This window comes from Nocardia sp. JMUB6875 (assembly GCF_041154655.1).
Classification (GTDB): Bacteria; Actinomycetota; Actinomycetes; order Mycobacteriales; family Mycobacteriaceae; genus Nocardia.
This window is the reverse complement of the sequence record NZ_BAAFGR010000023.1, coordinates 1-54,617: the sequence shown is the minus strand read 5'-3', so window position 1 is coordinate 54,617 and position 54,617 is coordinate 1. Positions and strand designations below refer to the sequence as shown.

The window sequence follows — 54,617 nt, the reverse complement described above, 5'->3', positions numbered from 1 at the left end:
GTGTCGGGTGGGGTGGGTGCGGTCGGCGCGACCGGCACGGGCGGCCTGGCCACGGGTGGCGGTTCCACCGGCGGCGGTTCCGGCGTCGGCTCGGCAGGGACGCGTCCGGTCCCCAAATACGGTTCACCCTCGCTCGCAGGATTCATGACAACCTCCTCACCGCGATCGCAATACCCGCCGCACCGCCGGTTATTCGCCCGCGGAGGAGATACCCCCGAGGGCTGTCTTCAAGTCCGCGACCAGCGCGGCGTAGGCCTCGGCGCGGTCCGGAGCCCGGAGCACCGCCGACGGATGCGCGGTCGCGATCACCCGGTACTCGTGGCCGGGGATGAACTGTCCACGCTGCGTCGTGATGCGAAACGACTGTCCGAGAATGGCTTTGGCCGCGACACTGCCCAGACACACCACCAAACGCGGCCGCACGACACGCATTTCGGCGTCGAACCAGGGCGCACACGCGACGATCTCCGTGCGGCCGGGTTGTTTGTGGATGCGGCGCTTCCCGCGCTCGACGAACTTGAAATGCTTGACCACATTGGTCACATAGACCTGGCCGCGATCGATTCCGGCTTCGGCGAGGGCGCGATCCAGCAGTCGCCCGGCCGGCCCGACGAACGGGTGGCCCCGGCGATCTTCTTGATCGCCGGGTTGCTCACCGACCAGGACGATCTCCGCGTCCGCGGGTCCCTCGCCGAAAACGGTCTGCGTCGCATGGCGATACAGGTCGCAGCCGTGACAGTCGCGGGCGGCGGCGCGCAGGTCGTCCAGGTCACCGTCGGACGGTACGAAGCTCGCCGCATCCGACATGTTCGTCACCTGTTCGGGTCCGATGTCATGGTTGTCGCGCTCACGGCAGCCCGGTGCCGCCGATCGGTCCCCGGGTGGTTCCGGTGGCCACGCGCGGGAGCACGGCGCCCAGCAGCACCATGCCGAGGCCCAACCCGAAGTGCAGCCAGTCGTCGGCGGTGTTGACCGGGACGAAGTTGGCGTCGGCGGTCTTGTCGATCACCAGCCCGTACAGCCAGAGCGCGAGGTAGATGACGCCGCCCGCCAGCAGGAACAGTCGCGAGGTGTTGGCGGTGCGGGCGGCGGCCAACCCGGCCGCGCCGAAGATCAAATGGATGATGTTGTGCAGCACCGATACCTGGAACAGGCCGAGCAGTTCGGCCCCGGTGTGGTGTCCGGCCCAGGTCAGTGAGTCGTAGTCGGTGACGATGCCCGGGATGAAGCCGAGCACGCCCACGAGTAGGAAGACCGCGCCGACCGCGAGGGACGCCATTTGCACATACGTCAAGGAGCGGTTGGTGCGGGTGCCGAAAGTAGTCATATCTCCAGCCTTCGGTTCGGGCGGCGAGCGCGAGCACGCCGCGGTCGGTTCCGACCTGCCTCCCGCCTACCCGGCGTCCGAGGACACAAACTCCCGGGTGAACCCGCGTCGCGCCGTCGGGGACCGGGCGGCTCCGCGCCCGGGTTTGACCGCCGGGGTCCGGGGTAGTCGGGGCACGAACCGGAGGTGGCACGATGACCGCAGAGCAATCCATCGAGGGCGGAATTCCCGAGAGCCCAACGCAATTGGGGCCCAAATCCTGGTGGGGTGTGCTCCGGCGGACGGTGACGGAGTTCCGGGACAACAACATCACCGACTGGGCGGCGGCGCTGACGTATTACAGCGTGCTGTCGATCTTCCCGGGGCTCGTCGTGCTGACGGCCGTGCTCGGTCTGCTCGGCCCGGACGTGACCCGCTCGTTGATCGATACGGTGCACGCGGTCGGGCCGAGCAGCGGCACCTCGCTGCTGGTCGACGCGATCGATCAGCTGCAGGGTTCGCGGTCGCTGTCGGGCTGGCTGGCGATCTTCGGATTGGCGTCGGCGCTGTGGACGGCATCGGGCTATCTGGGCGCGTTCATGCGGGCGACGAACTCGATCTATCACACCGATGAGGGCCGTCCGATCTACAAGACGGTTCCGCTGCGCCTCGGCCTGACCGCGCTGATGGTGCTGCTCATCGCCGCCTGCGCGCTGGGCGTGGTCGCGACGGGCACGCTGGCGCAGCGGATCGGGCGCTGGCTGGGCTGGGGCGCGGGCGCGGTGCGGGTATGGGACATCGCGAAGTGGCCGGTGCTGGTCGTGCTCGTCGGACTGGCGATCGCACTGCTGTACTGGGCCTCGCCCAATGTGCGGCAGTACGGTTTCCGCTGGCTGAGCCCGGGCAGTGCGCTCGCCGTCCTGATCTGGATTGCCGCTTCGGCCGGATTCACCCTCTACGTCAGCTTTTTCGGCTCCTACAACAAGGTGTACGGCTCACTGGCCGGAGCGGTGATCTTCCTGGTGTGGTTGTGGCTCACCAATATCGCCGTCCTGCTCGGTGCTCAGTTCGATGCCGAACTCGCGCGCGGGCGGCGCATCGAGCAGGGGTGGCCAGAACAGGCCGAACCTGTTCTGCCACCCCGCGATGAACCCGAGTGAGCCGCTCGCTACGTCGTCCGCGAAGCGCGCGGACCCGGCGTGCACGCGCCGGTGATGGTGGCCGCGGGCCTGAGATCGTCTGCGTGCCCGCAGATTTCGATGACTCGATCGACGCAGCGCGACCCGGTCACCCAGCGCAACGAGGTGTGATGGTGGCGAGCGTGATCGTCGGCCTCGAGCATGAGGCGCAACCCGCAGAGTCCGAAGAAGCTGAGCCGGGACAGGTCGGTGACCACCAGGTCCGCCTCGGAGTCGATGGCCTCGGTCAAGCGTGCCCGTAGCGTGCCCACGGTGCAGCGATCCACCTCGCCGGTCGCCGTCAGCACGGTCATCGCCCGCGTTGGCCGGCTCACCATCACCTCCAGCGGCTCGCGCGTCCCGCGCACCACCGCATCGCTGGAATGGTTCGACACCAAGAACATTCTCGCCATGGGAATCCCGATTCATCCGAGCAGCAGTAACCGAACTGGTTTCGCCGCGACACTGTGTCCGCCCTCCCCGACACGGTCCGGGCATCGGCTGGTGACTCAACCTCCTGAGGGGTACCCGGCACGCCGGCGAGATAATCCCGTGACCTTCACGAGTTCCCGGAATTTCCCGTTTTCTCTGCTGGTCAGGGGTTCAGTAGCTCGGCCAGTTGCCCGGCGTCATGAGTTCGAGGAGGTGCTCGTCGGGATCCCGGAAATAGATGCTGCGACCGCCCCGAGCCCAGCTGGTCCGGCCCTCGATCGGAATATCGTGTGCGCTCAGATGCGCCTCCCACACATCCAGTTCATCCTCTGACACAGCGAAGCACACATGAAGCCGCCCGCTCCCGTCGTGCGACGGGATCTCACCGCTCGGCAGCCCCGGCCCGGGCAACACCTTCGGCTCCAGCGATCCGCCCCGCCGAAAAAGCAGCAACACATTGTCGCCCCCGATATCGAACGCACACAACGGATCCGCGTCGAGAATCGTTTCCAGCTGCAGTATCTCCCGGTAAAACTTGCGGGCCCTGTCCAGGTCGTCGACATACAACGCGGACTCGATAATCCGCTCGAGCTTCGGCACTTTCCGCTTCTTCCTCTCGAATACGTTGTCGCAACGATCGTGCAACCTCGAGCCCACTCGAGGTCCAGCGTCGCGTGCCCACGATCACACCGCTGCAGGAACACGTGGACGACGCCGGGGTAGGGGTGTTGCGGTCGTTGGTCGCGCCGTACCCGGCTGTTGGCCAGTAGGCTGGTTTATGGTCTCGGTATTCGCCGGGTCCGTTCGAGGCCTCTCTGCGGTCGTGCTCTTCGAATCGCGATGCCACCCGATGTGTCGGAGAGGCGAATGTGGCGACGACCGCAGGCGATACGGACGATCGAGAGTCCGTGGGCGACCATGTCGAACCGGCCGATAGCCCGGGCGAGGACGGGTGGGACGAGGATGAGTCCCCGGCGCTGCGGCGGGCCCGGAAGGAAGCCGACCTCGCGGTCACCGGGGATTCGACGCGGGCGTATCTGAAACAGATCGGGCGGGTTCCGTTGCTGTCGGCGGCCGAAGAGGTCGATCTCGCGGTTCGGATCGAGGTCGGACTGTACGCGGCGGAGAAGCTGCGACTCGCGTCCGAGTCGCCGCCGGATCTGGATGCGATGTCGCGCCGGGATTTGGCGTGGATCGTGCTGGACGGTGTGCGGGCCAGGGATCATCTGCTGGAGGCGAATCTGCGGCTGGTCGTGTCGATCGCCAAGCGGTACACCGGTCGCGGCATGGCCTTTCTCGATTTGATTCAAGAGGGCAATCTCGGCTTGGTGCGCGCCGTCGAAAAGTTCGACTACAGCAAGGGATTCAAATTCTCGACGTATGCCACGTGGTGGATCCGCCAGGCGATTTCGCGTGCGATGGCCGATCAGTCGCGGACCATCCGCATTCCGGTTCACATGGTGGAGATCATCAACAAGCTCGGGCGGGTACAGCGGGAGCTGTTTCAGCGGCTCGGCCGGGAGGCCACCGCCGACGAGCTGGCCGCCGAGTTGGACATCACGCCGGAGCGGGTCATGGAGATCAAGCGGATCGCTCGGGAGCCGATCTCGCTGGATCAGACGATGGGTGAGGACGGCAGCAGCCAATTCGGTGATTTCATCGAGGATTCCGAGGCTGTCGTCGCGGTCGACGCGGTGGCGTTCACCTTGCTGCAGGAGCAGCTGGGCGCGGTATTGGACACGCTCACCGAACGCGAAGCCAGTGTCATGCGCCTGCGCTACGGGCTGAGTGACGGTCGGCCCCGGACCCTCGAAGACATCGGCGCGATCTACGGCGTCACCCGGGAGCGGATTCGGCAGATCGAATCGAAGACCATGTCGAAACTGCGCCACCCCTCACGCTCGCAATTGCTGCAGGACTATCTCGAATGATCGACCGTAGCGGGTTCGAGTTGAGTGAATACGTCGAGGTTTTCCGACAGGAACGACTCCAGCGTGCGCGGTGGTCTACCCAGGATGCCGGCCACCGTTTCGGTCGGTCGTTCGGGGTGTGTGGCGGCGAGTCGTTGGATTTCGACAACGTGATCAGCCAGCCATTCCGGCATACCCGACCGTTGGACGAGTTCGGTGCGGAAGTCCCTGGGCGAGAGATCGATATAGCGGATCGGTACGCCGAGTAAAGCGCTCAGCTGTTCGGTGATCTGCGGGTAGCTGTAGGTCTGTGAACCGGTGAGAGTGTAAGTGCCCCCGGCGATTTCACTGCGAGTGAGGGCTGCAGCCGCGACGTCGGCGATATCGCGGCAGTCGATGAAGTTGCAGGCCGCGGTGCCCATTGTTCCGGTGATGATCCGGTGCGCGGCGATCTGGGGTGCGAGCAGCAGCAGCTTCTGCATGAACGCGTAAGGGTGCAGGATCGTGTGGGCCATGCCCGAACCCCGCAGCGCCTCCTCGATCGTGTGATGCCAGCGCGCGATGGCCACCGGCGAGTCCGCCGCGGCGGTGGGGGCGGAGAGTTTCACGACGTGGTCGATGCCGCACTCGGCGGCGATTTCGATTGCCCGGGTTTCGAGTTCGACCTGGTCCGGGCTGTTGGTCATGGTCAAGAACAGCTGTGTCGCGCCCCGGAACGCGGCGCGCAGCGAATCTGGATCCCTCGCGTCCGCCTGCCGTACGTCGACACCTGCCCGGTTGAATACCTTCCCGTGCAATCGATTCGGCTCTCGGCTCAGGGCGCGGCAGGGGACTCCCGAGTCCGCGAGGCGCTCCAGCAAGGCGCCGCCGGTCGCACCGGTCGCGCCCATGATGACGATCATTGAACTTCCTTCCGACGGATCGAGGCCCAGCGCCACACGACGATCGTGGAAGCCACGGCCGCGGCGAGGGGCACATCGAAGCGAATGCGCTCAGCGAACCACGCTGTGCGGATGAGTAATTGGGCTGCCATGGCAGCGAGAGCGGTCGTGCCGAGACCGAACCACGCCGCGAGGGCCATCGGTGCGGCATTGCGCAGCCACGCGATGCGGGATCCGCGGTGCTGCAACCACAGTCCGAGCGTGAATGCGACGAGGGCAGAGGTGCCCGCGATCGACGTCGGCGCGGCGAGCAGCAACTCGGGCTGCCGGGTGATCAATCCGCCCGCTCCCGCCGACAGCGCCGGTGCCAGGTAGGCGAACAGGACCTCACGCCGCAGCGCGAATCGCGCCGGCGCGGTCGCGACAGGCATTTAATTAGCCTCCTAACTATATGGGTAGAGAAGAGCTGCTTCGAGGGCGTGTGTGTTCAGTCCGCTGCGAGCGTGCCGATGCCTTGGGTGACGCGTTCGAGCAGATCGAGGAAGGTGGCCCGCTCTGCGGGAGTCAGCGCTCCGGCCATTGCCTGTAGGCGGCCGAAATGCTCGGGAGCCATTTCCCTTAGCTTCTGTGCACCGCGTGCGGTGAGTACCACCATCACGCTGCGGCCGTCTTCCGCAGAGGCGCGCCGGTATGCCAGTCCTTGCTGCTCGAGGCTGGCGATAAGGCCTGTCACCGTCGCGCGAGTCACGCCGAGAACGGCCGCCAAATGCGACGGTGACAACTCGCCGTCGGCGTCCTCCAGCGCGGCCAACAAGCGATAACGCCCGGCGGACAACCCGAATCGCGCGAAGTGGGCCTCGGACGCCTTCGCAAGGCTGGCCCCCGTCGCGAGCAGTCGAACCGCGACCAGCACCACCTGCGGGTCGATATCGCCTTCGAGCCCATACCGTCGGATCTGTGAGCGAGCCTGGGCCAGCGTGGGCGCCTGAAGCGCTTCAAGATCCGATCCCATGAAAATACTATGGCACCTAACTAAGTAGCCGTCAAAGTCGGCACGACAATCGATCGGCGGTGCATGATCAAACCCGCCGCCAGCCCGGACCGGCGGAGGCCGAGTCTGGGACGAGGTGGGGGAGGGCGGCGAGCTGGGCCAGTTGGTAGGCGAACCAGTTGGGCAGGTCGGTCGTTCGGAGTCCTCTGGTTCATTGCTGGTGGACGGATGGACAGGTGCGTCCCGGGACCGCGCGTCGGGTGGCGTGATTCGGAAGATCCAGCCGAAGCGGTGGGAGGTCACCCACAGGGCGCCGTCCGGTCCGGTGCTGATGTAGGCGGGGAAGGAACCGACCGTGAAGGGGGCCCGGCCGCCCAGGGCGCGGATCGGGTATTCGGTGAAATCGCCGGTGGCAGGGGCGAGGCGGCCGACCTGGCCGGTCACGATCTCGGGGAACCACAGGGCGCAGTCGGGGCCGTTGGCGAGGCCGAAAGGCACGCTTTTGACGGGGACGTTCACCTCCCGCGCCGCCCCCTGTGTGGTGAGTTCGATAATGCGGGCGGGGCGGGCGCGGTGATTCACAGTGCGCCATCGGGCCCCGCGGCCATGATCGGGTTCTCGGTCGCGAAGGTGAACGGCAACTCGTATTCGCGCTGTTCTCCGGTGCGCGGGTCGTAGCGGCCCGCCCGGTTGGTGACGAATTCCGGATACCACAGCGCCCCATCGGAACCCACGACCAGTTCGTGACCGCCCGCCAGCAGCTGCGGGAGCGGGATCCGGGTGACCGCGTAGGTCGCCGTGTCGATGCGGCCGAGGTAACCGCCGAGCAAGGTGCAGAACCAGACCGCGCCATCGGGGCCGGGAGTGAACCCTTCGGCGAAACGTCCTGCGCCGATGGGGATCTGGGTGACCGCCGATTCCAGATCGGTGGCCGTGGGATCGGCCGCCGCCGGTCCGGCGGCGACCAGCATCAGGCTGGCGGCGAGCAGCCTGGCAGAGCCGCGCAGGCGCATGGTGGTCGGAAGCTATCTTCTCGCAAGGAAATTCGGCGGTGCTCGCAACGGTAGACCGGCTGGTCGAGGCTCAGGGACGACAACCGCACCGGCTGTCGAGGATGGTCAATGGGCTGTCCGGACCGATCAGCGAAGGCAGACGAAGGTGGAGGCTGCGCCCAGATGCCCGGTTCAGCGTTGCGGTGGCAGTCCGCGAAGGAAGATTTCGAAGGCGTCGGGATCGACCGCGATACTGCCGGAAAATGGTTCGTCGAGCAGCTGGATCAGTGCGAGCACCAGCAGCACCAGTATCGCCAACGCGCTGGCGAGCAATAGATGCGCCCAAAATTTCGACAGGCCGAACACGAACGTGAATCCGACGGTTACCGCTGCGCCCAGCGCCAAGGCCAGCCATAACGCGGACGGCACATTGTGGCCGCTCTGGCTGAGCCGTTCGCGGCGTGCCGCGGCCAGGTCGTTGATCGTCGAGAGCGAATGATCGTAGATCGACTGGGCGTGCGGGTCGTCGGAGGGCAGAGCGTTGATCTCCGCTCGCATCCGATACACCAATTCGGTGGCTTCGGGACTGTGTTCACCGCGGCTGAGCAAGGGCCATTCGTCGTCTATGACCACGCGTGCGTACCGCTGGGTGGTCGCTTCCAGATCACGTCCCGCTTCCGGGGGCAGCGCCCGGGCGTTCCAGTACAGCGCGGCCAGCTGGTTGGCCTCGGTGAAGGTGTTGTTCCGGGCATCCTGCAGCGAAGTCCATTCGGTGACCACGACGAATGCCAGCAGGACCGTATAGAGTGCGCCGACCGTCTGGAACACCATGCCGGCGACTTCGTTGTGTTCGTCGGGTGCGCCTTTACGTACCGAGCGCCGCAACGCGAAAACGCCCCCTGCCACCGTCACGACTGGGAAGAACCCCCCCTACAACATCATGGGCGGAACCACCGCCACCGACCTTCCCATTCGGCGCATCGTCTACCCTTCACCGGGATCCTATGCTCCCGACGAAGAGCGCGGCGTGCTGCTGGCCAGTTACACCTGGGGACAGGACGCGCTGCGTTGGGGTTCACTGCACGAGGAAGAACGCATATACCAAGCATTGGAGGACGTCGCCAAGATTCATCCGGAAATCATGGATGTCTTCGAGTTCGGGGCCAGCCACGCATGGTTCAACGACCCCTACGCGGGTGGCGCGTTCGCGCAGTTCGAACCAGGCCAGGCCAGTCGTATCCAGAGCCACATTCTGGAACCCGAAGGACGGCTGCTGTTCGCCGGCGAGCACTGCTCCCTCTACCACGCGTGGATTCAAGGCGCCTTGGAGTCCGGTTTACGAGCCGCGAAAGAAGTACACGAAGCGCCTCCCTCCGTGTCCGGCTACGCGCGCAATTCACAGGTCCTCGTCGGCGGCGCGGTCGGCGCGATATGAAATCACTCTGGATTTTCCGGTGACACTGTCGGCAATGCGACGAGAAAGGTCATTCATGCAAACCGTGCGGGCGTACACCACAGACTTCCAACGCCAGATCGTCTCTCACGCACATGAATCCATGGTCGGGAACGTCAGCGTTGTCGGCGTGGTGCAATCCGAAGACGACGGCCGAGTGCTGCTGATCCGCCGCCAGAGCACATCCCACCTCATCGCCGGACACATCTGGGCCCTGCCGAGGGTGCAAGCCGGCTCAGCGGAGATGCTGGAGGATATCGCCACGGAGATGTTCACGCGATATCTGGGGTCCGCGTTCGGCGAGGTCGGTTTCGGCGAACCCCATCTGTCCGCCGACAAATCCAGCCTTATCGTCCCCGCTGTCGTCACTGTCTCGGCCGACACACTCGACCAACTCACCGCCGGAGCCGAGTACGATGCCCTCGTGCCCGGTCAGGAACGGGATTTCCTCGCCCCTATCGAGCGCGACAGCGCAGAATTCCTCCAAGCTCTGGGCCACTTCGCGCTCAGCTGAAAGCACTGGTCTGTCGATGAGAGACCTGGCTCCGTAGGCATGGCCTGGGAACCGATCACCCCCGACGCACCGGGCAAGATTCCGCGTCCGCTGCTGACTCAATCCTGGCTCGATCTGGCCTTCCTGCACTGGGCCGCCGACCCCGCCGACCCCGCCGACATCGCCGCGCTATTGCCACCCTGGCTTTGCTGATGAATCCCAGCGGGGTTTCCGGGTGAATTTCAGCGGGGTCCGGCCCAGCCGGAGGCCGGGAATCCTGGTGAATTTCAGCGGGGTGGCCGGGTGTCGTTCTGGGACGGCTGTTCTGGATTGATGCCGAGGAGTAGGGCGTAGCGGATCAGGTCGACGCGCAGGTGCCCGGAGTTGTAGGTGCCGGTGCCGATGAATTGATCGAAGCCGATGCGGGCGTTCTGGTCGGCGGTGATCCAATCGTGGACGAGTAGCAGGAGCTCGCCGAGTTCGATGCAGTCGGCGGCGGGCTCGGTCTCCGGACCGGTCATGTTCGGGTGGTGCCGGAGGCGCGTTTGGTGGCTTTGGTGTGGGCCAGGCGGTAGGAGCTGGTGCCGGTCTCAATGATGTTGCCGCCGAAGGTGAGTCGGTCAACGATGGCGGCGCAGAGTCGTGCGTCGGTGAAGGTCTTCGTCCAGCCCGAGAAGCTCTCGTTGGAGGCGATGGCCACCGAGTTGCGTTCCTCGCGTTCGGTCAACACCTGGAACAGCAGTTCCGCGCCGCGTTTGTCCAGTTCCATGTAGCCCAGTTCGTCGATGCAGAGCAGGTCGACGCGCCCGTAGCGGGCGATGGTCTTGGTGAGTTGTTTGTCGTCGGCGGCCTCGACCAGTTCGTTGACCAGCTTGGCGGCCAGGGTGTATTTCACCCGGAATCCGGCCATCGCGGCCTCGGTGCCCAGCGAGATCAGCAGATGACTCTTGCCGGTGCCGGAATCACCGATCAAACACAACGGCAACCCCTTCCGGATCCACTCGCATTTGGCCAACGTATGAACGGTGGCCGGGTCGACGTTGGAGTTTGCGTCGAAGTCGAAGGCCCGCAACGATTTATCACGAGGGAACCCGGCGGCCTTGATGCGTCGCTCGGAGCGGCGACGCGCGCGGTCGTCGCATTCGGCCATCAACAGCTCGGCCAGGAATCCGCGGTAAGTCATCTGCTCGCGAGAGGCGGTGTCGGCGAGTTCTTCGAACTGGCCGCGGATCGTCGGCAGGCGCAGCATCCGGCAAGCGGTGTCGATCGCGGCTTCGGCGGCCTGCTCGGTCAGCCCGCGCCGGCGAGGAGAGTGGGTGGTCACGAACTGGTTCCTTCCGTGCGGGGCGGGCGCGCCAGCAACTGGTCGTAGGCGGCGACCGACGGCAGCGGCCGGGTGTCGGCCGGCAACTGTCGCAGGCGGCGTTCGGTCAGCGAAGCGACTGCAGCCGAAGAGCTTTCGTCGGGTTCTCGGTGGTCGTCGGGGTGGATGGTGCGGTCGGTGTCTGCGGCCTTGCGGGCCTCGAGCGCGACCGCGTCCGGGGTGAGCGCGCCCGCGTGCAGGGCCGCGGCCAGCCCGGCGACGACGTGTTCGTGGCGCATATGCCGGTGCAGCAACAGCACCTCGATCAACGCCCTGGTGCCCGCGCCGTCGCCATGGCTCTTGCGGGCTTCGGCCCACCAGGCGTCGTGAACCGGGGTGAATTTCCCTGCTGCCCTGGCTTGTTCGAGGACGGTCGAGCCGGGAAGGGCGCCGGGTTTGCGCAGCAGACCTTCCAGATAGTGATCGAGTTCCAGGCTCGAACGGGCTCGCCCGGCGACGCGTTCGTGGCGGGCGATCTCGGCGCGCCCGTCGTAAACGATGACTTCCGAGCCGCGCAGCAGCACCCGGACTCCGCGTCCGACGAGGCGGACCGGCACCGAATAGCGGTTGGTGCGCACTGTGATCGTGGCGTAGCGGTCGACGCGCGGGCTGAACCAGCGGCCGGTCTCGACCGGCTCGTCCGGAAGCGGTTTCAACACGCCCTGCTCGACGGCAAAATGTTCCCCGACCGTGCTCACGCGAGTGCCGATGCGGCGGGTGTCGTCGGCTGCGTCGATGGCCGCGATCATCGCGTTCAACTCGGTGATCGAGTCCACGACCGGGACGGGGACCAGGTGATTTCGCCGGAAATAGCCGATATCGCCCTCGACTCCGCCCTTTTCGTGCGCGCCTTCCTTGCCCGGCCGGCAGTAGAAGGCCTCGATGTCGTAGGCCGAGCGGAAGGCGGTCCAGCGTTCGGTCTCGACCCGTTGACGGTCGAAACCCAGAACGCTGGCGACCGCGGCCTTGAGATTGTCGTAGCGGATCCGCGCCGGAACCCCTCCGAACACGGCGAACGCATGCGCGTGGCCCTCGAAGAACGCCTCCTGCCCACCCGATGTCGATGCCAGATGAACCGCCTTGCCCGAGAACGACATTCGCATCGAGAACAGGAACCAGGTCAGCGTCTCGCCGCGGCGGCGGACCACGAACTCACCGAAGTCGACCTCGGCCTCCTCACCAGGGCGGTGCGACTGCGGCACGAATACCTCCGCCGCCTCGAGCCCGGCCTCGGCACGGATCTCCGCCCTGCGGTCGCGGACGTAGACGCGGATCGTGTCGTAGCCCAGATCGGTCAGTCCGTATTCGTCGAGCAGCCGGTGATAGAGCCGCATCGCCGTATGTCGTTGCTTACGAGGAGCTTTCAGGTCCGCCCGCAGGATCTCGTCGATCACCGGCTTGAACCGGTCCAACCGCGATTCCCGCTTCGGATACTGCCGCCGCGGTGTCGGCCATGCCGACTCCATCGCCTTGGCGACGGTCTCGTGGCCGACGTGGTACTTGGCCTCGATCGCCATCTTCGGCGCACCCGCCCGAAGATCGCGGCGGATCGCCGCATACAACTCGACCCTCGGTTCCCTCGGCACGGCCACGCTCCTCGACGGTGTCGACCATCGTCAACCCATCAGCAACCCACCACGCCGGAATTCGCTCGTATCGACCTCGACGACACGCCCACCCCGCCGAGATTCACCAGGAAACCCCGCTGGAGATGGCCCGTGTAGCCAGCCACCCGGTACCGCTCCCGACACCCTGTCCGGGCAGACCTACGTGGGGCGTCCCAGCATGTTTCGGCCGCCCCGCCCGCCCCGCAGGTCTACCGACCCCCTGACCGCTGCACACCTCTCGAACATCCGCACAGTGGGTCCTGCACAGCGTGTATTCGAAAACGGATGCGCACCAGCGCATTCCGGTTCGGTCGTCGCGATTGGAGCGTTAGCCGGTCGGCGCCGACCGGTTCGGTCGATACTGTGTGCGGCGTGGTGCCGGTCAATCGTCCAGTGAATAGGTCATCGGATCGGATGTGCGGTCCGGCACCACGCGCGCAAGCCGCCTCAGTATGTCGCTATGCGGCCGCCTTGTTGTACGCCTCGATGACCTCGACGGGTATCCGGCCGCGGCTGGATACGTTGAATCCGTTTGTCCGGGCCCAGTTGCGGATGGTTTGAGTCTGCTCTCGGTCGACCGTCGCGCGCGGGCGTTCGCTACCGGCCTTGCCTTTCGCGGCTCGACCGACTTTGCGCGCATGAGGAATCCACTGTTCGAACAGCCCTCGCAACGCCGCCGCATTCAAACGGGATAGATCGATCTCGTAGCTCACGCCGTCGACCGCGAACAACACGGTCTCCTCCGCCGTGGACTCACCGTCGTAGTCATCCACCATCTCGACGATGACCTTGCGTGCCATGGGAACTGCCTTCCGGTTGGACCGAAGTAGTCGTTGAGAATTGGAGATTAGCGGAGGCGACGCGGTCGCCTTCCGCAGGGTCGAATGGTGGAGGCACACGGCAAAGCCGCCGGAGGGCCCGCACGATAACGGGCCTAGGTCCGTACGAGCATTCTGATTGCACTCTCGATGGCGACGGTGTCGGTGAGATCGGCGAGGACCACATCGGCTGCCGATAATTCAGCCGCTGTGGTTCCTCCGGCGGCGACCGCGATGACGCATGCGCCGCCCTCGTGTGCGGTCTGGATATCGGCAGGGCTGTCGCCGATCAGAACGGTGTTGGCACGGTCGAATTCGCCGCTGTGGGTGCTTGCGCGGGTTTGGGCGATCGGGACGAGCGAGGGACGGTGTCCGTCATCGTCGCCGTAGGCCCCGCAGTCGAGGTCGAGATACTTTGCCAGGCCGAAGGCTTCGAGCTTGATTCGCGTGACGGCACGGGTGTTGCCGGTGAGTACCGATTGTCGGATGTCGCGCAGTTCGCTGAGATGTCCGAGTGCCTTCTCCGCGCCAGGCATCACGCGGCCTTGCTCTTGCAACTGCCGCCGCCGCTCGGTGTAGGCCGCCGCAAGCGCCTCCGCGAACACGGCAAACGGCGGTGCGTGATCGATGCCGTGCAGCGCCACCGTGGCGGCGTAGATGTCGGGTTCGGTTCGACCCGTGATGTGAGGCATCCGGGCCAAACGATGGCCCGTGACCTGTTCGAAGGCAGTGGCGAATGATGCGCGGCCGACTCCCCGGGTCTCGATCAGCGTATGGTCGACGTCCCACAGCACCAGAACGCCACCGGTGTCGTTCTGTGTGATTGCCATACGTTCCGTCACCTCCGGTCTTACTGTGGCGTACATGGCCAGAGCGCCACGGTCCAATGACGATATCGGCGTGCGGGTCCGCATGCACCGGGAGCGGGCCGGTAAGCCGCAGGCCGTCATTGCGGGGCTCGCCGGAATCAGCGAGGACTATCTCGGGCAGATCGAGCGTGGTCGAAAAACTCCGAGCGCCTGTGTCATTCAGGCCCTTGCCGCAGCGCTGGGCGTCCCTGCGGGGGACCTACTCGGCGACACGGTTGAGCAGCATCCGGTAGCCGTGACTGGCGGCGGCGATCGGCTCGCTCTCGCACTCCTGTCCGGCGGCGGCGATCCAACCGACGTGACCGATCTCGTCACGCGCATCGAATCTGCGTGGGCGATATGGCAGAACAGTGGCAAACGCTACAGCGAACTGCTCCCCGTTCTGCCCGGCCTGATTCGGGATATCGAGGCGACCCGGCGGCATTGCCGCTTCACGCCGCAACACAGGCAGGTAGCGGTGGTCGCGACCGAACTGTACGGGTTGCTGCGCACTGTCACGCGACGTGTGGGTCGGTCGGATCTGTCTTATCTTGTTGCCGATCGCGGTGTTCGAGCCGCGGAGGATGCCGACGACCCTATCCGGCTGGCCGCCGCTCGCTGGAATTTCGGGCATACGCTGTTGATGTCCGGAGAGTACGACGCCGCACTCGAACTCGTTCTCGACGCCGAGGCAACGGTCGTCGCGGAGGCCGGATCGACGCCCGCAGCGGTGGCGATGACCGGAGCACTCGAATTGGTGGCGGCGATGGCGGAGGCACGGTCCGGCCGGTTATGGGAAGCACGTGACCGCTTGAATGATGTTCACCCCGTCGCGGTCCGGGTTCGAAGCGTCGGCAATGTCGGACACACGATGTTCGGCACGTTGAACGTCGGCTTGCACTCGATCGCTGTTGAGCTACAGGCCGGGGATGCCATCGAGGCACTGCGGATTGCCGAACAGCTCGACACCTCCGAATGTCCGTCCATCGAGCGGCGATTCACGTTCGCGCTCGATCTGGCGCGAGCATATGAACTGCGCCGCCAGGAGACGGGGACGCTATTGCACTTGCTCAATGCCGAGCAGATCGCGCCCGAAGACCTGCATTACAACCCGACCGCGCACGACATGGTGCGCCATCTCGTTCAGGGCACCCGCTCGCCGACGCGCATGCAGGCCGCACGTTTGGCTGGCCGTCTCGGCATACCGGTCTAACCCGGTCCGGCGGTCAACCCGGTCTCCGAGACCGGGTCACCCGTAGATCAACGGCTTACGTTCGGTGCGCCCCGGTGCACGAATAGTCGGACAGGGAGACCCGGACATGCAACTGATCATGATCAGTACTGCTGCACTGCTTTTCGCGCTGCTGTGTCTGCCGACGCGCGCCAATCGCACGGCACGTCATCACAACGGTATGCCGTTCGCGGATTTACAAGCCCGGCTCGAAAACGAGCGGACCTACAGGCTCTCCCCAACTCGGGGGTGGTGACCGTGGCGCTTCCACCAGCAGCAGTCGGCTACCAGCGAAGCGATATCGCCGGTAGCCGCCTGCAATGGAATGAGGCCCAAATGCGTAGCCTCGCACAGCAAATGGGGTACGACTACCGTAAGACTCTGGTATTCGGCCCCGAGGTCGCCGACAAGGCCCATCGCGTGCGAGTAGCCGTGAGCCGGACTCGATCGGTAGCCGTGTTCGTGCCAAGCATCGAGCACCTCGAGGGTGGCATTCCCGGCGAGATCATCGAGGTCGCTGACGTCGTTACGGTCGCGCCGGAGAACACATATGCGCGCACACCCGAACAACCGGAGCCGAGTAAAGGCAGCGCCGAATGAAGAGGAGCATCGCCGCCAGACGGCACGTCGCTTGTCCGCAACACAAGAATCCTGGCCGCGAAGGCGGCCCAATCGGATTCCGGCACACCGCGGATGGCATAGTCGCGATCGGTGAGGACGGCTTTCCGATAATAGCCGATCATGACGAGCTGGATCAGGCCGCCGATTCAGCTGAGCTGGAAGAGTATTCGATGCTCGATATCAGACCCGTGTGCGTTACCGACGTGGAACACGAGACTTGAGCGCACAGACCTTCCGGGGCATCCTTCGCGGAAATGCATCGCACCGAGCACGGCACACCGACGCGATACTCGTTTCCGGCGAGGTGCGTGATGCCTGTCGGGTCTGGGAGAAGGCGAAGGATGCCCGTTTGCAGCTTCTTCTAAAGCTCCGCTCCGCCGACCCGGACTACTACACCCAGACTCGGCTGGCCCGTCTGTCAGGCATGTCCCAGCAGAACGTTTCGCACCTACTGTCCAAGCCACCTACGCCCACTGCTTGATCAACTTTGCCGAAACGATGGCCGTGGGGCGGTTATGCGCCGCGCCGGCGTGGCCCGGTGATCAGCGGGCGAGTTCAGCGAGCGAGAGCATCAGGTGTGCTGATTCGGGGTACGAGAAGTCGGAGTGAGCCCCGGCGGGGTTCTTCCAACGGCCCTGCCGGTAGAGCCATCCCGCATCGATATTGACGATGCGGGATTCGAGTTCCTCGTGGCGATAAGGCTCGTCGACGCTGTGCAGGATCGCGTTGCCGATCTCCTCCGGGGGTGTTCGTGCACCGATGTGTCCGATTCCGGGCGTGCCTTCGGCGAATCTATGCCACAGGCCGGTCGCTCGATCCGCGCGCGAGTGGGTCAGGATGACAGGTCCGTTGATTGGTGCGTCGTCGTCGAGAATCCGGGCGAAGGGGCCGCTGAAAATGTCCGGGCGAGCGGCCATCTGGAAGATCAGCAGGGTGTCGACGGTGTAGGGGTAGCGGGGGTTGGGACGGTTCCACGCCAGGGCCGGTGGTCCTTTGTCGGCTGCGGCTTGGACCGCTTCGACGAGGAATCGGCCCCCGAAGGAGTGCCCTACGCAGTGGAGATACTGGCCGGTGGCGTTGCGGAGCGCGGGTGGGCTGCCGGGTGGTCGACGTTCGGTATTCAGATATCCGAGGAGCTGGCCGAGAACCTGTGCGGCGCGGCCTTCGGTGGTCATCGCATGCGCACGATTGCGGATTCGTAGATATCCGTTGGGAAGCGGATTGCTCATCGATGGCCATCGGACGATTACATAGTAGCCCTGCCAGCCCTTCAATCCGGGGTATCTGTCGCGCTCACCGCGATAGCGATCCTCGAGAAGTGTGAAGAACTGCCGGGCTCGCTGCTCGGCAGTGGTAGGGGTATTGCGCCAGCCGTGGACGAATACGACTATGTCCGTGGCCTTTCGCGGGATGGTGAGTTGCCGGGCCAAGAAGTTGCGCACATCGGCGGGACGAACAGACGAGCCGTCGGGGCGTAGCAGGCCGCCGTCTTCGCCGAGGTCGATCATCACCGGTTGTGTCATTGCTTGGCTCCCTCCGGCCAGAGGTGTACGTCGATCCCGCGATAGAGGGAGAACATCAGGCCCAGCGGATTCTCGTGGTCTTCGATGAACTTGTGGGTGAGATCTTTGACAATGTCGCCCAATTTTGTTCCCGGCCGGGTGAATTCGGTGAACAACAGGCTGGAGTACTCGGCGGCAAAGCCTGGAGGCAATGGTAATTGCGGGCCGAGCAGGCATCGCCCGCCATTCTTGCCGAGCAGTGCGCCGCCGCAGTCGGAGTAGAAGGTAGACCCGACCTGGCCGCCTTCGCAGGCGCCGATGTACACAAACGGGCGGGTCGCCAAGCCAGGATCCTGGAGCCAGTCCTTGATTTCCTCGCCGTGGATCCGATCGTCCTGGTCGAGTTGAAGGTATGGCAGGATCAGCGGCCCGCCTTCTCCACTGACCTGAGCGTGGCAACCGAAGAAGGTAATGTTGTCGGCGAAGTTCTTGTCCTGGAACGCCTTCGCCACCTCGCGTTTCCTGGATCGGACGACCACCGTTGCCTGCGCCCGGAAGAACTGGATGGTGCGATCGATGTAGAGCGTATCTTTGTAGTCCGCATCGATTCGGTGATCCACATTCATGCCGACTGTGAGCCCGCTGTCCGGTATGAGAATTCGGGGATCGAAGTCGATCACGCGCTCGAAGGTGTGCTCGATGATGTGCTGATAGCCCCAGAATCCCTCGTATGACCAGTGTTCCTCGGTGGGGCGAGGGTGGTCCGTGTAGGGCGAGGTGTAGATCATTCCCCATGGCATGCAGAGGTTCTCGGACTCGAAGCTGATGACCTGCTCTCGACTTCGCAGCGCCTGCTCGAGGATCGCGCGGATCTGTTGTATGCCCGGGTCACCGCTGAACAGGCGTCGGAATGCGGTGTTGCCGAGTTCGGCCAGCGTCACCACCTTGTCTGCCAAAAGGTGTGGCCTGTCCGAGAGATCCCAAAGCTCGGAGAATGGCCACGTACACCCTTCTCCTTCTGGTTCGTAATGGATGATTTGGCGTACCCACTCCGAGCGGAGGAGCTCGCAGACCGACTTCACCTCCTGCGGATCCAGCTCCAGCCAACCTTCATAGCTGCCCCCGCCGTCTTCGGGGAACACTGGCCCCCATGCTACGAGGCGATAGCGGCACCGCGAGGTCTCCTCGATGAACCGCAGGTGGATTGTTCTGGCCCGATTGTAAGACGGTGGCACGAACGCGCCGAAGGCTCCGGTGATGTCGGCCGGCAGGTCCCGCGTCATCGCGTCGCCTCCTCGTACCCCACCAGCAGGCCCGATCTGATTTCGAGCACGGGATGGTTGTCGAGCTCCCGGTAGAACCGGAAAAGCATGGGCAGAGAACCGGATAGCGTTGGAACCACCTCGAATTCGACGGGTTCGGTTCGCCGGTCGGATCCCATTCTCGTTCTTCGTGTGACCGGGGCGATGACGCTCGGCGGAGCATCCAGCACAACGCGGAGCGCGACCAGTTCTGGTACCGGTGCGAGCGTCTCCGCTGCCTCCAGCCACACGGCAACCCGGAATGGGTGCCCGGCCAAAGCGGGCTCGTCTTCCAGGTATTCGACATGCGCGCTTATCCAATCGGGTGGAACTGTTTGCTCCCGAGGGTTCGGGGTGTCCGCCTGTCGGCCTTGTGGCCCGTCGTCGAAATGAACCGTGCCCTTCGTGTCAGCCATGTGTTGCCTCAGCTGGTTTGCTTCGTCTCGGTCCGCTTCCGACCCGGCGCGTGCGGACCGAATACGAAGGTTCGCAGCCAGTTTGGTCAGACAGGCGGCTTGGGCTTCTGGGTTCACATGCGCGGTTTGTGCTGCCTGTCGGAAGAGCAGGATGGCGGTGTCCAGGTCGGCGAGCGACCCGGAGTACCTTGATCTGACCGACAGCGCGTCGCCGAGATTCTTGAGCGCGGTGGTCATGGCCGGGTGAGTGTGGTCGGCAGTGAACAGCGCATATCGGAAGAACTCGATCGCCTCGTTGAGATCGAGCGCCTGCCTCGTGCTGCTGGAATCAGCCACCGGAGTCTTGCCGCGTGCAGTCGTCAGCTTGGTGAGGAATACCGCGGCAAAGGCGAATTCGCGCACACCCAGGTGCCGATAGATATCGACGGCTTGGCGGAGGTCGGCAATAGCGGCGGTTGCATCGCCCTGCTCGGCGTTGCAGCGCCCGATGAGTTCCAGTGACCGTGCGTACTCGAGTCGAGTCCCGATCTTGTCGCAGATATCGCGGGCGTTCGTGAATTCGGCCATCGCTCGACGCGTTTCACGGGTCTCGAGCAGGACCTTCCCTATCCCGTTGCGCGCCTTGGCTTCTCCGAGCAGCTCGCCGAGTGCTCGAAAGAGCCCAAGGGCCTCGCGAAACAGGGTGTCGGCCCGCTGGTATTCACCGGCGAGGCACAATACGGTACCGCGGTTGCACAGTGCGTCGGCCTTTCCATACCGGTCGCCGAGTGCGTTGTAGAGGTCGAGGGCCTGGCGGTGCAGCGCGTCGGCCTCCTCGAGGTCGGCGGTCAGGCATCGCAGGGTGCCGAGATCGTTGAGAGCGTCCGCCTCGCCATGGCGGTAGCCCAGTTCGCGGTAGAGGGCGAGTGACTTGTTGTACAGCTCATCGGCCTTGACATCGTTGCCAATCACCAAATGGACGATGCCGAGATTGTTGTAGGCGCTTGCGATTCCGATACGGTCTTCGATCTTCTCATTGAGGGCCAATGCCGCCCAAAGCAACTCAGTGACCTTGGGGTAGTCGCCGTTCAATCGGCGCACGACTCCGAGGTCGGTGACAGCGTTGGCCTCCCAGCGGACAACTGCAAGTTCCTCGTACATCGCAAGGGCCTGCTCCAACAGGGTGCCTACCTGTTCGTAATCCCCGGCAACCCAGCGCACGATGCCGAGATCGGTCAGCGCATTGGCTTTCCCGCGAGGATTCTCCGCCTCGGTGTAGAGGCGCAATGCCCGCGCCTGCATTGTCTCGGCTTCCCTGTAGTCCCAGGTCAGCCAACGCACAACACCAAGGTCGTTGAGTGCGTTGGCCTCGCCCAATCTATCTTCCAACTCCTGGAAGAGATCCCTCGCCTGCTCGAAGGCCTCACCGGCCGGGCCGTAGTCCCGAGCCAGGCGCCGCACGATTCCAATGTGGTCCAGTGCGTTGGCCTGGCCACGGCGGTCATGCTTCGCGTCATAGATCTTCACAGCACGCTCGAGCACGCTGGCGGCGTGGGAGTAGTGGCCGGTCAACGTGCGCACTGCGCCCAAGTGCACGAGGCCGTCGGCCTCCTCGAGACTGTCGCCGCGGATGCGTGCGGTCTTGGTTGCGCGTTCGTGCAACTGCACCGCCAGCGGTAGCGGTCCGTCCTGGTAGAGGAGCATAGCCATAACCCCTGTAAGCGCGACCATTCGAGCGGGATCGCGCGCAGCGGCGTATTCCAAGCAAGCCAGCAAATTGTCACGTTCGGCGCGCATCCATGTGAGTGCATCCTTCGGGGTTTCGAACGTCCGGACTGGAATATCGGCGGAAGGTGCAGGATAGGACGGGCCCGAGGGCCGGATATAGCGTGCCAGCATCCTGTCCGCGCTCGCGGCGCTGTGCTGGTAGTAGTCCAGAAGCCGTGTAACGACGCTCGTGATGTCCGGCGCGGGTTCATCGCTGGTGCGGGAATAGGCGAACTCGAGCAGCCGGTCGTGCAGGCGGTACCGACCTTCAGAGGTTTCCTCGATCAGATGGTCGGTGCACAAGGCACTCAGTTCGCGTGCGGCCGTGGCATGGTCCAGTCCAGCGAGGACCGCGGCCGCGTACGCATCGAAGTCCGGGCCGGGATTGAGGCTCAGCCGGCGAAACAGCCGCTGCCGATCGGATGTCAGGTCGTCGTACGACAGTGTGAACACGGCGAATGTGGAGGGGTCCTTGATATGTCGTATGGCGAGCTGTTTGGTTGTCGTCGCCAATTTGTTGGCCTGGCCGGTGAAGGCCTGGTCCGGGTGACGTGCGAGTCGCCCGGCCGAAACCTTGATGGTCAGAGGCAGATACCCACAAGACCGAACGATTTTGGTAGCTGCACGGCCGTCTTGACGGGTGACGGGGCGTTGGTGGGACAGGCCGGTGAGCAGGTCGATCGCGTCGTGCTCTGTCAACCCGCGCAATTCGAGGGGGAAGGCTCCGCCGTGTGTGAACAGGTACTGGCGGCTGGTCACCAACGTTAAGCAAGTCTCGCTGTGCGGCAGCAGTGGTTCGATCGTAGCGAAGTCGAGGGCGTCATCGAGTACGAGCAGAATCTGTTTGTCTGCCAATCGATGTCGCCAGAGCCTCCGGCAGTCGTCCACGGTGTCGGGGACGCAGCGAGGGTCGACACCGAGTCCAATCAGGAGATCCGACAGCACATCCGAGGGTGTGGCGCGGGGCTGCCCGTGGGTGTTCGCATGCAGCTTCACGAAGTACTGCCCGTCTGGGTAGTCGAGTTTCAGCCGATGAGCTGCACGCGTCGCCAGCGCGGTCTTCCCGGACCCGCTGTGCTCGTTGTGAATGGACAACACCCGCCCGGGCGCCGCAGCCGCCAGGATCCGCCGCAAGTCGTCGTCGCGACCGACGAGCGTGACCGGGTCGGGTGGAAGCGTGGCCGTCACCGCCGGCGTTGGCTGTGAGAGCGCGGCATCATGGAATTTCCCCCTCGAATGCTCGGTCAGTGACCGCCGATTGAAGACCTATCAGAGTAGGTTCCGCAGGTCTCGGACAAAGGGGTAATCCGGTCCCCTTTACAAGGATTCGGTGCAACCAAAAGCCTTGCAGGAATAGATCATTCACTGCCCAGGTATGCCAAATAGGAATGGACGGTCGGCCAGTCTGTAGTTCTGGACGGTCGGTGGAGTGCATGGCCAACAGATGGATCTGCGGCTTCCAGTCTCGTGCGGGACGCGCGGGCCGTAGACTCGGACCGACGAGCGGGCGGGGCCGCGTTCTGATCGAGCTGCAAGGGGTTGTGGCCGAATGTCTTCCTTGATAGGTCGTCATTCTTGGCGCTTTGCGCCCCAGAGCAAGGCAACGGTTCGGTTTGTTTGGATTGCCGTAAAGGTGAGCTTTGTCGTTGCGGTTGACGTCGCAGCCGTGTCGGGTTGTTCGGACAACCGGCAGTCGAGTACACGTGTGAATATCATAAGTCGAATCCGACGTCCGGGGAATATCGTGCTGATACCACTGCCTACTGGATCGATTTCGAGCAAGAGAATGCGCGGACCAGTCAGCGAATGGGTGGTGTGCTGTGAAGCAGGACATCTGGAGTCCTGATGGGGTGCGGAATCATTTGAGGAACGTCTTGAACGAGAACCAGCGCGCATTCATCACCGACCGTGCACAGGTCGAACGGAAGCGCCAGCTGAGGACATGGACGCACACTGCAGTTCAGGTGTACTCGGACGCGGATGAACGTGGACGTACTCAAAGTGTTGTGCCCGCAATTTCCGGGACGGCCGGACCAATGACTCGCAACTGGTTGTCGGTCGCGGTCGCCGCCAGTCTCGTCTTGACGGGCCTGGTGGCGTGTTCGCGGTCGGAGACGGAATCGACTTCTGCGGCAAAGGCGGCCACTGTGGCATCCGATGGGGTTCATATCGATTTCGGGCGGGTTCAGGTCTCGGCTGACGCTTCCGTCGCACCGATCGGTACGAAGGTCGCGGTCGGCAGTGAGTCGGCCGCAACGCCGCTCGATACCACGTTGTTTCGCCCATTCGCCCCGGCGATCGACATACAGCTCGGCGACGGTGGCGTGCAACCCCGTTCGAGCCTCAGACTGTCCTTCAATCTCGACCGCACAGCCGTGGAAACCCAAATCTCGCAAGGCAATACGCCGGTCGTGCTCAGCAGGAGTGCGCAAGGTGACATCGACGTGCTGCCCACCACCTGGGATTCCGGTGCGGCCGAGCTACGCGCCGCGTCGCCGCACTCGAGCGGATTCTGGCCCGGCTGGCTCGATGCGAAGGCGATCACCCAATCGATAGCCGATGGGGTCGCCGCGGCGCTGAATCTGCGATTCCCGAAGCCCGATTGCGTCGGCGCGCCGGCCGAGCTGAATGGAGTCGCCATCAGCGCGTCGCCGGTGGATCGCGACGTCGCGTGGCCCTGTGTCGCCGCCCACGACGGACGTCTCGAAGTGGCACTGCAATCGAATTCGGCATGGGTGTGGCTTGGTAAAACGGTCCCCGCCGCCCAGTCATACGAGGTGCATGGTCGCGATCTGGCGGGATCGATTGCGGCAGGAGTCTTCTATGAATCGCGCGGCGGCAAAACCGACAACACGTCCGTGCTCGTCCCGGGTGACACCACCAGAATTCCGTTCGTTCCCGAGAATCCACCCACGCGAGGCGAGGTACAGATTGATGCAGGATTATCGCTGGTGTCGGTCGTCCTCAGCGAGATCGACGTAGCCGCCAAACTGCTCCACCTCGACCTCGGGCTCTACAGGGAGCTCAGCGAACACATCGACAAACTGAGCTGCCTCTCACACGCGGCCGAAGATCTGAACCAACTGTCCGGTAATGACTTTGCCGTGAGGGCCGGTGCGCTCGGCCGGGGGATGATCGATTGCGTCGGCGCAATCGGCGGCGTCGCGGGTGGCGTGTTCCTCGGCGTCGTCGCCGGAATCATCTCGGCGCTGTTCATCAGCCTCGGTGGAATCTGGAACACGCTCACCGGCGAGAACGAGGCATTCTTCTCGATCGCCGTGACCAGGCTCGACGTCGCCACTGAGCGCGGATACATGCGAATCACGCTCGGCATGACCGCGAAAGACGTACTGGCGGTGCTCTCGCCGCCGGTTCGCGATGCCACCTCCTACGGCCACTGCCGTGTCATCTCCAAAATGCCCGACGCCCCCTACAATTTCGCAGTGTGGATCGACACAACTAAGGGAATCGTCACGGGCATCGGAACTCCGCTCGGCACAAAGACCGATCGCGGCGTCGGCGACGGTTCCACGCCCGCCCAGATCCTCGCCGCATACGCTGCCGACCACACTATCGAGCAAGGCGCGGTCGGTGGTCAAGGCATGTCGGCAATCATCGTAAAGCCGAAGCAGACCACTGATCAGACGCACTTCATCTGTTTCCCGATCAAGGAAGACGGTAATGCGGGCCCGCCGAGCATCGGTCGACGGTATGCGGAGGAAGGTTGCTGACCGGCGTCGCAAAAACCGGCGGCCATGTGCGACCTATGCGGCCGCCTTGTTGTACGCCTCGATGATCTCGGCCAATATGCGGCCGCGGCTGGATACATCGAATCCGTTTGCGCGCGCCCAGTTGCGGATGGTCTGAGTCTGCTCGCGGTCGACCGACGGGCGTGTGCGGCCGGTGCTGGCCTTGCCTTTCGCGGCTCGACCGACTTTGCGCGCATGAGGAATCCACTGTTCGAACAGCCCTCGCAACGCCGCCGCATTCAAACGGGATAGATCGATCTCGTAGCTCACGCCGTCGACCGCGAACAACACGGTCTCCTCCGCCGTGGACTCACCGTCGTAGTCATCCACCATCTCGACGATGACCTTGCGTGCCATGGGAACTGCCTTCCGGTTGGACCGAAGTAGTCGTTGAGAATTGGAGATTAGCGGAGGCGACGCGGTCGCCTTCCGCAGGGTCGAATGGTGGAGGCACACGGCAAAGCCGCCGGAGGGCCCGCGCGATAGTGACGTTGTTCTCTGGGGTCGGTGGTGCCTGGGGCGGGATGCTCGGTGTAAGCCGACTCAGGAGAAGACATGGAAGAAAGCGCAGTTCCCGCAGGAAGTTTCGATCAGGACGAGCGCGCCGATGGCGGGATCGTTGTCGGGGCGGACGGGTCCCAGATCTCTTATCAGGCGGTGGCGTGGGCGGCTGTCGAGGCGCAGCTGCTCGGGTGTCGGCTACACATCGTGACCTCGTATGCGAGCCCGATCGGGCGTGGGTCCGCGCCGGTGAGCGACGAGGATATGGCCGAGTTGCGGGTGCAGGGGCAGCAGGTGCTCGATGATGCCGTTCGGATGGCGCGGTACACGGTTCCGGGGGACGGGCTTTCGATTTCCACCGAGCTCATCTTCGACATGATCACGACCGCGCTGCTGGATCGGTCGGCGAAGGCGCGGATGGTTGTGGTGGGGAACCGTGGGCTGGGGGCGTTGCGGCGGGCGGTGCTGGGGTCGGTCAGTACCACGCTCAGTCGGCACGCGTTGTGTCCGGTGGCTGTCGTGCACGGGGTACCGGAGACGGATCAAATCGGGCGCGCCGAACCGGTGGTGGTCGGGACGGATGGCTCGACCAACAGTGAGCCGGCGCTCGAGCTGGCCTTTGCGGAGGCGTCGCGGCGGAAGGTCGAGTTGATCGTCGTGCGCGCCTGGAGTGAGACGACCGGTTTCGATGTGCCGGTGATGGGCTGGGACGCCGTTCGTAAGAGTGAGGACGTGCTGCTGGGGGCGTTGCTGGCTGGCTATGTGGAGCGGTTTCCGGATGTGAAGGTGCGCCGGGTCGTCGCGCTCGATACGCCGGTGCGGGCCCTGCTGGAGCAGGCCGAGCATGCGCAGCTCGTGGTGGTCGGCAGTCATGGTCGGAGTGGTTTCGCCGGTGTGGTGCTGGGGTCGGTGAGCACCGCGCTGCTGCATATGGCTCATTGTCCGGTGTTGGTGGTCCGTCGGCCGCCGCAATCCCGGGTCGAAGACCCCGCCGGACAGTGACTTTCGGCCGTCACCCCCGGCCCTCGCTCGGGCCATGCTGAGAGCACGAAATCCGAGGAAGGACACGCGATGTCGAAACATCCCGATCACGACACCGTACGCGCCGCGCTGGCGCTCGCGGTGCGGGCGCCGTCGGTGCACAACACCCAGCCGTGGCAGTGGCGGGTCGGGGACACCACGGTGCACCTGTACGCGGACGACAGCCGCCGCCTGCCCCACACCGACCCGGATTGCCGGGAGCTGGTGGTGAGTTGTGGTGCGGCGCTGCATCATCTGCGCGTGGCGCTTCGCGCGTTCGGCTGGGAGACGGTCGTGCACCGGTTCCCGAATCCGGCGGACCCGAAGCATCTGGCGGCCGTGGAGTTCCGGCCTGGTGAACCCGACGCGGCCGCGGTGCGTCTGACGCGGGCGATTTCGCAGCGGCGCAGCGATCGCCGTCGGTTCACCTCGTGGGAGATGCCCGCCGCCCAGGTGTCCGCGGTGGTGGCCGCCGGCGCGGGGACGCCGGGGGTCCAAGTCCGTGAGGTCGACGCGACGGGCGAGCATGCCCGGCTGTTGCGCGCATTCGTCGACGCGGCGACCACTCACCGCGGCGATGCCGCGTACAACGCCGAGTTGGCGGCATGGAGCGGTCATCATGCCAGTGCGCAGGGCGTGCCCGCACGCAATGCGGTAGTCGCCACGGACTCGACCGTACGGCCCTTCGGCGATCCGCGTTTGGCCGAGGCGGTCGTGCGCGATACCGAGGAATCGGCGCGAATGCTGCTGGTGTGCACCGCATCCGACGATCTGCTCGGCTGGCTGCGGGCCGGGGAGACCGCCAGTGCGCTGCTGCTCGAGGCGACCGTGCGCGGCCTGGCGAGCTGTGCGCTGAGTGAGCCGCTCGAGGTCACCGGTGTGCGAACCCGGATTCGGCGGGACCTGCTGGGCGACTTCGGTTATCCGCAGTTGATCATCCGCATGGGCTGGGCCGCGACGAGCGCCGAGGAGGTACCCATCACACCCCGGCTGCCATTGGCGGACGTCGTGCGCCCGCTCGAACCCCTGGATCTCGCATCCACCCGCCCGTAGTCGGTCCACACCCGCGCCGAGAGGAATGACGATCATGACCGAACACGCTGCCCCGCAGCAAGATCCCAACCCACCGATCATCGTCGCGGTGGACGGCTCGGCCGTCTCGTACCAGGCCGTGGCCTGGGCCGCGCTGGACGCCGCACGACACGGATGCCGGCTGCGCATCGTCACTTCCGTCTGCGCGCCGGTCGGGCCGCCACCCACCGCTGTCCTCAACGCCGAGGACATCGCGTGGCTGGAACTCGAGGGCGAACGAATCGTGGGCGAGGCGACGCGGATCGCGTCCGAGACGCTGACCGGCGAAGGGATAGAGACTTCGTCCGAGGTCGTCACCGAGCCGATCATCGCCTATCTCATCGCACAATCGCGGCACGCCCGGCTGCTGGTGCTCGGCAGTCGCGGCATGGGCGCATTGAGGCGCGGTTTGCTGGGTTCGGTCACCTCCGCCGTGACCCACCACGCGCAGTGCCCTGTCGCCGTGATCCATTCGACCGCGGCGGCCGACCCGGTAGCGGCGCGGCAGCCGGTGCTGGTCGGGGTGGACGGCACCGAGAACAGCCTGCGGGCGCTCGAGCTGGCCTTCGAGGAGGCGTCGCTGCGCAAGACCGGCCTGACCGCCCTGCACGCCTGGACCGATACCAGCGGGCCCTACATGCCGATGTCCGGCTGGGAGACCCTGGAGGAGCAGGAGCGGGCGATCTTCGGTGAGGAGATGGCCGGATTCACCGAGCGGTATCCCGATGTCCCGGTGCGGCGGATCCTGGTGAAGGACCGCCCGGTTCGGTCGCTGCTCGACGAATCGGAGCACTCCCAGCTTCTCATCGTGGGCAGCCACGGCCGCGGCGGCTTCACGGGCATGGTGCTGGGTTCCACCAGTAATGCACTGCTGCACAGCGTCGACTGCCCGATCGTGATCGTGCGGGGCGAGTGATCACTGCGCGAACGTTGGTGTACCGGTGGGCGTTCGCTGCGCCCACCGGCTCAGCGCAGCGGTACTGCCCAGCGCAGCAAGGTTCCCTTCCCGTCGGGATTTCGACCGAATACGAAGGAACCGCCCAGATCCTCGGCCCTGCGGGTCAGATTCTGCAGCCCGCTGGTGGTGATGTTCTCGGGAATACCGTGGCCGTCATCGGAGATCAGCAGGGTCAGATCGTCGGAGACATCGATCGTCACCGTGACCGTGTCCGCGCCGGAATGCCGCACCGCGTTGGATACGGCCTCGCGCACGACCGCTTCAGCGTGATCCGCGAGATCGGCCGCGACCACCGAGAGCGGGCCGCTGATTCGCAGGGAGGTGCGCAGACCGGTGTCCGCGGTGTGCTTGCGGATCACGTCCTCGATCCGCTGGCGCAGCCGGGTGCTGCTGCTCGCGCCGCCGTGCAGGTCGAAGATGGAGGTGCGGATCTCCTGCACCACGTCCTGGAGATCGTTGATGACGTCCGAAAGCCGTTCGCGCACTTCGGCTGAGCGGGCGCGAGCCACGGTTCCCTGCAGGCTGAGTCCGGCGGCGAACAGTCGCTGGATCACGTGATCGTGCAGATCGCGCGCGATGCGGTCGCGATCGGTCAGCACATCGAGCTCGCGCATGCGCTGCTGGGCCTCGGCGAACTGAATCGCCAGGGCTGCCTGATCGGTGAAAGCGCCTGCCAGTTCCAGTAGTTCGTCCGCGAACGGGAGAGCGCCGGCCGGTCGCACCATCACCAGCACTCCGAAGGTGGAGTCCTGTGCGTTGAGCGGGAGGATCAGCGAGTGGCCGGCGTCGAGGGCGATATCGAGTCCCAGATCATCATCGACGGCAGGACGCAGCGGTCGACCGCCGCGGAAGACCTCGCCGATCGCGGTGTCCGTGGTGCGCGCGATTCCGTTGTGCCCGTGTCCATCCGGGCCCGAGCGCTGGCTGATCCGCAGCCCTTCGACCGCATCCAGATCACCGTCGGGCTCGTCGTCGACGGCCAGGAACGCCCACTTCGAATCGGTGAGCGTGCGCGCGTGCGTGACGACATGCGCGAGCACCTCGTCGGGATCGGTTCCGGCCAGGAATTCGGTGGCGATGTCGCGGGTGGCTTCGATCCATGCTTGGCGGGTGCGGCTGGATTGATAGAGCCGCGCGTTGTCGATCGCGGTGCCGGCGGCTGCGGCCAGCGCCTGCACGATCACCTCGTCGTCCTCGTTGAACAGCTGCCCGCCGGACTTCGCGGACAGGAGCGCCATCGTCACCGGCGGCGCGCGGGGCATCGGCGCGGCTGTGGTCAGGGAACTGATGAAGTCGGGATTCGGCGTGGTCATCGCCGACCTGCTCGTCGACGACGGCAAAGCGCTCGCGGAATCGCTTGGGCCGCAGGCTCGGTTCCACATCCTCGATGTCACCGACGAGAAGGAGTGGGGGCTCGTGCTCGACGAGACCGAGCGCGAGTTCGGCCCGCTCGGCGCGCTGATCAACAACGCCGGAATCCTCGACTTCGGCACGGTGGAAACAGAATCGCCCGACCTGTTCCGGCACGTCCTCGATGTCAACCTCTACGGGCCCTGGCTCGGCATGCGCCTGGCCGCACCGCGGCTGCGGGCCGCGGGTGGCGGCACGATCGTCAATATCTCCTCGACCGCCGGTCTGATGGGCTATGCGGGCATCAGCGGCTACGTCGCCAGCAAGTGGGGCCTGCGGGGTCTGACCAAAGCCGCCGCGCTGGAACTGGGCTCGTCGAATATCCGGGTGTGCTCGGTGCATCCCGGCCCCATCCACACCGCGATGACCGCCGGCCTGGACGAGTCGATGGCCGCCACCCAGCCGCTCCCGCGGTTCGGCGAACCCCAAGAGGTCGCCGCGATGGTGCGCTTCCTCATCACCGAGGGAACCTTCTCGACCGGTTCGGAATTCGTGGTCGACGGCGGCGCGACCACCGGCCAGGCCGGAGTACTGGCAACGTCCGCCACGTCCGGCGGCAATGGCGACAGAAACGAACTGGAGGTTTCGCCATGATGTATTGGTACGGCCACGATATGAGTGGTTGGGGATACGCCGGGATGGGGATCGGAATGCTGATCTTCTGGGTCCTGGTCATCGGCGGCATCACCGTCGGAATCCGGTACGCGCTTTCCGATCGGGACAGCACGCCGCGCTACGAATCCCCGTCTCCGCAGGAATTGCTCGCCCAGCGCTTCGCGCGGGGCGAGATCGACGAGAACGAGTACACCAACCGCCTTGCAGCGCTGCGGTCTTCGGGCGTTCCGCAGTAGTCGAAGAGGAATCGGATAATGTCCGGTGAACCCGAAGCCCCTGGTGGACACCTGAATCCGCCCATCATCGTGGCCACCGACGGCTCGACTGTGTCCATGCCGCCGTGGCGTGGGCGGCGGTGGACGCGGGTTTGCACGGTGCTCCGCTGGAGATCGTCACCTCGGTGGCGGTCCCCGGCGGGTGGGGGCTGGGCGCGATGCTGATCGACACCGATACCGATTACCTGCGTCTCGAAGGCGAGCGCGTGGTGGCCGCGGCGAGCCGGGTGGCGCGCGCCGCCGCAAAATGAATCGCAGCCTGGCGGGCAGCTGGGCGAACACGTGATCGAGCTGGCCGGGGGAGAACAGGTCGGCCATCGTGTCGGTGACCACGCCCACCAGCGGCACGGCCTCCTCCGGGGTGACACCTGCGGCGTGGGCGAACTGGGCAAGGAATGACGGCACCAAGGAATGACGGCACATCGTGGGGGACCGGCACGTGGCCGGGCACCCAGCCCTCGTAGAACATGCCGCGCAGCAATTCGGGCAGCTGGGCGCTCAGATGCGCGGCGGCATGGACGCTCAATCGGTCGCGCACGCCGTGCAGCCACGCTCGCAGCGCGCGATGTGCGACGAAGCGGTCCTGGGTGTCGATGCCGCGGGCCACGGCGGCCAGCCATTCGTGCGCGGTGTGCACGCTGGGAGCGGTGTGATCGCTCATGGGGCATGGCCTTTCAGGATGTGGGTGGGGGATTCGGGTTGTTCCATCCCCGTGTCGCCAGGGCGAGGGTGTCTTCGATCGGTTCGGTGGTGTTCAGTCCGGTGGCGGATGGCCAGGGAGATGTGTTGGCGGCCATGGCGATTGCGATGTCGGCGGTGGCCTCGGAATCGCCGGGGCGGCGGTTGCGGATGCGCTTGGCGGCCAGGTCCGGAGGGCATTCGCAGCGCAGGGCGATCAGGTCGGTGTGGGTATCGATGGCGAGCAGGGTGGCGCGGGCGCGTTCGGTGACATCGGTCCAGGCGGCGTCCAGGATCACCGAGACGCCGTGGGTCAGACGTTCCCGGGCAAGATCCCGCATCCGTGCGTACACCCGGGCCTTCGCTTCGGGGGTGTATGCACCTGCGCCGAAGATGCCTGCGGTACCGGTGATTTCTCCGATACGGCGCAATTCCGCGCGAACGGTATCGCTGGAGATCACCGCTGCGCCGGTCTCGCGGGCCAAAGCCGTTGCGACGGTGGACTTCCCGGTACCAGGTAGGCCACCGACCAACGCCAGGCGCACCGCACCCGATTCGAGGTGCCGTACCGCGAGATCCACGTGGCGGCGGGCGTGGTCGGCGTACCCCGGTTCGCCCTGTGCGGCGCGAATGCGATTGGTTTTGGCGCGGACGGTGGCCCGGTAGGCGAGATAGTGATGGCGTAGCGAGGCCGGTGGGGTGTCTTCGGCGGCTCGCAGATAGTCGTCGAGGAACCGGCGGGAAAGATCTGGGCGGCCCCGGAATTCGAGATCCATGGCGAGGAAGGCGGCGTCGTCGAGACCGTCGACGTGGCGTAGGTCGTCGTCGAAGTCGAGGCAGTCGAGGATTCGGAATCCGTCGGGGAGGGCGAAGATGTCCTCGGTCAGGAGGTCGCCGTGGCCGTCGAGAATCCGGCCGGTCGCGATACGTTCCGCCAGCAGGGGTGCGCGACCGTCGACAAAGCGCCGGGCCAGCAGTTCCACTCGGGCGACGAGCGCGGGATCGAGCTCGTCGGCGGGCTGGGATCGCAAGCCGTCCAGCAGAATTCGCCACCGCGCCCGGAGCGCGTCCGGGCTGCCCGCCCGGTCGATCTCCGGGCCGCGCCTGGCGTTGCGATGGAACTGCGCCAGTACGTGGGCCAGCTCGTCGAGCTGGACGTGCCCGATCTCATCGTGCTCCACCAGCGTGCTCAGTCGGCGCGATTCCGGCATGCGGCGCATGACCAGTACCGGTTCGGACGGACCTCCCAGCGGATCGGTCAGGTATGCCAGCCCGAGATACACATCCGAGGCCCAGCGCCGGTTCAAGGCGAGCTCGCGTCGCAGCGCACGGTTTCTCGCCTCGGGAGTCGAGAAGTCCAGGAAGTCGGTGGCGATGGGCTTTTTCACCTTGTAGGCACGGTCACCGAACAGCACGACGAGACCGGTGTGAGTCTCTCGTAACTCGGGTGACAGACCTTGCCGGACAGCATTATCGACTGGGCGTTCGGTCGCGGTGGTCATCGATGGCTCGCCTCGGAGCGGGGGAATGGACCCGGTTCGTCGCGGAGCACGAGCACCGGGCAGGACGAATGGCAGACGAGATCTTGGGTCGGCCGCCGGAGCCGCGCGGGCGCGAGCTCGTCCACGTGGTGGGTGACCACGACCAGTTGAACCAGGGCGCTGAACCGTTCGATCGCGGTCACCACGTCGCCGACCACCGTCACCGGCCGGAACTCCACATCGGGAAAATCCTGCTGGCAGTGCCGGATCTGGGCATCGGACACCAGCGGCTCGGCGCCCGCCCAGTCCGAGATCCCGGACCATGGCCGTCCGGGCCAGACCCGAGCCACGATCAGGTCGGTGCCGCGGTCGTATGCCGCCCGGAATGCCGCCGACAGTGCCGGTTTCGCGGATGCCCAATCCGAGACCACGACCAGGACACTGCCGCGCGCCGCGGCCGCCGGGCGCACCAGCGCGACCGGGCACCGCGCTTCCCGGGTGACGGTCAGCGCGGTGGAGCCCAGCACCATGTGGGAGAAGAACCCGATCTCGGTGGAGCCCAGGACGATCAGTTCGGCCGACCGCGACAGGTCGAGCAGGACCTGGTCGGCCTGCCCGCGGCGAACCTCGATGGCGATCTCGACCGATTCCTCGTCGGCACCGGCGTCTCGCGCGAGCACGGCACTCCGGGCCTTCTCGAGCGCTTCGAGGGCCTGTCGGTACCGGCTGCCGCCGGGCCGGAAGGTGGGCTTGTCGACCGCGGGCACGATCGCGACCAGGCGCAACGGAATCTGGCGGGCGGCGGCCTCCTCGGCAGCCCATTCGGCGGCCCGCAGCGCCGCCGGAGAGCCGTCGATTCCGGCAATCACGGGCCGCAGGCGCGCACTGTCCGCGGACGGGCGCGTGAGGGAGACGTTCGCATCCATGCGTCCAGCGTTGCGTGCGGTCGTCCGCGCAGACAGAGGACTTCGGTCCTTCCCGAGACGACCACGGTCCCGCCCAGTCGCTACCCGAGGCTCTACCGGCACGCCGGCGGTGGCGAGTGAAATCAGCAGCGACAGAACCTCTTTCCCTGCGGTGCACGAGGCGGTAGCCGATGTCGATCGTGACGTTGACGATGAACCCGGCGATCGACATCGCCACCACGGCCGCGCATATCCAGCCGACCGACAAGACCCGCTGCGCCGCACCGAGATTCGATCCGGGCGGCGGTGGCATCAATGTCGCGCGCACGGTCGCTGAGCTGGGGGAGCGGGTGACCGCGGTCTTCCCCGCCGGCGGACCGCCGGGAAGCTTGCTCGAGGATCTGGTCCGTGACGCCGGGATTCCGATGCGGCCGGTGCCGGTGGCCGAGCACACGCGGGAGAGTTTCGCGGTCACCGCGACCGATACCGGCGACCAGTACCGTTTCGTCCTGCCCGGCCCGCGGCTGACCGCGCCCGAGATCCACCGCTGCCTCGCCGAGATCGAGCGGGCCGCACAGGACTGCCGATATGTGGTCGCCAGTGGCAGTCTGCCGCCGGGCGTTGCGCCGACCTTCTATCAGAGTCTGGTGGATCTACTCGACGACCTGGGCGTGCCGTTGGTGCTCGACACCTCCGGACCCGCGCTGCGAGCCGTCCGCCGGGGCGTGTACCTGATCAAGCCGAGTGTGCGGGAGCTCGCGGAATTCGTCGGCCATCCGCTCCCGGATCGGTCCTCTCGGGTCTCGGCGGCGCGTCTGCTCATCGACCGAGGGATGTGCGACAACGTCGTGGTGTCGATGGGTTCTGTTGGCACCCTTGCGGTCACCCGGGACCGGGATCGGCTGTTCGCCGCGATCGAGGTTCCGGTCCGTAGCGGCATCGGGGCCGGTGACGCCCAAGTCGGCGGGATCGTGGCGGGTCTGTGCAGGGGGTACTCGCTCGACGCCGCGGTGTTCCTGGGTATCGCCGCCGCGACCGCGGCCCTGGCCACGCCGGGCACGGGCCCGGGGCGGGCCGACCGTATCGCGGAACTGTTCCAGCAGTTCTCGCCACGCCCGCGACGCGGTCGCGGGCAGTTCGCAGTACCGAAGTGACGCAAAGGAATACATCATGAAAGGTCGAATCCTGGTCGCCTACGCGACCCGCTACGGCACGACCCGGGAGATCGCCGCCGTCGTCGCGGCCACGCTGCGCGAGCGGGGCCTCGAGGTGGACTGCCGGGCCATGCGCGACCTGTCCGAGATCGACGACTATCGCGGCATCGTGCTGGGCGCGCCGTTCTATTACGGCCGCTGGCCGCGCGAGGCTCGCGGGTTCCTGGACCGGTTCGGCCCGGTGCTCGCGCACCGCGATGTCGCGGTCTTCGCGACCGGCCGGATCGAACCGAGCCGCACGGAACCCGGAAGCCGTTCCCAGCTGGACGCGTTGCTCGAACGCTACAGGTGGCTGAACCCCTTCACTGCCACGCTGTTCGGCGGCCGCTGGGATCCCGACAGGCTGCGAGGCATCGATCGCTGGATGCGCCGACTTCCTGGCTCACCCCTGCACCGGCTGCCCGCGACGGATTTCCGGGACTGGGACGCCATCGGTGCCTGGGCCAACCACGTGGCCACGGCATTCCATGCCGCGGCGGCGCAACCGAAACCGGCCGTCCCCGAGCCGACCCGAGTCTCCCGTACCGGTGCGACGCTCGCGTCCATCCGCAACTACCTGTCCGACCAGCAGTTACCGCGCCGCTCCTAGGGGCCGCGCGACCCGGAAATCGGAGCCTGACGGCCCGCGGGGACCGTGACATTGGTCTCTGGGACTCGAACCACAGGCGCGCGATGCTCGATACGTCATCCCGACCAGGAGGAACCATGTCGGAATCCACTGTCCCTCACGAGGATTCGAACACGCGGGCCATTGTGGTCGGCGTGGACGGCTCGCAGAACTCCTTCCAGGCGGTGGCCTGGGCCGCGGTCGAAGCCGAATTGCACCGCTGCCCACTGCGTATCGTCGCCGCCTACGGCCCTGAGTCCGCCGCCGAGCCGTGGACCGCCCAGGGCGTCGCCGAGCGCGAAGCGACGCGAGCCGAGGCCCTCCGCGTACTGACCGAGGCTGCGCGCATCGCCCATCACGCCGCGCCGCAGAACACCATCTCGGTTACCAGTGAAGCGGTTGGTGAGTCGGCATTGGCGGCGCTGATCGCACGCTCCGCCCGAGCCCGGATGACGGTGGTGGGCAACCGCGGTCGCGGCGCGATTCGCCGAGCCCTGCTCGGCTCGGTGAGTGCGGGACTGGCACGTCGCGCCCACAGCCCGGTGGCCGTCGTACACGGCGAACCGGACCTGCACCGGACCGCCGCGGACAAGCCCGTGGTGGTCGGTGTGGACGGCAGCGGAAACAGCGAGGCCGCCGTGCGACTGGCCTTCGACGAGGCGTCACGTCGCAAGGTGCCGCTGGTCGCGGTTCACGCCTGGCGTGACACCAGCGGCTTCGAGCTCGAGGTCATCGGCTGGGACACGATCCGTGAGCGCGAAGACCTCGTTCTCGCCGACCGGCTCGCCGACCCGGCCGAGGAGTATCCGGACGTGAGCATTCAGCGACGCATCACCAGCGACTCCCCCGCCCGCGCTCTGCTCGAATCCGCCGAGGGCGCACAGCTGCTCGTGGTCGGCGCACACGGACGCGGCGGATTCGCGGGTATCGCGCTCGGCTCGGTCAGCACCGCGTTGCTGCACGGGGCGAGCTGCCCGGTACTGGTGGCGCGTTCGCCGGAGGAGGTCCGCTGATGTCGCCGAAATCGACTCTCACGCTGCGGTTGTGGCGAATGCGCCCGTGGAGCGCGAATCCGCTGATGCGCGGGTCCGACCGCTTCGAGGCGCTGCTGCGTACGTTCGTCGTCGCCGGTCTGCTGTTCATGGTTCCGGTCGCGGGCGCGATCGGCAGCACGACCTACACCGGGAGCGCCGAGCGCATCCGGACAGACAACGCCGCGAAGGTCCAGGTGCCGGCCACCGCGGTCACCGACGCCGCGCGCGTTCCGTCCTCCAGCCCGTACCACAGCGCCGGCTACCAGGCGACGGTGCGCTGGACCCGAGAGGGCGCGGCGTCCACCTCGGTCATCGATGTCGACCCCGCTACGAAATCCGGTGCCGTGGTGCAGATCTGGGTCGGCCCCAATGGCAAGCCGACCCGCCCGCCCGACCAGGCGGACACCGCCGTTCTCGACGGCGTCGGTCTCGGTCTGATGGTCCTGCTGTTGTCGGGTACCACGGCGATCGCCCTGCTGTGGGCTGTCGAACTGCTGCTGAACAGTGTGCACAACCGGCAGTGGGAAACCGAATGGCGACGGGTTTCCCGCCCGATCGGAACCTGAACCCAAGGAGCCAGTCATGACCGAACAAGCCATCACCCAACGTCCCTCCAACCCGCCGATCGTCGTCGCCACCGACGGTTCTGCCATCTCCTATCAGGCGGTGGCATGGGCGGCCGCCGAGGCCGCCCTGCACGGCGCTCCACTGCGGATCGTCACCTCGATCGCCGTCCAGGTCGGCTATGGGCCCGTGCCCCTGCTGTCCGATGCCGATATCGAGTACCTGCGCCGCGACGGCGAGCGCACCACTACCGAGGCCGCGCGCGTGGCTCGGGTCGCGGTTCCCGGTGCCGCCCTGTCCATCTCGGCCGACGCCACCCTCGAGCCGATCATCCCGCACCTGCTCGAGCTCTCTCGGCAGGCCCGCACCCTCGTCGTCGGCAGCCGGGGCCGAGGTGCGTTGCGCCGCGGGCTGTTCGGATCGGTGAGTACCGCCATCACCCAACACGCACACTGCCCGGTCGCCGTCGTCCCGGGCCCGGCAGGCCTCGACCCGCTCGCCGCCGAGAAGCCTGTCGTCGTCGGCGTCGACGGGACCCCGAACAGCATGCCCGCCATCGAAATCGCCTTCCAGGAAGCGTCATTGCGCAAGGTCGGGCTGACGGCCGTGCACGCCTGGAGCGACGTCACCGGCTACTACCTGCCGTCCCCAGGCTGGGACTCCGTCCGCGAGCAGGAATCCGCACTCCTCGACGAACGCCTCGCCGGCTTCGGCGAACGCTATCCCGACGTCCCCGTCGAACGAACCCTGGTGATGGATAGACCAGCCCGCGCCCTTCTCGGGGAAGCAGAGAACGCCCAGCTGCTCGTCGTCGGCAGCCACGGCCGCGGCGGATTCACGGGGATGCTGTTGGGTTCGACCGCCAATACCGTGCTGCACAGCGCCGAGTGCCCGACACTGATCGTTCGCGCCGTCTGAACTGTGTTCGGATGTTCGATAGCCGGGACAGCGGCGGCGTGTGGGTGTAGACAGGCGTCGGGGACATTCGCCTCTGTCGAGGACGGCGATCCGCATGGTGCCATGGGGATCGAGAGAAGATCCGATGACGGGAGGTTCGGAGATGGATGAGCTCGACGCCTACGAACCCGCGCGCACCATGGTGAATCTGACGCGGGAGGAGTCGCTGGGGCTGCTGGCCGGGGTGCCTTTCGGTCGGGTTGTGTTCAGTCGGGACGCCTTGCCCGCGATACGGCCGGTGAACCACATCGTCGATGGTGACCTCGTGGTGATTCGCACCCGTTTGAGCTCTCGGCTCACCTCCGCCGTGCGCACGGACTCCGAAGTGGTGGTCGCGTATGAGGCCGACGAAATCGATCCCGTCAACCGGCTGGGGTGGTCGGTTGTGGTCACCGGGATCGCGCGCACGGTCACTGATCCGATGCGAGTGGCCCGATACAACCGGCTGGTGCGGCCGTGGATAGACGGTCTCATGGACACGATCGTCGCTGTCGAGCCCACCCTGGTCACCGGTGTCCGGCTGGTCGAGCGCGGCGCAGTGGAGGCCGAGGCGAGCTGACCGGTCGCGACGGCATCCGGCCTGCGCGCAGGCGGTCTTTGGGCCTTCGGTCCGGGGACGATCGGCCGCAGTGCCCGGCACCCGGCGATCCATACCGTGAAGGTGGGCGGTGATTCGCCGCCCTCGGAATCGCATCACCGGGAGCTGACAATGGCCGAGCTTGAATACGACGACCCGCACCACCTGGTGTCCGCGGGAGTGATTGTGGGAGTTGACGGTTCGCCGGGGTCGGACGTCGCCGTGCGTTGGGCCGCCGACCTCGCGGCGAGCCGGGATCGGGAGCTGCAGCTGATTCACGGCCTCGATCTGGTGGGCACCAGTGCCGTCGTGGGCCCGTACGCGGTGGTGACCCCGGCTGTGATCGATGCGGTTCAGGGGAAGGGCCGGGAGGTGATTCGCCGTGCCCGCGAGATCGTTCAGGCCGCGCACCCGGATCTGCCGGTGACCGCCCATCTGTACAACGACTCGTCCGCCGGGCTGCTGATCGACCTCAGCGCAACCGCGTACGCCGTGGTGCTCGGCGCGACCGGAAACGCCGGGACTCTTGCCCATCTGGGCTCGACACTGCTGTCGGTGACCGCGCACGCCAGCGGCAATGTGATCGTCGTGCGCCCGGATCCCGAGGCGGACAACGTGGTTCGTGCCTCCGGGCCCGTGGTGGTCGGGATCGATTGCGGCCCGGTCAGCGAGCCCGCCATCGCCGCCGCCTTCGCCGAGGCGTCCGAACGCGGCGCGAACCTGGTGGCCGTCCACATCTGGAGCGACTGGAGCGCGGGCATATTCGCCGGCGACCAGGGGATGCCTGCCCTCGACGATGTCGAGAACGTGGAGGAATCGGTACTCTCCGAACGCCTGGCCGGATGGCAGGAGAAGTATCCGGACGTCACTGTGGTCCGTCGCGTCTACGTGAGCAACCCGGCCGCACAGCTACAGGCATGGTCCAAGCTCGCGCAGCTGATCGTCGTCGGCAATCGTGGCCGCGGCGGCTTCCTCGGCCTGCTGCTGGGTTCCACCGCGCATTCGCTGGTACAGCACGCGCACTGCCCGGTCATGGTCGTACACGCGGCCGAATGAGTGCCCGATGGCCGGTCATTCGACCGGTCTGATCCGGCGGGCCGGGCGGATCACCGCCCGGCCGTTGGCATTCAGGCCCGGGCGCGCTCGCGAGCCAAGGCGCGGTCACGCTGCTCCTCGAACCGTGGAATCTGTGCGTGCTCGAGGTTGTCCAGATATGCGACCAGCCGTTCCCGGGCCTGTTCGCCGCGCGGCCCGAAATCAGTGCGGCCCAGGACATTCCAATGCCGTAGTACCGGCAGCAGGACGTCCTCGTGATGCTGACGCAGATCGTAGACGCCGTGCTTGGCCATCAAGACGCCGTTGCGGCGGAAGTTGGGCATACCGGCGCCCGGCATCCGGAAGTTCCGCACGATCAGGTCGATCGCCTCCATCGCCTGGTCGGGGACCAGCTCCAGGGCGGCGCCGCAGAGCGTGCGGTAGAAGATCATGTGCAGGTTCTCGTCGAGGGCCAGTCGCTGCATGATGCTGTCGGCGATCGGATCGTCACAGAACTGCGCGGTGTTGCGGTGGCTGATGCGGGTGGCGAGCTCCTGGAAGCTGACATAGGCCACCGAATACAGGAATCCGGCGTGCGCTGCGGCGGTGGCCGGATCGACCGGGGCGGCGAAACCGTGTGTCATGTGCGCCATCCGGTCGTTCTCCAGCGCGACCGGGTCGACGCCGCGGGTCACCACCAGATAGTCGCGCAGCACGACGCTGTGCCGGTTCTCCTCGGCGGTCCAGCGGCCCACCCAGGTGCCCCACGCGCCGTCGCGGGAGAAATTCTCGGCGATCTCGCGATGATAGGAGGGCAGATTGTCCTCGGTGAGCAGGTTGGTGACCAGCGCCGCCTTGGCGACCTCGTTCAGCCGGGATTGGTCGGGGTCCCAGTCGGTTCCGCCGAGCCGTGCGAAATTGCGGCCGTCGTCCCAGGGCACGTAGTCGTGCGGATGCCAATCCTTGAATACCGACAGGTGCCGATCCAGCGCCTGCCCGGCGATCGGTTCGAGTTCGACGAGGATCTCCCGTTGCGTCAGCTCGCGTACCACGGAGGTTGTCCGCCTTCCTGTCCGATGAATGGGCCGTGCCCACGGTTGCGCGCCGCGGCGGGCTGAAACAGGGTCCAAGGTCCCCATCGGACCGGGATTTCGATCTTGAATTCAGCGGACGGTGAAGAAGTCCTGGATCGGTCGGCGCGGCGTGGGGACCCACGGGTCGGCGTCGGGAGCGTTGCCGATGCGAATCACCAACTGCGGCTCATGGGTGGGACGTACAAGGCCGGTCAGCATCTTCCGCCCGCCGGGCAGTTCGGTGATGTGGGTGAGGGCGCAGGTGGACAACCCTAGCGCGGCGCATTCGAGCAGCACCGCCGAGAGCGCCTCCCCGGCGGCCAGCCAGTCGGCAGGGGTGTCGTACTCGGTGCTGAGCACGACCAGGCGGGCATGATCCTCGGTCGTCTCGGGGCGGCGCAACGAATGCCGCCCGGCCGGGAACAAACGTCCGACATCGACCCGCGCGGCCTCCGCGGCGGATGGCAGCGCCTCGGCCGGCACCCCTTCGGATATTCCCGAATGCCCTGCCCACCAGCCGATCTCGGCCTGGTACATCATGTCGTGGTGACGCAACGCGGTGGCGTGTTCGGTCGCGGTCGTCAGGCGCGGGCGCAGGTTGTCGGCAAGCGGGTCCAGCTCCACGTAGTGCGGGGAGGCGAGCATGCGCAGGCGCCGCAGCACCTCGTCGAAGTGCTCGGGAGGTTCCATGGGCAGCCGGTCGGTGTGCCGGGTGGTCATCGCCGCGGCTCGCGTGTAGAGGCCGGGCGGTGGCGAATCCCAAGGCCGGAAACGGATCTCGGCGAGATGGTCCGGCTCGGCGGAACTCGGCAACCGCACCGTGTCGGTGTGCCAGCCGCGCGCGCCGAAGGCCGTGCGCACGTGGTGCAGCATGGCGCCACAGCTGATGATCATCTGGCGGCCGTGCGGATCTGCGGCGGTGAGTAGCCGGTCCGGGTCGCTGTAGAGGTGCAGGACGTCACCGTCGAGGACCCAGCGCCACGGCTGCGTGTTGTGCACCGACGGCGCACGCGAGGCCCGCCGCATCGCCTCCAGCATCGTGTGGCGGTCGGGGATCGCGACGGAGGGACTGTTCATGGCGGTCATGACTTCAGTGTTCGCGCCGACAAGATCACCGAGCAGGGCCCGACGTCCCCCACGGTCGTGACCTTCGACCGCGATCAGCCGACCAGCAACGAGCCCATGTCCGTGTCGGCCCCTGATGCCCGTGGCGAAAGGTCCTTCGACCCTGCTGTGATGTCAGACCCATCGAGCACCCTATATGCGTGATCAAGAATCATGCTGCCGCACAGCCGGAGCGGACGATCGAGCCTTGCATGTTCGAGCTGACGGTCGAGCGACTATGCCTCGAGTTCGGCGGCAGGCAGCCGCGCCCGCGGGTGGAAGCGGTGCTGCGCTGGAGCTTGGCCGACCTGGCCGGCACCCCTGTCGGCGCGCTACCCGAGCTCGGCGAACGCCTTGCCCGGCAACGGCTCTCGGAAAACACCGTCGCCCCGACCGCGGACACGGCGCTGACCCTCGCCTGACGCCCCTGGAGCGGTCACGGTGCCCGCGCACGATCATGTCCGATTCCCTGCTGACCAGGGTCCAATGTCTCTACGCCCGCCACGGCCGACCCATCGATCATCGGTGCATGCGAAAAGACGAAGCCACTCAAATCCAGCTCGTCCAAGACAACCTGATCAACCACCACCCCGAAATCCCCGCCACCGTCATCGCCGACATCATCACCCGCGCGCGGGCAGCGCTCATAACCGCGAGAATCCGCCACTTCGTCCCCTTGCTCGTCGAACGCCGAGCACGCATCGAGTTGTCCACGTACCGCACCGCCGTGGCCCACTGAACGCCACGGCGCGTGAGGGCGACCCGGCATTAGCAGCGGCGACGGGGCGTTTGATCACGGGAGGATGACCGAGCGCGGTACTTCGCCGTTTCGGAGCTTGGCCAGTGCGGTGTTGACCTGGTTCAGTGAAATTGTCTCGGTGACAAAGGAATTCAGGTCGATTAGGCCTTGATGGTGCAGGCCGATCAAGGCGGGGAAGTCGCGGTCGGGGAGTGTGTCGCCATACCAGGAGGATTTGATCGAGCCCCCCGCGACCGTAGTTCGAGCAGTGGGATGTCGAGAACTTGGTCGGGCGTAGGGAGGCCGGGCATGACGAGTGTGCCGGCCGGGCCGCGGGATTGGAATGCGTGCTTCCATGTTTCGAGGGACCCGATGGAGTCGATGACGATGTCCGCTCCCGGCTACTGGCCTCGATGCGCTCGCTGAGGTGGAACAGTCGAGCCGTGCCGGTCCAGGCTAGATGCAGATCCTCCTGCCGGGACTGGGCGCGCCGACACCGGTCGCCGCCCGCGTTGCCCTGAGACTGCCCGTCCGCACCACCTCGGCGCGGCCGGCACCGAAACAAATTGCCAGGCAGGGAGGTTCACCGAGACTACGAACGAACGACTTCGACAGAGTAACCGCGGTCAAGGCGCAAGTCGGCGGCCCTCACGGCAACGCGTGGGATTCGCGCCATTGCGTGAGGGCACGATCGTGGCCCGACGGGGACGAACGCGTTACGGTGCGACGGGCCGGTCCCTCCGGTCCGGCTTCGAGGAGCGCCCGCGAATTCCTGTTGTACTTGTTCGGGAGACACCGTTGAGATCGAAGTCCTGGGTCGGCGCCAGCCGTGGCTACGGTCGGACGTGCACGGTTCGTCATTCAAGCGATCTATCCACACCGAATCATCCTGCGGTGCATGATGATTAGGAGACAGCGAAATCAGCAGTCCGGCTCCGGAGACACCGGTTTCCGGAACCATCCTCGGCCTGGGCGGGTGCGCAGGCGGGAGGACGTGGGTGAGGGCGCGGGGCGTGGTGCGACGGTGCAGCCGAACAGTTTTGCCACCTCGGTGATACCGCCGTGACCGGTGATCTGGATGGTCAGACCTCGCATGACGAACGCGACGATCTCGGCGAGACTGGCCAGCGCCGAATGGAGTCGCTCGATCTCGATCTTGAAGGGCGCGCGCTGATCACCCACCAGGACGCCCGCGACTGTCCTGCGCCAAGATCTCGGCAGGATCCGGCCGCGTGAACGCCCTGTTCTAGTCGAGTTCGCTGTGGTCAGACATGCCCGTTGAGGTGCTTTGGTTGTCGGGTTTGGTTGGGGTGGCGATGTTTACGCGGAGGGTGTGGCGATGGTGGGTGGCGGTGGTGCCGAACCAGCGGTGGCAGGCATGGGTGAGGGCGCTCTGTTCGCTGTAGCCGAGCAGGGTGGCCAGTTGACTCAAGGGGATGTTGGTGTCACGGAGGTAGTGTTCGGCTTCGTCTCGGCGAATGTCGTCGACGAGGGCGGCGTAGGTGGTTCCTTCCTCGGTGAGGCGGCGTTGCAGGGTGCGGGGGTGAATGGCCAGGTGGGTGGCGATGAGATCGCGATCGAGGGTACCGGTGGGCAGGAGTTTGCGGATCAGGGTTCGGACCGGTCCGGCGGTGGTGCCGTCGGGTGGTGGGGTGAGGGTGTCGAGGTAGGTTTCGACGACGGTGCGCACGGCGGCGTCGGAGGCGAGCGGTCGGGTGAGGTCTTCGGGCCGGACCAGGAAACCGCTGAACGGCTCCGCGAAATATACTGGGCAACCGAAGTATTGGCGGTATTCCCGCAATGGTGACATGGGGTCGTGCGGTAGGTGAACCGAGACAGGGGTGTAGGTCTGCCCGGCGATCAGTCTGGTCATGCGGAGCGCGACGCCGAGGGCGAGTTCGATCACCTGCCGGTGCGGGGGTAGCCGGTCGATGACGATGCGGTATTCGAACCGGACCAGGGACTGCCCGGCGGGTTGGTCCAGGGACGCGGTGATCGCGGGGCTGTAGACGGCGAGGTAGCGGTGTAGCGCCCGGAAGGCCTCGCCGGTGGTCGGTGCCGTGCGAGCGGCGGCGGCGAGCGGGCCGAGGATCTCGATGTCCTGTCGCAACGCCAGGCGGCGGCCGAAGTCGACGGTTCCAGTGGTCTGGGCAGCGGATTCGATGGCCTGCACGACGGCTCGGAAGCTGAGCAGCGCGTCATGGTCGCCGACCGCCGCGCGCGGGATCGCCGCGGCTGCGAGCAGTGTGTCCGGGTCGGTGCCGAGTTCGGCGACGAGCTCCGGGTAGCCCTGTAGCGCGGTGCCGCGGATCAGTGCGGTGTCTCCGTGGCGCAAAAAAGTGTCTCCTGAGATCAAGTCAGGCGTCGACTGCCACCACATTATGTAGCTATATGTTCGCTACGCGGTGGACATTGGCCTGCTCGGCGCGCTCCGATCATGCAGGTTGTATCGGAATATGTTGGCAGTGCGGAAATTCCATATCCGTGCACGGTGTGTGGTTACTCTCACGAGGAGTTAACCGCTTGTCGGCTGACTCGTGCTGTGCTCGGCGATACCCCTAACCAGGAGGATGCGGTGGTCAGCAGTTCGAAGTCCCGGCGTGCCCGGGTAGCAGTGGCGATGGGTCTGGTGGCCGCGGTCGCGGTCGCGGCGGTGGGGTGTTCGAAGGAGTCCTCGACATCATCGAGCGCGACGAGTTCGGCGTCGGCGCAGTCGGCCGGTGATCTGGCGGTGCAGGCCTACGCCTACACCTATCCGCTGGTGTCGGTGGAGGTGACCCGGCGGCAGTCCACCAATTACCCCGCGCCGGACCCGTCGATCGGCGCGGCGCCGATGAATCAGCTCGCCCCGCTGCACTTCCTGCCGAACGCACAGTTCACCGGGGTAGTGCGTCCCAATGTCGACACCCTGTACACCTCGATGTTCTTCGACGTGTCCGCCGAGCCGCTGGTGGTCAGCGTGCCCGATATGGGCGGGCGCTATCACCTGTTCCCGATCCTGGACGCGTGGACCAACGTCGATGCCTCGGCCGGGCCGCGCACCCTCGGTGATGTGCACGGTTACCAGTTCGCCCTGGTCGGCCCGAACTTCCACGGCGGTCTGCCCGAGGGCGTGCACGAATACCGGTTGCCCACCGACTCCGGGTGGATGATCGGCCGCATCCAGGTCAACGGCCCCGACGACGTCGCCAACGTCATCGCCATCCAGGACAAGATGACCGCGACCCCGCTCAGTGCCCTCGGCGGCGCCTACACCCCGCCGCAGAACACCGATCTGCACCCGGACTGGCCCAAGGATCAGGAAGTCGCCAAATACATCCACAACCTGACCCCGCAGCAGTACTGGGACCTGTACTACTCCAGCCTCTCTCACACCCAGACCCGCCCCGACGACAAGGCGCTGCTCGATCAGCTGGCCTCGATCGGCTGGACCCCGGACAAGAAGCTCGACCTGGCCGCCCTGCCCGCCGACGAACGCACCCGCTGGGAACAGGCCTGGCCCAAGGCCCTGTCTCAGATCGAGGTCGATATGGGCAAGAGCGAGGTCAACGGGTGGAAGATCGGGCGCACCGGTGTCGGTGACTACGGTACCGATTACGCTTCGCGCGCGGTGGTCGCCTACGCCGGTCTGGGTGCGAATCTGCCCCAGGACGCGATCTACCCCAACACCCGTGTCGATGAGAAGAACACCCAGCTCAACGCCGACCACACCTACGTGCTGCACTTCCCGGCCGGTCAGGTCCCCCCGGTGAAGGGGTTCTGGTCGTTGACCATGTACGACGACCGCGGGTTCTTCGTCGACAACCCGATCAACCGTTACGCCGTGCGCGGCGAGACTCTCGCCAAGAACCCGGACGGTTCGGTCGACATCTATATTCAGCGCGAAAACCCGGGCCCGGCACGGGAATCCAATTGGCTGCCCGCGTCCGGTGACTTCAACGTGATGATGCGCACCTACTGGCCCGATCAGGCGATCATCGACGGCACCTGGAACCCGCCCGCCGTCACCCGAACCAACTGACCCGACGACCGGGGCCGTTCGGGCATCCACCACCCGCCCGAACGGCCCCGCCGAAAACAATGGACCCAACACACCGTTGGCGCACAAGGTGCCGACCGAACCGGCCCGCTCGGAAGCCCACGGGGGAGCAACAACCCGCGCCGCCGCGAGGCCCACTCGACGGTGGAGGTGGACACCTCGTAGCCGTCGGCGCGCATCAACGCGGCGATCTTGCGATGGCCCCATGCCGACCACTCCTGCGCGTACTTCGCCGCGATCGGCTCGAACCGCTCCACCTTCGGCGACGGCCACGGACCGCGCGGCGGATCCCCGTCGCGAAGCCGGGCGAGGCGTCGCCGAGAGGTGCGCTCGGGAATGCCGGTGAGGCGATCGAACCTCGAAACCGTCAGTGCCGCTGCCGCTCTCAGCACTCCGAGGTCAATGAAGGGACCTGATCCACCAAAGCCGCGCCGTGCTGCCACACCCTCAGTTGCACGGTGGTCTCGGCGAGGGCGAGCTCGAGTTGCTCGTTCTCCATTCGCAACCGCCGCTGTTCGGGCGCCCCTGCGCTCATCTCCCCGGACAGTACCGACCGCGCTACCCGCACCTTGTCCGCGACCGGAATCTTCGACCGCCGCGACCGTGCCACCAGCACTCCTTCCTCGACTCGATGAGCCCGGAGCCGGCGCCAACGAATTCATCGTCGAGATCTGAACCTGTCGGGCGCCTTGCCACCGATACAGGCTTGCGCGCAAGGCGTTCGTTATCGGGTTCAGCCGGTCTGGTCCGAATGTCCTAGTGCGAGTCCGCGGTCGTAGCCGAGGTTGAGGCCATCCTGGTAGTCCGTCGAATAGTCGCTGGAATGGGACTGAGGTGAGGAAGTCGAAGGATGGTCTGCGCCGTCGAGGCCGTCCTGATAGCCGAGACGGTAGCCTTCGCGGTAGCCTCGTCGGCGGTCGGGGTGGTCTGCCTTCACGCTCGATGACTGAATGGTCATGGTGTCCTGCTCACGGTTGATGCCGGTCGGCGTATGACGGGACCTGCGCTTGTCGCCATGTACCCGTCGGTGTGATCTCGTCCTCGAAATCTTTCGAGGTACCCACTCGCGACACCCGCGGCTATCTCGAACCCATGGTCGGCTGACCCCAATTGCTCGAAAATGGCCTGCACCAATGATATGCCCGTGGGCGTCTGGGTCCGACGGTGTTGAACGAGCTGCACCGCGATGCCGCGCAACTCGGGCATGGACGCGGGGAGGTTGCGGACCGGTGTCGGCCCAGTTCGGGCAGCGGTTTTCGATGTTGCGCCAGCGAGAACTCGTGGCGTGCGAGATTGTGGGTGGCGGCGCAAGGTTGGAATCTGGGCGGGGTGACATACCTGACCATGGCCCTGACCTCGGGGTCCCGGGCGGCTGGGATAAAATCGGTGGTTCTTGTGTGTTCATGCGACGCACAATCGCTTGTTGACCGATCCGCACCCCGCTGCACCCGAGGAGACGCTTGTGATCACCGCGACCGACCTGGAGGTCCGGGCCGGAGTCCGCACCCTGCTTACCGCGCCCGGATCGGGGCTGCGGGTGCAGGCCGGTGATCGGATCGGGCTGGTGGGGCGCAATGGCGCGGGGAAGACCACGACGTTGCGGATTCTGGCCGGTGAGGGGGAACCTTACGCGGGCAAGGTCATTCGTTCGGGTGAAATCGGTTATTTGCCGCAGGATCCGAAGGAAGGCAACCTCGATATCCTCGCCAAGGATCGGGTGCTTTCGGCGCGCGGGCTGGATTCGTTGCTGCGGGAGATGGAGAAGCAGCAGGCATTGATGGCCGAGGTCGCCGACGAGAAGGAGCGGGACAAGGCGATCCGGAAGTACGGGCGGCTCGAGGAGCGGTTCTCGGCGCTGGGCGGGTATGTGGCCGAGAGCGAGGCGGCGCGGATCTGCAATAGCCTGGCCCTGCCGGATCGGGTGCTCAACCAGCAACTGAAGACCCTCTCCGGTGGTCAGCGTCGTCGAATCGAGTTGGCGCGCATCCTGTTCAGCGCCTCGGACGGCAGCGGCGGCAAGTCCGACACCACGCTGCTGCTCGACGAGCCCACCAACCACCTCGACGCCGACTCGATCAACTGGCTGCGCGGCTTCCTGCAGAACCACGACGGCGGGCTCATCGTCATCTCCCACGACGTCGACCTGCTCAATGACGTGGTCAACAAGGTGTGGTTCCTCGATGCCGTGCGCGGCGAGGCCGACATCTACAACATGGGCTGGAAGAAGTACCTCGACGCCCGCGCCACCGACGAGCAGCGCCGCGTGCGCGAGCGCGCCAATGCAGAAAAGAAGGCGTCCGCGCTCAAGCAGCAGGCCGCAAAGCTCGGTGCCAAGGCCACCAAAGCCGCTGCGGCACACCAGATGGTCAAGCGCGCCGAGCGCATGCTCAACGAGGTCGACGACATTCGCGTGGCCGACAAGGTGGCGCGGATCAAGTTCCCCGAGCCCGCGCCCTGCGGCAAGACGCCGCTGATGGCCACCAACCTGACCAAGCTCTACGGGTCGCTGGAGATCTTCACCGGCGTGAACCTGGCCATCGACAAGGGCAGCCGGGTGGTGATCCTGGGCCTCAACGGCGCCGGTAAGACCACCATGCTGCGCCTGCTGGCCGGTGTGGAGACGCTGACCGCCGGGCAGATCGATCCGGGCCGCGGCCTCAAGATCGGCTACTTCGCGCAGGAGCACGACACCCTCGACGATCAGGCCACGGTGTGGGAGAACATCCGCCACGCCGCCCCCGACGCGGGCGAACAGGACCTGCGCGGCCTGCTCGGCGCGTTCATGTTCTCCGGCCCCCAGCTCGAGCAGCCGGCGGGCACCCTCTCCGGTGGTGAGAAGACCCGCCTGGCCCTGGCCGGTCTGGTCTCCTCGGCCGCCAACGTGCTCCTGCTCGACGAGCCCACCAACAACCTGGACCCGGTCTCCCGCGAGCAGGTCCTCGACGCCCTGCGCAGCTACGCGGGCGCGGTCGTCCTGGTGACCCACGATCCCGGCGCGGCCGAGGCCCTGAACCCGGAGCGGGTCATCATGCTGCCCGACGGCACCGAGGACCACTGGTCGCAGGACTACCTGGAGCTCATCCAGCTGGCGTGACGCGGAGGCCCGAAAGCCGTTCTACAGCGGCCGATCCGGGCTGGCGGGAACGATGCGGCGGGTGTGGGCGTAGACGACGGCCTGTACGCGGTCGCGGACGCCGAGTTTGGCGAGCACGTTGGAGACATGGGTTTTGACGGTTTGCTCGCCGACCCCGAGGGCAGCGGCGATCTCGGGATTGGTGTGGGCCTTGGCCATCAGCAGCAGGACCTGATGTTCGCGAGGGGTCAGCGCGTCGAGTTCGGGTGCGGCGGGGAAGGGTTCGATGCCGTGGGTCAGGCGCGTGAGCAGGCGGCGGGTCAGGCGCGGGTCGATCAGGGCGTCGCGGTGTGCGGCGGTCCGGACGGCGGAGACCAGGTCCGCGGCGGGCACGGCTCTGGTGAGGAAGCCGCTCGCGCCGAGACATAGTGCGCGGTAGAGGTTTTCGTCGGTGTGCTCCGCGGCGAGGGCGAGAATCCGGCTGTGGCTGCCGAATTCCGCCACCGTGTCTATGGTGGCCGGGTCGCCGATCCCGGGCATATCGAGATCGAGAATGGCGATATCGGGTCGCAGCCGCCGGATCTCGCGGATGGCGGCCGCGCCGTCGCCCACCGCCGCCACACAGCGCAGATCCGGCTGGGTTTCGATGACCGACCGCAATCCCGCGCGGAACACGAGCTGATCGTTGGCGAGCAGCACCGAAATCGTCGAATCCCGCGCCTCGACCACCCGATCGACATCCGCGGCACCCGGGTCGAAACCCACTGCGGCACTGCGACCGGCAACCGGAGTGGCGGCGTGGGCGGTGCCCGCGGACAGCACGGTGGCGCTGATCGCGAGCACCAGCGTGGACACCAGGCGCAACAGCAACGGATGCCGGGATGAGGTCGTGGCCATGTGCCCAGTCTGCTTCAGCGCAGGAATCCGGTGTAGTTCTTGTTCATCAACTGGCTCTCGAGCTGTTTCACGGTATCGAGGCCGACGCTCACCACGATCAGCACCGATGTGCCGCCGAACGCGAGGCTTTGGACCGCGCCGCCGGAGCCGCCACGCAGCAGCAGGTTCGGCAGCACAGCGACAGCACCGAGGTAGATGGAGCCGGGGAGGGTGATCCGGCTCAGGACGTAGTTCAGGTAGTCCGCGGTCGGCTTACCGGGGCGATACCCCGGGATGAAGCCGCCGAACTTCTTCATCTCGTCCGCGCGCTCCTCCGGATTGAAGGTGATCGCGACATAGAAGTAGGTGAAGAACACGATCAACGCGAAGTAGATCGACACGTAGACCGGGTTGCCGGGATTGACCAGATACTTCTGGATCAGCTCCTGCCACGTGGCCGGATTGCCCGAGGACTTTTGGGTCAACTGCGCCAGCAGGTTCGGCAGATACAGCAGCGAGGAGGCGAAGATGACCGGGATGACACCGGCCTGGTTCACCTTCAGCGGCAGATAGGTCGAGGACCCGCCGTACATCTTGCGGCCGACCACGCGCTTGGCGTACTGCACCGGAATCCGGCGCTGACCCTGCTCGACGAAGATGACGCCGACGATGACCACCAGGACGGCGACACCCAGCAGGCCGGTGCCCAGCCAGCCGCGGCTGTCGTAGATCTGCCTGCCCTGCGCGGGAATTCGCGCCGCGATACCGGCGAAGATCAGAAGTGACATGCCGTTGCCGATGCCGCGCTCGGTGATCTGCTCGCCGAACCACATGACGAGGGCCGCGCCCGAGGTCATGACCAGCACGATGATGATCATCCCGAAAATCGAGGTGTCGGCCAGGATGTCCTGCGGGCAGCCGCGCAACAGCTGCCTGCGTGCGGCCAAGGCCACCAGTGTCGTAGCCTGCAGCACCGCCAACGCCATTGCGACATATCGGGTGTACTGCGTAATTCGGGCTTGCCCGGACTGTCCCGCGCGGCGTAGCTCCTCGAATCGCGGGATCACGATGGTCAGCAGCTGGGTGATGATGCTGGCCGTGATGAAGGGGACGATACCGATCGCGAACACCGATAGTTGCAGCATCGCGCCGCCGGAGAAGAGATCGATCAGCTGGTAGATACCGGCCGATTCACCACCGGATACGACCGCGAGACAACTGCGGACCGACTTGAAGGCGACGCCCGGTGACGGCAGCGCCGCGCCGAGCCGGTACAGCGCGATCAACCCCAGCGTGAAGAGAATCTTCCGCCGCAACTCCGGGGTCCGCACAGCCGGCACGATGGCGGAAAGCACGAATCCTCCTGAGGAATGGGGTGCGGGGCAGGCGACTGGTCCAGCCCCCGAGGGCCCCGACGCTACGGACGCTCGCGCTCGCCCACGTCGGCCGCGAGGCGTAATCCGACCTCCCCCGATAGGGGGAAACAGTGGATCGGGAGCCTCCCGATGTGCTCGAAGCTCCTGTCCGGCAATGGATCCCGCTACCTGTCCCCGGTCGGAATCGGACTCGAACCGGCGGTCGCGATTGCCGCGATCCGGGGGCGTAAGACGGTGCGTTTCAAATTCGGGTGACTCTCATCACACCGTTTCGTTGATCACAGCCATCCGAGTCTCTAACCTGGAATGAGGCGCCCACGGCGACTCGGAGGATAGCCATGAGTGACAGGCCCGCACAGGGTAAAGCCGTATTGGGTAAAGGCACGCGCGTCACCGGGAAGTCCCGAGATCGCCTGCAATCCCAGCTCAAGAAGCAGTACGAGGCCGGAGCGAGTATCCGGTCGCTAGCCCGGGAGACCGGGCGGTCGTACGGTTTCATCCACAACGTGCTGGTGGAGTCGCATGTGCAACTCCGCAGCCGGGGTGGTGCCAATCGCCGCAAGGCCGCCAAGGCCGGCAAGTAGCGTCTCTCCCGCCCGGGAAGCGATTGCGAGGGTCTCGACCGGCGAAAGCCGGTCGACGACTTGCGATTACGACGACTCGCGATGATGCGCGGCCCGGTCGGTGTTGACACGCTGCCTTGCGGGGACGACACGCTGCCTTACGGGATCACGGTCCCGTCGCCGAGAACCAGCAGGTTTGCGAGGCTCTGGAAAATCGGCAGACCGGTCTTGATTTCGAGATAGGCGAACTGCCCCTGGGGATTCACCTCCAGGAAGTAGAACTCGCCGTCGAGACCCACGCGCAGATCCAGCACGCCGAAAGCCAGCCCGAGCGCGCCCATCAACGTGGTGAGCGACTTGCTCACCGAGGCGGGCAGCCGGTCGGCGGTGAAGGCCACCGAGGTGTCCAGGCGCGAATCCACCCGTCCCACACCGGATTGCGAGTCGATTCGCACCACCCACTCGATGCCGTCCACCCAGACGATGCGCAGATCGCTCTCGGCGTGGATGTAATCCTGAAAGATGGTGGGGGAGTTGCGGATCGTGGTGAGCCGGTCGAAATCCCCGGGGGCGAACAGCCGGGTCTCGGTGAACGCCCCGCGGGTGGTGCCCGTGCGTTTGTAAACCACTGGGCCGGGCCGGGATTCGATGAAGGCGCGGGCCTCGTCGGGATCATTGGTCACCAGCGTCTCCGGGACCGCGAAGCCCGCGCGGTAGGCCGTCTCCAGCTGCACGATCTTGCGGCTCGCGGTGCGGTCCGCCCCGGGATCGTTGACCCACAGGGCGGGTACGGACCACAGCAGACCTTGCAGGAAGCCATCGCATTCCGCGCGGCGGTAGGTGTCGTCTTCCTCGCTCAGGCCGGCGGGCACGGTGGTGGGATGGGGTCGCCGCCACCAGACCGAGGTGACATCGTCGAGCCCGAGGATGTGGGACAGCGTCCGGTAGGAGCCGTCGGTGCCCAGGCGGAAAGTGCCGTTCTCGCGCGGGAAGTCGCGCATATCGAGGCGAATCGGGTTGTGCCCGTGATGTTTGCGCAGCGTGGCGGCGAGCGCGTCGCCGTGCAGGTCTTCGGCCTCGGTCACGATGAGCACCGAACCCATGGTGCGGGCGGGCATGTTCGCCCCCGTCAGTCCAGGCTGTCGCAGGCGATGCCGTCGTCACTGCCGTGCAGCGACCGGGTCTGGCAGCAGGTCATGGTGGCCCCGCCGACACCGGGTCGGGTGGTCAGTTCCAGTCCGCGCGCCCAGATTTCGGTCTGGCGGCGCAATTCGTCTTCACCGCGGGCCGGGCTGAGGTCCGGGGCCAGGGTGAGCGGGCGGTCGGTGAGCTCGACGCGACGGCGCTGCGTGAAATCGGCAGTGGCGCCGGACCGTACGCGCACCAGCACCGGGCGGCCCTCACAGCTGCCGGGAGTCGTGGCGGTATCCCATCGGGCGATGTCGAGGACATCGGTCCGGTGGAAGGTCCAGGTGCCGTCACCGACCCGCAGGCTGATACTTCGCTCGGTGGCTGCGACAAGATAGCCAGGTAGCGGTGGCGAGGTGCTCGCGACGGCGGTCGATCCGCTTCGGTGCAGGGCGCCGGTCATGCTGAACTCCGATCTGCTCGGGATTTGCTGCGGGGCCGAGCGTGACCTGAATCATATCCCGCGACGCACCGGATTCGGTCCGCAACGAAAGATTTCAGCTACCCCGGCAAACTCTGCCGGGGTTTCGGAAACCGCTCCCGCCGAAAGATTTTCGCTGATAAACCGGGACGGAGTGAGTATGGTGGCTTTTGTTCAGAGACCCAGCACGCCCGGCGAGTCGGCGATGGCCCGCAGCGCCGCACCGGGATCCGCAACCAGTTTGCGGGCCTGCAGATCGAGAATGCCGGTGATGACATCGATCTGCGCCGATACCGTCCCGTCCAGTTTCACGATGTGCTGGTGCATCGTGAAGATCTTGCCCCCGGTCCATTCGAACTCGCAGGTCACCGTGACCTCGTCGCCCAGGTGCAATTCCCGCATGTACTTGATGGTCTGTTCCAGCA

The 54,617-nt window shown here is 66.0% G+C and carries 60 protein-coding genes and 3 pseudogenes (1 of these 63 running past the window's edge); 28 read left to right on the top strand and 35 right to left on the bottom strand.

The features are described from left to right. The 3 genes in view from ACAM49_RS08600 to ACAM49_RS08590 are tightly spaced (at most 43 nt apart) and all read right to left on the bottom strand, a layout consistent with a single transcriptional unit that may run on beyond the window. Positions 1-146, bottom strand: partial view of a lipopolysaccharide assembly LapA domain-containing protein gene (locus ACAM49_RS08600; RefSeq protein WP_369634916.1) — the 5' end (the start) only. It extends 277 nt beyond the left edge of the window; 146 of the gene's 423 nt are visible here — the first part of the coding sequence; the start codon lies at positions 144-146; its stop codon lies beyond the left edge, outside the window. A 43-nt stretch (positions 147-189) separates the two neighbouring features. Beyond that, positions 190-807, bottom strand: coding sequence for a UdgX family uracil-DNA binding protein (locus ACAM49_RS08595; protein WP_369634915.1), 618 nt, complete (start codon positions 805-807; stop codon positions 190-192). Between the two features lie 40 nt (positions 808-847). Next, positions 848-1,327, bottom strand: coding sequence for a DUF4383 domain-containing protein (locus ACAM49_RS08590; RefSeq protein WP_369634914.1), 480 nt, complete (start codon positions 1,325-1,327; stop codon positions 848-850). Between the two features lie 194 nt (positions 1,328-1,521). Here ACAM49_RS08590 and ACAM49_RS08585 point away from each other — a divergent pair, with 194 nt between their 5' ends. Further along, positions 1,522-2,466: a YihY/virulence factor BrkB family protein gene (locus ACAM49_RS08585; RefSeq protein WP_369634913.1), complete on the top strand. Its 945-nt coding sequence runs from the start codon at positions 1,522-1,524 to the stop codon at positions 2,464-2,466. Positions 2,467-2,474: 8 nt separating this feature from the next. Here the strand turns inward: ACAM49_RS08585 and ACAM49_RS08580 are convergent, their stop codons facing one another. Then, on the bottom strand, positions 2,475-2,879 hold the full coding sequence (locus ACAM49_RS08580) for an STAS domain-containing protein (protein ID WP_369634912.1): 405 nt from the start codon (positions 2,877-2,879) through the stop codon (positions 2,475-2,477). 208 nt (positions 2,880-3,087) lie between these two features. Next, on the bottom strand, positions 3,088-3,516 hold the full coding sequence (locus ACAM49_RS08575) for a VOC family protein (RefSeq protein WP_369634911.1): 429 nt from the start codon (positions 3,514-3,516) through the stop codon (positions 3,088-3,090). A 335-nt stretch (positions 3,517-3,851) separates the two neighbouring features. On the opposite strand from ACAM49_RS08575, the pseudogene ACAM49_RS08570 reads away from it, so the two are divergent. Next, positions 3,852-4,847 (top strand): annotated as a pseudogene (locus tag ACAM49_RS08570) (RNA polymerase sigma factor); the annotation flags it as partial. Here the strand turns inward: ACAM49_RS08570 and ACAM49_RS08565 are convergent. The 5 genes from ACAM49_RS08565 to ACAM49_RS08545 all read right to left on the bottom strand — a co-directional run bounded on the left by ACAM49_RS08565 (position 4,835) and on the right by ACAM49_RS08545 (position 8,602). Beyond that, positions 4,835-5,728, bottom strand: coding sequence for an SDR family oxidoreductase (locus ACAM49_RS08565; RefSeq protein WP_369634910.1), 894 nt, complete (start codon positions 5,726-5,728; stop codon positions 4,835-4,837). The pseudogene ACAM49_RS08570 and the gene ACAM49_RS08565 overlap by 13 nt on opposite strands. Further along, on the bottom strand, positions 5,725-6,138 hold the full coding sequence (locus tag ACAM49_RS08560; RefSeq protein WP_369634909.1) for a hypothetical protein: 414 nt from the start codon (positions 6,136-6,138) through the stop codon (positions 5,725-5,727). Before ACAM49_RS08560 ends, ACAM49_RS08565 begins: the two co-directional genes overlap by 4 nt. Before the next feature lie 56 nt (positions 6,139-6,194). Further along, positions 6,195-7,280 carry a MarR family transcriptional regulator gene (locus ACAM49_RS08555; RefSeq protein WP_369634908.1) on the bottom strand — a complete coding sequence of 362 codons (1,086 nt, stop codon included), beginning with the start codon at positions 7,278-7,280 and terminating at the stop codon, positions 6,195-6,197. Then, on the bottom strand, positions 7,277-7,711 hold the full coding sequence (locus tag ACAM49_RS08550; protein ID WP_369634907.1) for a hypothetical protein: 435 nt from the start codon (positions 7,709-7,711) through the stop codon (positions 7,277-7,279). Before ACAM49_RS08550 ends, ACAM49_RS08555 begins: the two co-directional genes overlap by 4 nt. 171 nt (positions 7,712-7,882) lie before the next feature. Continuing rightward, positions 7,883-8,602, bottom strand: a complete 720-nt coding sequence (locus ACAM49_RS08545) for a DUF4239 domain-containing protein (protein WP_369634906.1) — start codon at positions 8,600-8,602, stop codon at positions 7,883-7,885. Positions 8,603-8,630: 28 nt separating this feature from the next. Between ACAM49_RS08545 and ACAM49_RS08540 the strand changes: the two genes are divergently transcribed. From ACAM49_RS08540 to ACAM49_RS08530, 3 genes are read left to right on the top strand one after another with little or no spacing between them, the layout of a single operon-like run. Beyond that, entirely contained in the window at positions 8,631-9,125 is a 495-nt protein-coding gene (locus tag ACAM49_RS08540) for a flavin monoamine oxidase family protein (RefSeq protein WP_369634905.1), read from the top strand. Between the two features lie 55 nt (positions 9,126-9,180). Beyond that, positions 9,181-9,657 carry a hypothetical protein gene (locus ACAM49_RS08535; RefSeq protein WP_369634904.1) on the top strand — a complete coding sequence of 159 codons (477 nt, stop codon included), beginning with the start codon at positions 9,181-9,183 and terminating at the stop codon, positions 9,655-9,657. Between the two features lie 39 nt (positions 9,658-9,696). Further along, positions 9,697-9,849: a hypothetical protein gene (locus tag ACAM49_RS08530; RefSeq protein WP_369634903.1), complete on the top strand. Its 153-nt coding sequence runs from the start codon at positions 9,697-9,699 to the stop codon at positions 9,847-9,849. Between the two features lie 74 nt (positions 9,850-9,923). On the opposite strand, the gene ACAM49_RS08525 is transcribed toward ACAM49_RS08530, so the two are convergent. The 5 genes from ACAM49_RS08525 to ACAM49_RS08505 all read right to left on the bottom strand — a co-directional run bounded on the left by ACAM49_RS08525 (position 9,924) and on the right by ACAM49_RS08505 (position 14,254). Then, entirely contained in the window at positions 9,924-10,157 is a 234-nt protein-coding gene (locus ACAM49_RS08525; RefSeq protein ID WP_369634902.1) for a hypothetical protein, read from the bottom strand. Beyond that, positions 10,154-10,960 carry an IS21-like element helper ATPase IstB gene (istB, locus tag ACAM49_RS08520; protein ID WP_369634901.1) on the bottom strand — a complete coding sequence of 269 codons (807 nt, stop codon included), beginning with the start codon at positions 10,958-10,960 and terminating at the stop codon, positions 10,154-10,156. The genes ACAM49_RS08525 and istB overlap by 4 nt, the downstream gene beginning before the upstream one ends. Further along, on the bottom strand, positions 10,957-12,585 hold the full coding sequence (gene istA, locus ACAM49_RS08515) for an IS21 family transposase (protein ID WP_369634900.1): 1,629 nt from the start codon (positions 12,583-12,585) through the stop codon (positions 10,957-10,959). Before istA ends, istB begins: the two co-directional genes overlap by 4 nt. A gap of 479 nt (positions 12,586-13,064) precedes the next feature. Further along, positions 13,065-13,406 (bottom strand): Lsr2 family protein, encoded by a 342-nt coding sequence (locus tag ACAM49_RS08510; protein WP_369634899.1) that lies wholly within the window; start codon positions 13,404-13,406, stop codon positions 13,065-13,067. A 134-nt stretch (positions 13,407-13,540) separates the two neighbouring features. Next, positions 13,541-14,254: an HAD family hydrolase gene (locus ACAM49_RS08505; protein ID WP_369634898.1), complete on the bottom strand. Its 714-nt coding sequence runs from the start codon at positions 14,252-14,254 to the stop codon at positions 13,541-13,543. 34 nt (positions 14,255-14,288) lie between these two features. Between ACAM49_RS08505 and ACAM49_RS08500 the strand changes: the two genes are divergently transcribed. From ACAM49_RS08500 to ACAM49_RS08485, 4 genes are all read left to right on the top strand, one after another. After that, a complete protein-coding gene (locus ACAM49_RS08500; protein ID WP_369634897.1) occupies positions 14,289-15,485 on the top strand; it encodes a helix-turn-helix domain-containing protein in 1,197 nt (398 codons plus the stop codon). 106 nt (positions 15,486-15,591) lie between these two features. Continuing rightward, positions 15,592-15,759 carry a hypothetical protein gene (locus ACAM49_RS08495; protein WP_369634896.1) on the top strand — a complete coding sequence of 56 codons (168 nt, stop codon included), beginning with the start codon at positions 15,592-15,594 and terminating at the stop codon, positions 15,757-15,759. Between the two features lie 2 nt (positions 15,760-15,761). Then, positions 15,762-16,103, top strand: a complete 342-nt coding sequence (locus ACAM49_RS08490) for a hypothetical protein (RefSeq protein ID WP_369634895.1) — start codon at positions 15,762-15,764, stop codon at positions 16,101-16,103. Then, positions 16,100-16,345, top strand: coding sequence for a hypothetical protein (locus tag ACAM49_RS08485; protein WP_369634894.1), 246 nt, complete (start codon positions 16,100-16,102; stop codon positions 16,343-16,345). Before ACAM49_RS08490 ends, ACAM49_RS08485 begins: the two co-directional genes overlap by 4 nt. A gap of 321 nt (positions 16,346-16,666) precedes the next feature. On the opposite strand, the gene ACAM49_RS08480 is transcribed toward ACAM49_RS08485, so the two are convergent. The 3 genes from ACAM49_RS08480 to ACAM49_RS08470 are packed head-to-tail and all read right to left on the bottom strand — an operon-like array spanning position 16,667 to position 22,277. Then, complete coding sequence (locus ACAM49_RS08480; RefSeq protein WP_369634893.1) at positions 16,667-17,632, bottom strand: hypothetical protein; 966 nt, start codon at positions 17,630-17,632, stop codon at positions 16,667-16,669. An 11-nt stretch (positions 17,633-17,643) separates the two neighbouring features. Further along, positions 17,644-18,909 carry a hypothetical protein gene (locus ACAM49_RS08475; protein ID WP_369634892.1) on the bottom strand — a complete coding sequence of 422 codons (1,266 nt, stop codon included), beginning with the start codon at positions 18,907-18,909 and terminating at the stop codon, positions 17,644-17,646. Next, a complete protein-coding gene (locus tag ACAM49_RS08470) occupies positions 18,906-22,277 on the bottom strand; it encodes a tetratricopeptide repeat protein (RefSeq protein WP_369634891.1) in 3,372 nt (1,123 codons plus the stop codon). The genes ACAM49_RS08475 and ACAM49_RS08470 overlap by 4 nt, the downstream gene beginning before the upstream one ends. A gap of 632 nt (positions 22,278-22,909) precedes the next feature. Here ACAM49_RS08470 and ACAM49_RS08465 point away from each other — a divergent pair. After that, entirely contained in the window at positions 22,910-24,820 is a 1,911-nt protein-coding gene (locus tag ACAM49_RS08465) for a hypothetical protein (RefSeq protein WP_369634890.1), read from the top strand. A gap of 33 nt (positions 24,821-24,853) precedes the next feature. On the opposite strand, the gene ACAM49_RS08460 is transcribed toward ACAM49_RS08465, so the two are convergent. Further along, positions 24,854-25,195 (bottom strand): Lsr2 family protein, encoded by a 342-nt coding sequence (locus ACAM49_RS08460; protein ID WP_369634889.1) that lies wholly within the window; start codon positions 25,193-25,195, stop codon positions 24,854-24,856. A 198-nt stretch (positions 25,196-25,393) separates the two neighbouring features. Here ACAM49_RS08460 and ACAM49_RS08455 point away from each other — a divergent pair, with 198 nt between their 5' ends. From ACAM49_RS08455 to ACAM49_RS08445, 3 genes are all read left to right on the top strand, one after another. After that, on the top strand, positions 25,394-26,341 hold the full coding sequence (locus ACAM49_RS08455) for a universal stress protein (protein ID WP_369634888.1): 948 nt from the start codon (positions 25,394-25,396) through the stop codon (positions 26,339-26,341). Positions 26,342-26,410: 69 nt separating this feature from the next. Next, a complete protein-coding gene (locus tag ACAM49_RS08450) occupies positions 26,411-27,412 on the top strand; it encodes an NAD(P)H nitroreductase (protein ID WP_369634887.1) in 1,002 nt (333 codons plus the stop codon). 34 nt (positions 27,413-27,446) lie between these two features. Continuing rightward, positions 27,447-28,346, top strand: coding sequence for a universal stress protein (locus tag ACAM49_RS08445; RefSeq protein WP_369634886.1), 900 nt, complete (start codon positions 27,447-27,449; stop codon positions 28,344-28,346). A gap of 50 nt (positions 28,347-28,396) precedes the next feature. Here the strand turns inward: ACAM49_RS08445 and ACAM49_RS08440 are convergent, their stop codons facing one another. Next, on the bottom strand, positions 28,397-29,701 hold the full coding sequence (locus ACAM49_RS08440) for a GAF domain-containing sensor histidine kinase (RefSeq protein WP_369634885.1): 1,305 nt from the start codon (positions 29,699-29,701) through the stop codon (positions 28,397-28,399). Here ACAM49_RS08440 and ACAM49_RS08435 point away from each other — a divergent pair. The 3 genes from ACAM49_RS08435 (at position 29,676) to ACAM49_RS08425 (ending at position 30,939) form a co-directional block, all read left to right on the top strand. Continuing rightward, complete coding sequence (locus ACAM49_RS08435) at positions 29,676-30,392, top strand: SDR family oxidoreductase (protein WP_369634884.1); 717 nt, start codon at positions 29,676-29,678, stop codon at positions 30,390-30,392. The genes ACAM49_RS08440 and ACAM49_RS08435 overlap by 26 nt on opposite strands. A gap of 20 nt (positions 30,393-30,412) precedes the next feature. Next, positions 30,413-30,649 carry an SHOCT domain-containing protein gene (locus ACAM49_RS08430; RefSeq protein ID WP_369634883.1) on the top strand — a complete coding sequence of 79 codons (237 nt, stop codon included), beginning with the start codon at positions 30,413-30,415 and terminating at the stop codon, positions 30,647-30,649. Between the two features lie 104 nt (positions 30,650-30,753). Then, complete coding sequence (locus ACAM49_RS08425; protein ID WP_369634924.1) at positions 30,754-30,939, top strand: hypothetical protein; 186 nt, start codon at positions 30,754-30,756, stop codon at positions 30,937-30,939. 13 nt (positions 30,940-30,952) lie between these two features. Here the strand turns inward: ACAM49_RS08425 and ACAM49_RS08420 are convergent. The 4 genes and pseudogenes from ACAM49_RS08420 to ACAM49_RS08405 form a co-directional block, all read right to left on the bottom strand. Beyond that, positions 30,953-31,111, bottom strand: a pseudogene (locus ACAM49_RS08420) (DUF2267 domain-containing protein); the annotation flags it as partial. A gap of 4 nt (positions 31,112-31,115) precedes the next feature. Beyond that, a pseudogene (locus ACAM49_RS08415) lies at positions 31,116-31,349 on the bottom strand (DUF2267 domain-containing protein); the annotation flags it as partial. Between the two features lie 13 nt (positions 31,350-31,362). Continuing rightward, on the bottom strand, positions 31,363-32,781 hold the full coding sequence (locus ACAM49_RS08410) for an AAA family ATPase (protein WP_369634882.1): 1,419 nt from the start codon (positions 32,779-32,781) through the stop codon (positions 31,363-31,365). 83 nt (positions 32,782-32,864) lie between these two features. Then, positions 32,865-33,773, bottom strand: a complete 909-nt coding sequence (locus tag ACAM49_RS08405) for a universal stress protein (protein ID WP_369634881.1) — start codon at positions 33,771-33,773, stop codon at positions 32,865-32,867. Between the two features lie 170 nt (positions 33,774-33,943). Between ACAM49_RS08405 and ACAM49_RS08400 the strand changes: the two genes are divergently transcribed. From ACAM49_RS08400 to ACAM49_RS08370, 7 genes are all read left to right on the top strand, one after another. Further along, positions 33,944-34,906, top strand: coding sequence for a 1-phosphofructokinase family hexose kinase (locus ACAM49_RS08400; RefSeq protein WP_369634880.1), 963 nt, complete (start codon positions 33,944-33,946; stop codon positions 34,904-34,906). Positions 34,907-34,922: 16 nt separating this feature from the next. Then, the gene (locus ACAM49_RS08395; RefSeq protein ID WP_369634879.1) at positions 34,923-35,555 is read left to right on the top strand and encodes a flavodoxin domain-containing protein; all 633 of its coding nucleotides are present in this window, start codon (positions 34,923-34,925) and stop codon (positions 35,553-35,555) included. 116 nt (positions 35,556-35,671) lie between these two features. Beyond that, positions 35,672-36,586: a universal stress protein gene (locus tag ACAM49_RS08390; protein WP_369634878.1), complete on the top strand. Its 915-nt coding sequence runs from the start codon at positions 35,672-35,674 to the stop codon at positions 36,584-36,586. Further along, entirely contained in the window at positions 36,586-37,173 is a 588-nt protein-coding gene (locus tag ACAM49_RS08385; protein WP_369634877.1) for a hypothetical protein, read from the top strand. The genes ACAM49_RS08390 and ACAM49_RS08385 overlap by 1 nt, the downstream gene beginning before the upstream one ends. Before the next feature lie 16 nt (positions 37,174-37,189). Beyond that, positions 37,190-38,089: a universal stress protein gene (locus ACAM49_RS08380; protein ID WP_369634876.1), complete on the top strand. Its 900-nt coding sequence runs from the start codon at positions 37,190-37,192 to the stop codon at positions 38,087-38,089. A 124-nt stretch (positions 38,090-38,213) separates the two neighbouring features. Beyond that, positions 38,214-38,687, top strand: a complete 474-nt coding sequence (locus ACAM49_RS08375; protein ID WP_369634875.1) for a pyridoxamine 5'-phosphate oxidase family protein — start codon at positions 38,214-38,216, stop codon at positions 38,685-38,687. A 150-nt stretch (positions 38,688-38,837) separates the two neighbouring features. Continuing rightward, positions 38,838-39,761 (top strand): universal stress protein, encoded by a 924-nt coding sequence (locus ACAM49_RS08370; RefSeq protein WP_369634874.1) that lies wholly within the window; start codon positions 38,838-38,840, stop codon positions 39,759-39,761. Between the two features lie 71 nt (positions 39,762-39,832). Here the strand turns inward: ACAM49_RS08370 and ACAM49_RS08365 are convergent, their stop codons facing one another. Next, positions 39,833-40,792: an acyl-ACP desaturase gene (locus tag ACAM49_RS08365; protein WP_369634873.1), complete on the bottom strand. Its 960-nt coding sequence runs from the start codon at positions 40,790-40,792 to the stop codon at positions 39,833-39,835. Positions 40,793-40,903: 111 nt separating this feature from the next. Continuing rightward, on the bottom strand, positions 40,904-41,899 hold the full coding sequence (locus ACAM49_RS08360; RefSeq protein ID WP_369634872.1) for a hypothetical protein: 996 nt from the start codon (positions 41,897-41,899) through the stop codon (positions 40,904-40,906). A gap of 179 nt (positions 41,900-42,078) precedes the next feature. Between ACAM49_RS08360 and ACAM49_RS08355 the strand changes: the two genes are divergently transcribed. Both ACAM49_RS08355 and ACAM49_RS08350 read left to right on the top strand, forming a co-directional pair. Further along, on the top strand, positions 42,079-42,339 hold the full coding sequence (locus tag ACAM49_RS08355; RefSeq protein WP_369634871.1) for a hypothetical protein: 261 nt from the start codon (positions 42,079-42,081) through the stop codon (positions 42,337-42,339). A 107-nt stretch (positions 42,340-42,446) separates the two neighbouring features. Further along, positions 42,447-42,656: a three-helix bundle dimerization domain-containing protein gene (locus tag ACAM49_RS08350; RefSeq protein ID WP_369634870.1), complete on the top strand. Its 210-nt coding sequence runs from the start codon at positions 42,447-42,449 to the stop codon at positions 42,654-42,656. Between the two features lie 921 nt (positions 42,657-43,577). Here ACAM49_RS08350 and ACAM49_RS08345 read toward each other — a convergent pair. After that, on the bottom strand, positions 43,578-43,838 hold the full coding sequence (locus ACAM49_RS08345) for a hypothetical protein (protein WP_369634869.1): 261 nt from the start codon (positions 43,836-43,838) through the stop codon (positions 43,578-43,580). A gap of 64 nt (positions 43,839-43,902) precedes the next feature. Next, positions 43,903-44,991, bottom strand: a complete 1,089-nt coding sequence (locus tag ACAM49_RS08340; RefSeq protein WP_369634868.1) for an AraC family transcriptional regulator — start codon at positions 44,989-44,991, stop codon at positions 43,903-43,905. A gap of 240 nt (positions 44,992-45,231) precedes the next feature. Between ACAM49_RS08340 and ACAM49_RS08335 the strand changes: the two genes are divergently transcribed. Beyond that, positions 45,232-46,677, top strand: coding sequence for a DUF1254 domain-containing protein (locus ACAM49_RS08335; protein WP_369634867.1), 1,446 nt, complete (start codon positions 45,232-45,234; stop codon positions 46,675-46,677). Between the two features lie 403 nt (positions 46,678-47,080). On the opposite strand, the gene ACAM49_RS08330 is transcribed toward ACAM49_RS08335, so the two are convergent. Next, positions 47,081-47,305: a hypothetical protein gene (locus ACAM49_RS08330; RefSeq protein WP_369634866.1), complete on the bottom strand. Its 225-nt coding sequence runs from the start codon at positions 47,303-47,305 to the stop codon at positions 47,081-47,083. A gap of 123 nt (positions 47,306-47,428) precedes the next feature. Then, positions 47,429-47,653: a hypothetical protein gene (locus tag ACAM49_RS08325; RefSeq protein WP_369634865.1), complete on the bottom strand. Its 225-nt coding sequence runs from the start codon at positions 47,651-47,653 to the stop codon at positions 47,429-47,431. Between the two features lie 504 nt (positions 47,654-48,157). Between ACAM49_RS08325 and ACAM49_RS08320 the strand changes: the two genes are divergently transcribed. Next, on the top strand, positions 48,158-49,789 hold the full coding sequence (locus tag ACAM49_RS08320; protein ID WP_369634864.1) for an ABC-F family ATP-binding cassette domain-containing protein: 1,632 nt from the start codon (positions 48,158-48,160) through the stop codon (positions 49,787-49,789). Between the two features lie 21 nt (positions 49,790-49,810). Here the strand turns inward: ACAM49_RS08320 and ACAM49_RS08315 are convergent, their stop codons facing one another. After that, positions 49,811-50,665, bottom strand: coding sequence for a LuxR C-terminal-related transcriptional regulator (locus ACAM49_RS08315; RefSeq protein WP_369634863.1), 855 nt, complete (start codon positions 50,663-50,665; stop codon positions 49,811-49,813). A gap of 14 nt (positions 50,666-50,679) precedes the next feature. Continuing rightward, positions 50,680-51,999, bottom strand: a complete 1,320-nt coding sequence (gene secY, locus ACAM49_RS08310) for a preprotein translocase subunit SecY (RefSeq protein WP_369634862.1) — start codon at positions 51,997-51,999, stop codon at positions 50,680-50,682. Between the two features lie 359 nt (positions 52,000-52,358). Between secY and ACAM49_RS08305 the strand changes: the two genes are divergently transcribed. Then, entirely contained in the window at positions 52,359-52,604 is a 246-nt protein-coding gene (locus ACAM49_RS08305; protein ID WP_033087059.1) for a helix-turn-helix domain-containing protein, read from the top strand. A gap of 137 nt (positions 52,605-52,741) precedes the next feature. On the opposite strand, the gene ACAM49_RS08300 is transcribed toward ACAM49_RS08305, so the two are convergent. The 3 genes from ACAM49_RS08300 to ACAM49_RS08290 form a co-directional block, all read right to left on the bottom strand. Beyond that, the gene (locus ACAM49_RS08300; protein ID WP_369634861.1) at positions 52,742-53,701 is read right to left on the bottom strand and encodes an MvdC/MvdD family ATP grasp protein; all 960 of its coding nucleotides are present in this window, start codon (positions 53,699-53,701) and stop codon (positions 52,742-52,744) included. A gap of 11 nt (positions 53,702-53,712) precedes the next feature. Next, entirely contained in the window at positions 53,713-54,174 is a 462-nt protein-coding gene (locus tag ACAM49_RS08295; protein WP_369634860.1) for a hypothetical protein, read from the bottom strand. Between the two features lie 192 nt (positions 54,175-54,366). Then, on the bottom strand, positions 54,367-54,617 hold a 251-nt coding region (locus ACAM49_RS08290; RefSeq protein WP_369634859.1), incomplete at its 5' end, for an acyl-CoA thioesterase.

Bases quoted from the DNA above. Each gene is read 5' to 3' on its own strand.
- ACAM49_RS08455 (WP_369634888.1), top strand. From the start codon at position 25,394: ATGGAAGAAAGCGCAGTTCCCGCAGGAAGTTTCGATCAGGACGAGCGC.
- ACAM49_RS08450 (WP_369634887.1), top strand. From the start codon at position 26,411: ATGTCGAAACATCCCGATCACGACACCGTACGCGCCGCGCTGGCGCTC.
- ACAM49_RS08595 (WP_369634915.1), bottom strand. From the start codon at position 807: ATGTCGGATGCGGCGAGCTTCGTACCGTCCGACGGTGACCTGGACGAC.
- ACAM49_RS08405 (WP_369634881.1), bottom strand. From the start codon at position 33,773: ATGGATGCGAACGTCTCCCTCACGCGCCCGTCCGCGGACAGTGCGCGC.
- ACAM49_RS08315 (WP_369634863.1), bottom strand. From the start codon at position 50,665: ATGGCCACGACCTCATCCCGGCATCCGTTGCTGTTGCGCCTGGTGTCC.
- ACAM49_RS08375 (WP_369634875.1), top strand. From the start codon at position 38,214: ATGACGGGAGGTTCGGAGATGGATGAGCTCGACGCCTACGAACCCGCG.
- ACAM49_RS08430 (WP_369634883.1), top strand. From the start codon at position 30,413: ATGAGTGGTTGGGGATACGCCGGGATGGGGATCGGAATGCTGATCTTC.
- ACAM49_RS08390 (WP_369634878.1), top strand. From the start codon at position 35,672: ATGTCGGAATCCACTGTCCCTCACGAGGATTCGAACACGCGGGCCATT.
- ACAM49_RS08585 (WP_369634913.1), top strand. From the start codon at position 1,522: ATGACCGCAGAGCAATCCATCGAGGGCGGAATTCCCGAGAGCCCAACG.
- ACAM49_RS08560 (WP_369634909.1), bottom strand. From the start codon at position 6,138: ATGCCTGTCGCGACCGCGCCGGCGCGATTCGCGCTGCGGCGTGAGGTC.
- ACAM49_RS08295 (WP_369634860.1), bottom strand. From the start codon at position 54,174: ATGACCGGCGCCCTGCACCGAAGCGGATCGACCGCCGTCGCGAGCACC.
- ACAM49_RS08360 (WP_369634872.1), bottom strand. From the start codon at position 41,899: ATGACCGCCATGAACAGTCCCTCCGTCGCGATCCCCGACCGCCACACG.
- ACAM49_RS08550 (WP_369634907.1), bottom strand. From the start codon at position 7,711: ATGCGCCTGCGCGGCTCTGCCAGGCTGCTCGCCGCCAGCCTGATGCTG.
- ACAM49_RS08500 (WP_369634897.1), top strand. From the start codon at position 14,289: ATGGCCAGAGCGCCACGGTCCAATGACGATATCGGCGTGCGGGTCCGC.
- ACAM49_RS08325 (WP_369634865.1), bottom strand. From the start codon at position 47,653: ATGACCATTCAGTCATCGAGCGTGAAGGCAGACCACCCCGACCGCCGA.
- ACAM49_RS08590 (WP_369634914.1), bottom strand. From the start codon at position 1,327: ATGACTACTTTCGGCACCCGCACCAACCGCTCCTTGACGTATGTGCAA.
- ACAM49_RS08385 (WP_369634877.1), top strand. From the start codon at position 36,586: ATGTCGCCGAAATCGACTCTCACGCTGCGGTTGTGGCGAATGCGCCCG.
- ACAM49_RS08435 (WP_369634884.1), top strand. From the start codon at position 29,676: ATGAAGTCGGGATTCGGCGTGGTCATCGCCGACCTGCTCGTCGACGAC.
- ACAM49_RS08510 (WP_369634899.1), bottom strand. From the start codon at position 13,406: ATGGCACGCAAGGTCATCGTCGAGATGGTGGATGACTACGACGGTGAG.
- ACAM49_RS08400 (WP_369634880.1), top strand. From the start codon at position 33,944: ATGTCGATCGTGACGTTGACGATGAACCCGGCGATCGACATCGCCACC.
- ACAM49_RS08380 (WP_369634876.1), top strand. From the start codon at position 37,190: ATGACCGAACAAGCCATCACCCAACGTCCCTCCAACCCGCCGATCGTC.
- ACAM49_RS08350 (WP_369634870.1), top strand. From the start codon at position 42,447: ATGCGAAAAGACGAAGCCACTCAAATCCAGCTCGTCCAAGACAACCTG.
- ACAM49_RS08485 (WP_369634894.1), top strand. From the start codon at position 16,100: ATGAAGAGGAGCATCGCCGCCAGACGGCACGTCGCTTGTCCGCAACAC.
- ACAM49_RS08460 (WP_369634889.1), bottom strand. From the start codon at position 25,195: ATGGCACGCAAGGTCATCGTCGAGATGGTGGATGACTACGACGGTGAG.
- ACAM49_RS08540 (WP_369634905.1), top strand. From the start codon at position 8,631: ATGGGCGGAACCACCGCCACCGACCTTCCCATTCGGCGCATCGTCTAC.
- ACAM49_RS08300 (WP_369634861.1), bottom strand. From the start codon at position 53,701: ATGCCCGCCCGCACCATGGGTTCGGTGCTCATCGTGACCGAGGCCGAA.
- ACAM49_RS08370 (WP_369634874.1), top strand. From the start codon at position 38,838: ATGGCCGAGCTTGAATACGACGACCCGCACCACCTGGTGTCCGCGGGA.
- ACAM49_RS08530 (WP_369634903.1), top strand. From the start codon at position 9,697: ATGGCCTGGGAACCGATCACCCCCGACGCACCGGGCAAGATTCCGCGT.
- ACAM49_RS08305 (WP_033087059.1), top strand. From the start codon at position 52,359: ATGAGTGACAGGCCCGCACAGGGTAAAGCCGTATTGGGTAAAGGCACG.
- ACAM49_RS08480 (WP_369634893.1), bottom strand. From the start codon at position 17,632: ATGATCGACCTCGGCGAAGACGGCGGCCTGCTACGCCCCGACGGCTCG.
- ACAM49_RS08475 (WP_369634892.1), bottom strand. From the start codon at position 18,909: ATGACGCGGGACCTGCCGGCCGACATCACCGGAGCCTTCGGCGCGTTC.
- ACAM49_RS08495 (WP_369634896.1), top strand. From the start codon at position 15,592: ATGCAACTGATCATGATCAGTACTGCTGCACTGCTTTTCGCGCTGCTG.
- ACAM49_RS08525 (WP_369634902.1), bottom strand. From the start codon at position 10,157: ATGACCGGTCCGGAGACCGAGCCCGCCGCCGACTGCATCGAACTCGGC.
- ACAM49_RS08565 (WP_369634910.1), bottom strand. From the start codon at position 5,728: ATGATCGTCATCATGGGCGCGACCGGTGCGACCGGCGGCGCCTTGCTG.
- ACAM49_RS08505 (WP_369634898.1), bottom strand. From the start codon at position 14,254: ATGGCAATCACACAGAACGACACCGGTGGCGTTCTGGTGCTGTGGGAC.
- ACAM49_RS08440 (WP_369634885.1), bottom strand. From the start codon at position 29,701: ATGACCACGCCGAATCCCGACTTCATCAGTTCCCTGACCACAGCCGCG.
- ACAM49_RS08535 (WP_369634904.1), top strand. From the start codon at position 9,181: ATGCAAACCGTGCGGGCGTACACCACAGACTTCCAACGCCAGATCGTC.
- ACAM49_RS08445 (WP_369634886.1), top strand. From the start codon at position 27,447: ATGACCGAACACGCTGCCCCGCAGCAAGATCCCAACCCACCGATCATC.
- ACAM49_RS08395 (WP_369634879.1), top strand. From the start codon at position 34,923: ATGAAAGGTCGAATCCTGGTCGCCTACGCGACCCGCTACGGCACGACC.